At 74.1% G+C, this 55,409-nt stretch carries 59 protein-coding genes and 1 riboswitch (1 of these 60 running past the window's edge); of the genes, 37 read left to right on the top strand and 22 right to left on the bottom strand.

All coding sequences use genetic code 11. From position 1 onward, the window contains the following. The 3 genes in view from INN71_RS14285 to INN71_RS14275 are tightly spaced (at most 1 nt apart) and all read right to left on the bottom strand, a layout consistent with a single transcriptional unit that may run on beyond the window. Positions 1 to 919, bottom strand: partial view of a heme A synthase gene (locus tag INN71_RS14285; protein WP_277498168.1) — the 5' portion only. The gene continues 14 nt to the left of window position 1, outside the view; 919 of the gene's 933 nt are visible here — the first part of the coding sequence; the start codon lies at positions 917 to 919; the stop codon falls past the left edge of the window. Position 920: 1 nt separating this feature from the next. Beyond that, the gene (locus tag INN71_RS14280) at positions 921 to 1,697 is read right to left on the bottom strand and encodes an ABC transporter permease (protein WP_277498170.1); all 777 of its coding nucleotides are present in this window, start codon (positions 1,695 to 1,697) and stop codon (positions 921 to 923) included. After that, complete coding sequence (locus tag INN71_RS14275; protein ID WP_277498171.1) at positions 1,694 to 2,650, bottom strand: ABC transporter ATP-binding protein; 957 nt, start codon at positions 2,648 to 2,650, stop codon at positions 1,694 to 1,696. The genes INN71_RS14280 and INN71_RS14275 overlap by 4 nt, the downstream gene beginning before the upstream one ends. A gap of 87 nt (positions 2,651 to 2,737) precedes the next feature. Here INN71_RS14275 and INN71_RS14270 point away from each other — a divergent pair, with 87 nt between their 5' ends. The 11 genes from INN71_RS14270 (at position 2,738) to abc-f (ending at position 13,199) form a co-directional block, all read left to right on the top strand. Continuing rightward, complete coding sequence (locus tag INN71_RS14270) at positions 2,738 to 3,514, top strand: metalloregulator ArsR/SmtB family transcription factor (RefSeq protein WP_277498173.1); 777 nt, start codon at positions 2,738 to 2,740, stop codon at positions 3,512 to 3,514. After that, positions 3,511 to 4,938: a Fe-S cluster assembly protein SufB gene (sufB, locus tag INN71_RS14265; RefSeq protein ID WP_277498174.1), complete on the top strand. Its 1,428-nt coding sequence runs from the start codon at positions 3,511 to 3,513 to the stop codon at positions 4,936 to 4,938. Before INN71_RS14270 ends, sufB begins: the two co-directional genes overlap by 4 nt. A gap of 58 nt (positions 4,939 to 4,996) precedes the next feature. After that, entirely contained in the window at positions 4,997 to 6,181 is a 1,185-nt protein-coding gene (sufD, locus tag INN71_RS14260; RefSeq protein WP_277498175.1) for a Fe-S cluster assembly protein SufD, read from the top strand. A 3-nt stretch (positions 6,182 to 6,184) separates the two neighbouring features. Continuing rightward, the gene (locus INN71_RS14255) at positions 6,185 to 6,520 is read left to right on the top strand and encodes a non-heme iron oxygenase ferredoxin subunit (RefSeq protein ID WP_277498177.1); all 336 of its coding nucleotides are present in this window, start codon (positions 6,185 to 6,187) and stop codon (positions 6,518 to 6,520) included. Between the two features lie 68 nt (positions 6,521 to 6,588). Next, positions 6,589 to 7,347 (top strand): Fe-S cluster assembly ATPase SufC, encoded by a 759-nt coding sequence (gene sufC / locus INN71_RS14250; protein WP_277498179.1) that lies wholly within the window; start codon positions 6,589 to 6,591, stop codon positions 7,345 to 7,347. Between the two features lie 116 nt (positions 7,348 to 7,463). Then, positions 7,464 to 8,732 (top strand): cysteine desulfurase, encoded by a 1,269-nt coding sequence (locus INN71_RS14245; protein WP_277498181.1) that lies wholly within the window; start codon positions 7,464 to 7,466, stop codon positions 8,730 to 8,732. A gap of 4 nt (positions 8,733 to 8,736) precedes the next feature. Continuing rightward, on the top strand, positions 8,737 to 9,201 hold the full coding sequence (gene sufU / locus INN71_RS14240; RefSeq protein WP_277498182.1) for a Fe-S cluster assembly sulfur transfer protein SufU: 465 nt from the start codon (positions 8,737 to 8,739) through the stop codon (positions 9,199 to 9,201). Positions 9,202 to 9,635: 434 nt separating this feature from the next. Continuing rightward, positions 9,636 to 9,914 carry a metal-sulfur cluster assembly factor gene (locus INN71_RS14235; RefSeq protein WP_301800923.1) on the top strand — a complete coding sequence of 93 codons (279 nt, stop codon included), beginning with the start codon at positions 9,636 to 9,638 and terminating at the stop codon, positions 9,912 to 9,914. A 13-nt stretch (positions 9,915 to 9,927) separates the two neighbouring features. Continuing rightward, positions 9,928 to 10,545 carry an acVLRF1 family peptidyl-tRNA hydrolase gene (locus INN71_RS14230; RefSeq protein WP_277498186.1) on the top strand — a complete coding sequence of 206 codons (618 nt, stop codon included), beginning with the start codon at positions 9,928 to 9,930 and terminating at the stop codon, positions 10,543 to 10,545. Between the two features lie 47 nt (positions 10,546 to 10,592). Continuing rightward, entirely contained in the window at positions 10,593 to 11,495 is a 903-nt protein-coding gene (locus INN71_RS14225) for a phosphotransferase (protein WP_277498188.1), read from the top strand. A gap of 105 nt (positions 11,496 to 11,600) precedes the next feature. Next, positions 11,601 to 13,199 carry a ribosomal protection-like ABC-F family protein gene (gene abc-f, locus INN71_RS14220; RefSeq protein ID WP_277498189.1) on the top strand — a complete coding sequence of 533 codons (1,599 nt, stop codon included), beginning with the start codon at positions 11,601 to 11,603 and terminating at the stop codon, positions 13,197 to 13,199. Here abc-f and INN71_RS14215 read toward each other — a convergent pair. After that, positions 13,172 to 14,794 (bottom strand): adenylate/guanylate cyclase domain-containing protein, encoded by a 1,623-nt coding sequence (locus INN71_RS14215; RefSeq protein WP_277498190.1) that lies wholly within the window; start codon positions 14,792 to 14,794, stop codon positions 13,172 to 13,174. The two genes, abc-f and INN71_RS14215, sit on opposite strands and share 28 nt — an antisense overlap. An 82-nt stretch (positions 14,795 to 14,876) precedes the next feature. Between INN71_RS14215 and INN71_RS14210 the strand changes: the two genes are divergently transcribed. Then, complete coding sequence (locus INN71_RS14210; protein ID WP_277498191.1) at positions 14,877 to 16,763, top strand: ABC transporter ATP-binding protein; 1,887 nt, start codon at positions 14,877 to 14,879, stop codon at positions 16,761 to 16,763. A 6-nt stretch (positions 16,764 to 16,769) separates the two neighbouring features. Here the strand turns inward: INN71_RS14210 and INN71_RS14205 are convergent, their stop codons facing one another. After that, the gene (locus INN71_RS14205; protein WP_277498193.1) at positions 16,770 to 17,624 is read right to left on the bottom strand and encodes an SURF1 family protein; all 855 of its coding nucleotides are present in this window, start codon (positions 17,622 to 17,624) and stop codon (positions 16,770 to 16,772) included. A 44-nt stretch (positions 17,625 to 17,668) separates the two neighbouring features. On the opposite strand from INN71_RS14205, the gene moaA reads away from it, so the two are divergent. Next, positions 17,669 to 18,709 (top strand): GTP 3',8-cyclase MoaA, encoded by a 1,041-nt coding sequence (gene moaA / locus INN71_RS14200; RefSeq protein WP_277498195.1) that lies wholly within the window; start codon positions 17,669 to 17,671, stop codon positions 18,707 to 18,709. Between the two features lie 28 nt (positions 18,710 to 18,737). Here moaA and INN71_RS14195 read toward each other — a convergent pair whose 3' ends face one another. Together INN71_RS14195 and INN71_RS14190 are read right to left on the bottom strand one after the other, a co-directional pair. Beyond that, positions 18,738 to 18,983, bottom strand: coding sequence for a hypothetical protein (locus INN71_RS14195; protein ID WP_277498196.1), 246 nt, complete (start codon positions 18,981 to 18,983; stop codon positions 18,738 to 18,740). Beyond that, positions 18,980 to 19,438: a DUF3099 domain-containing protein gene (locus tag INN71_RS14190; RefSeq protein ID WP_277498197.1), complete on the bottom strand. Its 459-nt coding sequence runs from the start codon at positions 19,436 to 19,438 to the stop codon at positions 18,980 to 18,982. The genes INN71_RS14195 and INN71_RS14190 overlap by 4 nt, the downstream gene beginning before the upstream one ends. Positions 19,439 to 19,514: 76 nt before the next feature. Here INN71_RS14190 and INN71_RS14185 point away from each other — a divergent pair, with 76 nt between their 5' ends. The 4 genes from INN71_RS14185 to INN71_RS14170 all read left to right on the top strand — a co-directional run bounded on the left by INN71_RS14185 (position 19,515) and on the right by INN71_RS14170 (position 22,190). Further along, complete coding sequence (locus tag INN71_RS14185) at positions 19,515 to 19,727, top strand: dodecin (protein WP_277498198.1); 213 nt, start codon at positions 19,515 to 19,517, stop codon at positions 19,725 to 19,727. 124 nt (positions 19,728 to 19,851) lie between these two features. Next, complete coding sequence (fabG, locus tag INN71_RS14180) at positions 19,852 to 20,556, top strand: 3-oxoacyl-[acyl-carrier-protein] reductase (protein WP_301800921.1); 705 nt, start codon at positions 19,852 to 19,854, stop codon at positions 20,554 to 20,556. Between the two features lie 87 nt (positions 20,557 to 20,643). After that, complete coding sequence (gene fabI / locus INN71_RS14175) at positions 20,644 to 21,414, top strand: enoyl-ACP reductase FabI (protein WP_277498200.1); 771 nt, start codon at positions 20,644 to 20,646, stop codon at positions 21,412 to 21,414. A 245-nt stretch (positions 21,415 to 21,659) separates the two neighbouring features. Then, complete coding sequence (locus INN71_RS14170; protein WP_277498201.1) at positions 21,660 to 22,190, top strand: histidine phosphatase family protein; 531 nt, start codon at positions 21,660 to 21,662, stop codon at positions 22,188 to 22,190. 7 nt (positions 22,191 to 22,197) lie between these two features. Here the strand turns inward: INN71_RS14170 and serB are convergent, their stop codons facing one another. Next, positions 22,198 to 23,466, bottom strand: coding sequence for a phosphoserine phosphatase SerB (gene serB / locus INN71_RS14165; RefSeq protein WP_277498202.1), 1,269 nt, complete (start codon positions 23,464 to 23,466; stop codon positions 22,198 to 22,200). Positions 23,467 to 23,579: 113 nt separating this feature from the next. Continuing rightward, complete coding sequence (locus INN71_RS14160) at positions 23,580 to 24,305, bottom strand: hypothetical protein (RefSeq protein WP_277498203.1); 726 nt, start codon at positions 24,303 to 24,305, stop codon at positions 23,580 to 23,582. A 51-nt stretch (positions 24,306 to 24,356) separates the two neighbouring features. Between INN71_RS14160 and INN71_RS14155 the strand changes: the two genes are divergently transcribed. Both INN71_RS14155 and INN71_RS14150 read left to right on the top strand, forming a co-directional pair. After that, positions 24,357 to 25,160, top strand: a complete 804-nt coding sequence (locus INN71_RS14155) for an ABC transporter ATP-binding protein (protein ID WP_277498204.1) — start codon at positions 24,357 to 24,359, stop codon at positions 25,158 to 25,160. Further along, a complete protein-coding gene (locus tag INN71_RS14150; RefSeq protein ID WP_277498206.1) occupies positions 25,157 to 25,927 on the top strand; it encodes a sulfite exporter TauE/SafE family protein in 771 nt (256 codons plus the stop codon). The genes INN71_RS14155 and INN71_RS14150 overlap by 4 nt, the downstream gene beginning before the upstream one ends. 4 nt (positions 25,928 to 25,931) lie before the next feature. Here the strand turns inward: INN71_RS14150 and INN71_RS14145 are convergent, their stop codons facing one another. Then, positions 25,932 to 26,480: an RDD family protein gene (locus INN71_RS14145; protein WP_277498208.1), complete on the bottom strand. Its 549-nt coding sequence runs from the start codon at positions 26,478 to 26,480 to the stop codon at positions 25,932 to 25,934. A gap of 70 nt (positions 26,481 to 26,550) precedes the next feature. After that, positions 26,551 to 27,516: an alpha/beta hydrolase gene (locus INN71_RS14140; RefSeq protein ID WP_277498210.1), complete on the bottom strand. Its 966-nt coding sequence runs from the start codon at positions 27,514 to 27,516 to the stop codon at positions 26,551 to 26,553. Positions 27,517 to 27,603: 87 nt separating this feature from the next. On the opposite strand from INN71_RS14140, the gene INN71_RS14135 reads away from it, so the two are divergent. The 3 genes from INN71_RS14135 (at position 27,604) to INN71_RS14125 (ending at position 30,555) form a co-directional block, all read left to right on the top strand. Next, positions 27,604 to 28,704, top strand: a complete 1,101-nt coding sequence (locus INN71_RS14135) for a PP2C family protein-serine/threonine phosphatase (RefSeq protein ID WP_277498211.1) — start codon at positions 27,604 to 27,606, stop codon at positions 28,702 to 28,704. Between the two features lie 61 nt (positions 28,705 to 28,765). Next, a complete protein-coding gene (locus INN71_RS14130; RefSeq protein ID WP_277498212.1) occupies positions 28,766 to 29,920 on the top strand; it encodes an LLM class flavin-dependent oxidoreductase in 1,155 nt (384 codons plus the stop codon). Further along, positions 29,917 to 30,555 (top strand): FMN reductase, encoded by a 639-nt coding sequence (locus tag INN71_RS14125; RefSeq protein ID WP_277498214.1) that lies wholly within the window; start codon positions 29,917 to 29,919, stop codon positions 30,553 to 30,555. The genes INN71_RS14130 and INN71_RS14125 overlap by 4 nt, the downstream gene beginning before the upstream one ends. Positions 30,556 to 30,612: 57 nt before the next feature. Here the strand turns inward: INN71_RS14125 and INN71_RS14120 are convergent, their stop codons facing one another. Then, the gene (locus tag INN71_RS14120) at positions 30,613 to 31,134 is read right to left on the bottom strand and encodes a YbhB/YbcL family Raf kinase inhibitor-like protein (RefSeq protein ID WP_277498216.1); all 522 of its coding nucleotides are present in this window, start codon (positions 31,132 to 31,134) and stop codon (positions 30,613 to 30,615) included. A 74-nt stretch (positions 31,135 to 31,208) separates the two neighbouring features. Here INN71_RS14120 and cobT point away from each other — a divergent pair, with 74 nt between their 5' ends. From cobT to INN71_RS14105, 3 genes are read left to right on the top strand one after another with little or no spacing between them, the layout of a single operon-like run. Next, on the top strand, positions 31,209 to 32,282 hold the full coding sequence (gene cobT, locus INN71_RS14115) for a nicotinate-nucleotide--dimethylbenzimidazole phosphoribosyltransferase (protein ID WP_277498218.1): 1,074 nt from the start codon (positions 31,209 to 31,211) through the stop codon (positions 32,280 to 32,282). Continuing rightward, positions 32,282 to 33,517 (top strand): uroporphyrinogen-III C-methyltransferase, encoded by a 1,236-nt coding sequence (cobA, locus tag INN71_RS14110; RefSeq protein WP_277498219.1) that lies wholly within the window; start codon positions 32,282 to 32,284, stop codon positions 33,515 to 33,517. Before cobT ends, cobA begins: the two co-directional genes overlap by 1 nt. Before the next feature lie 2 nt (positions 33,518 to 33,519). Further along, the gene (locus INN71_RS14105; protein WP_277498220.1) at positions 33,520 to 34,323 is read left to right on the top strand and encodes an RNA methyltransferase; all 804 of its coding nucleotides are present in this window, start codon (positions 33,520 to 33,522) and stop codon (positions 34,321 to 34,323) included. Positions 34,324 to 34,354: 31 nt separating this feature from the next. Here INN71_RS14105 and INN71_RS14100 read toward each other — a convergent pair whose 3' ends face one another. Both INN71_RS14100 and INN71_RS14095 read right to left on the bottom strand, forming a co-directional pair. Then, a complete protein-coding gene (locus tag INN71_RS14100) occupies positions 34,355 to 35,626 on the bottom strand; it encodes a DUF1501 domain-containing protein (protein ID WP_277498221.1) in 1,272 nt (423 codons plus the stop codon). 13 nt (positions 35,627 to 35,639) lie between these two features. After that, the gene (locus tag INN71_RS14095; protein ID WP_277498222.1) at positions 35,640 to 37,058 is read right to left on the bottom strand and encodes a DUF1800 domain-containing protein; all 1,419 of its coding nucleotides are present in this window, start codon (positions 37,056 to 37,058) and stop codon (positions 35,640 to 35,642) included. 393 nt (positions 37,059 to 37,451) lie between these two features. Here INN71_RS14095 and INN71_RS14090 point away from each other — a divergent pair, with 393 nt between their 5' ends. The 12 genes from INN71_RS14090 (at position 37,452) to gcvP (ending at position 48,965) form a co-directional block, all read left to right on the top strand. Next, positions 37,452 to 38,810, top strand: coding sequence for a hemolysin family protein (locus INN71_RS14090; protein ID WP_277498223.1), 1,359 nt, complete (start codon positions 37,452 to 37,454; stop codon positions 38,808 to 38,810). After that, on the top strand, positions 38,807 to 39,853 hold the full coding sequence (locus tag INN71_RS14085) for a hemolysin family protein (RefSeq protein WP_277498224.1): 1,047 nt from the start codon (positions 38,807 to 38,809) through the stop codon (positions 39,851 to 39,853). Before INN71_RS14090 ends, INN71_RS14085 begins: the two co-directional genes overlap by 4 nt. Before the next feature lie 90 nt (positions 39,854 to 39,943). Next, positions 39,944 to 40,576, top strand: a complete 633-nt coding sequence (locus INN71_RS14080) for a CDP-alcohol phosphatidyltransferase family protein (protein ID WP_277498225.1) — start codon at positions 39,944 to 39,946, stop codon at positions 40,574 to 40,576. Beyond that, entirely contained in the window at positions 40,573 to 41,526 is a 954-nt protein-coding gene (locus INN71_RS14075; protein ID WP_277498226.1) for a DUF881 domain-containing protein, read from the top strand. The genes INN71_RS14080 and INN71_RS14075 overlap by 4 nt, the downstream gene beginning before the upstream one ends. Next, positions 41,523 to 41,855 carry a small basic family protein gene (locus INN71_RS14070; protein ID WP_277498229.1) on the top strand — a complete coding sequence of 111 codons (333 nt, stop codon included), beginning with the start codon at positions 41,523 to 41,525 and terminating at the stop codon, positions 41,853 to 41,855. Before INN71_RS14075 ends, INN71_RS14070 begins: the two co-directional genes overlap by 4 nt. Beyond that, positions 41,848 to 42,624 carry a DUF881 domain-containing protein gene (locus INN71_RS14065; RefSeq protein WP_277498230.1) on the top strand — a complete coding sequence of 259 codons (777 nt, stop codon included), beginning with the start codon at positions 41,848 to 41,850 and terminating at the stop codon, positions 42,622 to 42,624. The genes INN71_RS14070 and INN71_RS14065 overlap by 8 nt, the downstream gene beginning before the upstream one ends. 69 nt (positions 42,625 to 42,693) lie before the next feature. Beyond that, positions 42,694 to 43,080 carry a glycine cleavage system protein GcvH gene (gene gcvH, locus INN71_RS14060; protein ID WP_277498231.1) on the top strand — a complete coding sequence of 129 codons (387 nt, stop codon included), beginning with the start codon at positions 42,694 to 42,696 and terminating at the stop codon, positions 43,078 to 43,080. Positions 43,081 to 43,193: 113 nt separating this feature from the next. Beyond that, a complete protein-coding gene (locus INN71_RS14055) occupies positions 43,194 to 43,694 on the top strand; it encodes an FHA domain-containing protein (protein ID WP_277498249.1) in 501 nt (166 codons plus the stop codon). A gap of 2 nt (positions 43,695 to 43,696) precedes the next feature. Further along, entirely contained in the window at positions 43,697 to 44,446 is a 750-nt protein-coding gene (locus INN71_RS14050) for a MerR family transcriptional regulator (protein ID WP_277498232.1), read from the top strand. Between the two features lie 53 nt (positions 44,447 to 44,499). Next, positions 44,500 to 44,967, top strand: a complete 468-nt coding sequence (locus INN71_RS14045; protein ID WP_277498233.1) for a bifunctional nuclease family protein — start codon at positions 44,500 to 44,502, stop codon at positions 44,965 to 44,967. A gap of 179 nt (positions 44,968 to 45,146) precedes the next feature. Next, entirely contained in the window at positions 45,147 to 45,761 is a 615-nt protein-coding gene (locus INN71_RS14040) for a MerR family transcriptional regulator (RefSeq protein WP_277498234.1), read from the top strand. Between the two features lie 108 nt (positions 45,762 to 45,869). Next, a riboswitch (glycine riboswitch) is annotated at positions 45,870 to 45,979 on the top strand. Positions 45,980 to 46,055: 76 nt separating this feature from the next. Beyond that, positions 46,056 to 48,965 (top strand): aminomethyl-transferring glycine dehydrogenase, encoded by a 2,910-nt coding sequence (gcvP, locus tag INN71_RS14035; RefSeq protein WP_277498235.1) that lies wholly within the window; start codon positions 46,056 to 46,058, stop codon positions 48,963 to 48,965. 109 nt (positions 48,966 to 49,074) lie between these two features. On the opposite strand, the gene INN71_RS14030 is transcribed toward gcvP, so the two are convergent. The 8 genes from INN71_RS14030 to INN71_RS13995 all read right to left on the bottom strand — a co-directional run. Next, positions 49,075 to 49,371, bottom strand: coding sequence for a DUF4235 domain-containing protein (locus INN71_RS14030; RefSeq protein WP_277498236.1), 297 nt, complete (start codon positions 49,369 to 49,371; stop codon positions 49,075 to 49,077). Then, positions 49,368 to 50,513 (bottom strand): YihY/virulence factor BrkB family protein, encoded by a 1,146-nt coding sequence (locus INN71_RS14025; RefSeq protein ID WP_277498237.1) that lies wholly within the window; start codon positions 50,511 to 50,513, stop codon positions 49,368 to 49,370. Before INN71_RS14025 ends, INN71_RS14030 begins: the two co-directional genes overlap by 4 nt. 10 nt (positions 50,514 to 50,523) lie before the next feature. Beyond that, positions 50,524 to 50,922, bottom strand: a complete 399-nt coding sequence (locus INN71_RS14020) for a DUF3618 domain-containing protein (RefSeq protein WP_277498238.1) — start codon at positions 50,920 to 50,922, stop codon at positions 50,524 to 50,526. Further along, positions 50,906 to 51,316: a phage holin family protein gene (locus INN71_RS14015; protein ID WP_277498239.1), complete on the bottom strand. Its 411-nt coding sequence runs from the start codon at positions 51,314 to 51,316 to the stop codon at positions 50,906 to 50,908. The genes INN71_RS14020 and INN71_RS14015 overlap by 17 nt, the downstream gene beginning before the upstream one ends. Positions 51,317 to 51,323: 7 nt before the next feature. Next, the gene (locus tag INN71_RS14010; RefSeq protein WP_277498240.1) at positions 51,324 to 51,641 is read right to left on the bottom strand and encodes a hypothetical protein; all 318 of its coding nucleotides are present in this window, start codon (positions 51,639 to 51,641) and stop codon (positions 51,324 to 51,326) included. Between the two features lie 130 nt (positions 51,642 to 51,771). Further along, complete coding sequence (locus INN71_RS14005) at positions 51,772 to 53,163, bottom strand: metallopeptidase TldD-related protein (RefSeq protein WP_277498241.1); 1,392 nt, start codon at positions 53,161 to 53,163, stop codon at positions 51,772 to 51,774. Beyond that, positions 53,160 to 54,692 (bottom strand): TldD/PmbA family protein, encoded by a 1,533-nt coding sequence (locus tag INN71_RS14000; RefSeq protein WP_277498242.1) that lies wholly within the window; start codon positions 54,690 to 54,692, stop codon positions 53,160 to 53,162. The genes INN71_RS14005 and INN71_RS14000 overlap by 4 nt, the downstream gene beginning before the upstream one ends. 9 nt (positions 54,693 to 54,701) lie before the next feature. Next, on the bottom strand, positions 54,702 to 55,409 hold a 708-nt coding region (locus tag INN71_RS13995), incomplete at its 5' end, for an SMC family ATPase (RefSeq protein WP_301800874.1).

The following is a 55,409-nucleotide window of genomic DNA, read 5'->3' as shown; positions in this document are numbered from 1 at the left end:
CGCGGCGCAGCGCCCGCACGAGCACCCACGTGACGGCGGCGGAGGTCACCGCGGCGCCGACGAGGTGGATCGCCACGAGCACGATGGGCAGCCCGTTGAAGTACTGCAGGTAGCCGACCGCGCCCTGCCCCAGCTCGACCGCGACGAGCACGGCGACAGCCTTCACGAGCAGCGCGTCGCCGCTGCGGCGGGCCAGGACGAGCGCGGCGAGCGTGAGCCCGACGAGCGCGTACACCGACGCGGCGTGGATGCGGGAGAACAGCTCCGGGTCGAGACCGGTCCGCGGGGAGTCGGCGTCGCCGGCGTGCGGTCCGCTGCCGGTCACGATCGTGCCGAGGTAGAGCGCCACCCAGCCGGCGGCGAAGACGGCGAGGGCCACCCGTCGTACGACGGGGGAGTGCCGCACCGCGGTCGCGCTCCCGCCCGTGAGCGGGTGGCGCAGCACGTCGAGGAGCAGCACGCACACCCCGACCATCGCCAGCGACAGCAGGAGGTGGAGCGCGACGATCCAGGGGTTCAGGTCGGTCAGCACCGTGATGCCGCCGATCACGGCCTGCGCCGGCACCCCGAGGCCGACGAGGAACGCCAGCCGCGCCGCGCGCGCCCGGCCCGCGCGCCACGCGGCGACGAAGGTCGCCAGCGCGACGATCGCCAGCGCGAAGGTCAGCAGGCGGTTGCCGAACTCGATGGCGCCGTGGATGCCGAGGCTGCCGTGCGGCACGTAGGAGTCGTCGGTGCAGCGCGGCCACGTGGGGCAGCCCAGGCCCGAGCCCGTCAGCCGCACGACGCCCCCGGTCAGCACGATGCCGATGTTGGCGACCAGGTTCGCGACCGCGAGCGGCACGACCAGGCGCTCGGCGAGGCTCCGGTTGCGCGGCGCGGCAGCCACGACGACGTCGTCGGTGACGGAGGGGTTCATCTCACTCCCAGCGGAAGGTTCGGGACACGGCCGCGGCGCCCACGAGGGCCCACACCGCGAGGACGAGGACGGGCACGAGGGCGAGCCGGCCCTCGGACAGGGCCGCACGCAGGGCGTCGCCGAGCGCGGCCGACGGCAGCACGACGAGGGCCTCGCCCACCCCGCCGTACGACGAGCGGGGGAGCACGACGGCGCCGCCGACGAGGAGCAGCAGGTAGACCAGGTTGGCCACGGCCAGCGTCGCCTCGGCCCGGAGCGTGCCGGCGAGGAGCAGGCCGAGCGCGGCGAAGGCCGCGGAGCCGACCAGCGCCACGGGCACGGCCAGGAGACCGCCGACGACACCACCGTCCGGGCTCCAGCCCAGGGCCAGGGCGAGCGCGACCAGCACGACCGCCTGCACGGCCTGCACGACGAGCAGGGCACCGAGCTTGCCGAGCAGCAGGCCGGTGCGGGAGAGCGGGGAGGCGCCGAGACGCTTGATGAGCCCGTAGCGGCGCTCGAACCCGGTGGCGATCGCCAGGGACGTGAACGCCGTCGACATCACGGCGAGGGCCAGCACCCCGGGGGTGAGCACGTCGACCGCGCGGCCGTCGAGCTCGATCCCGCCGCGCTCCGCGGCCACGACGCCGCCGACGAGCGCGAGGACGGGGATGACGAGGGCGACGAGCAGCTGCTCGCCGTTGCGCAGCATCAGCCGCGTCTCTATCGACGCCTGCGCGAGGACCTGCCGGGGGAACGGGGCGGCGCCGGGCGCGGGGGTGAAGGTGCCCGCGCTCACGACGCGCCCACCGCGGGGGTGCCGAGCTCGCGCCCGGTGAGCTGGAGGAAGACGTCCTCGAGCGTGCGCTGGCCGAGCGTCAGCGACTCGGGCAGGACACCGTGCTGCTCGCACCAGGCCGACACCGTGGCCAGCGTGGACGCGTCGGCGGGACCCGTGATGAGCAGGCTCTGGGCGTTGATGGCGAGGACCTCCGTGGCCGGCCCGAGGGCCGCGCCGAGCGACGCCGGGGCGTCGGGCGGGAACGGCTCGGTGACGACGAGCCGGATGGTGGCGGCGCCGCCGGCCTTCGTGAGCTCGTACGGCGTGCCGCTGGCGATGAGCTGCCCGTGGTCGATGACGTGCACGTGGTCGGCCAGCCGCTCGGCCTCGTCGAGGTAGTGCGTCGTCAGCACCGTCGTGACGCCGTCGGCGCGCAGCTCCTCGAGGAGCTCCCAGGTCGTGCGCCGGATCGCCGGGTCCATGCCGGCGGTGGGCTCGTCGACGAAGAGCAGCTCGGGGCGCCCGACGAGCGCCATCGCGAGCCCCAGCCGCTGCTGCTGGCCGCCCGACAGGCGCCGGTACGGCGTGCGCCCGCACTCGCCGAGCCCGAGCCGCTCCACGAGCAGGTCGACGGGCAGCGGGTGCGCGTGGAGCGCGGCCACGTGGCGCAGCATCTCGACGGCCCGCACGCCCGACCACGCGCCGCCGGCCTGGAGCATGACGCCGATGCGAGGGAGGAGTGCGGCGCGGTCGCGGACCGGGTCGAGCCCGAGGACCCGCACGGTGCCGGCGTGCGGGCGCCGGAAGCCCTCGCACGTCTCCAGCGTCGTGGTCTTGCCGGCCCCGTTCGGGCCGAGCACCGCCGTGATGGACCCGGCCGCCACGTCGAGGGAGAGGCCGTCGACGGCGAGGGTGTCGCCGTACCGCATCACCAGGCCGTCGATCTCGACGGCGGGAGCGGGCGCGGACACCGGGCAAGTGTAGGAGCCGGGCCGCGCCGGGGAGGGTTAGGCCACCCTTGCTTGAAGAGGCCCCGGCAATAACGTCACACTCGTGTTGTGCAATTCGACGGAGGACAGGTGCGACCGGGTGCCGCCCGGGGTGCCGTCGCCGACGCCCCCACGCGGGCGCGCGTCGTGCGGACCATCCTCCAGGCAGGCCCCTCGACGGCCGCCGACCTCGCCGCGGCCCTCGACCTGACGGCCGCCGCGGTCCGCCGCCACCTCGACCAGCTCGTCGAGGAGGGCGTGCTCGAGGCCCGCGAGCAGCGGGTCCGCGGCACCCGCGGCCGGGGCCGTCCCGCCCGCGTGTTCGCGCTCACCGAGGCCGGCCGCGAGCAGTTCGACCACACCTACGACGACCTCGCCGTGCAGGCCCTGCGGTTCCTCTCCGAGACCGGCGGCGACGAGGCCGTGCTGGAATTCTCGCGGCGCCGCGTGGCGTTCATCGAGCGTGACTTCACCCGCGTGCGCGACCAGCACCCCGACCTCACCCCGGCCGAGGTGCTCGCGCGCGTGCTGACCGAGGAGGGGTACGCCGCGGGCGTGCGCGAGTCCCCCGTGGGCCCGCAGCTGTGCCAGCAGCACTGCCCCGTCTCGCACGTCGCCCAGGAGTTCCCCCAGCTGTGCGAGGCCGAGACCGAGGCCATCAGCGCGGTCCTCGGGCGCCACGTGCAGCGCCTGGCGACCATCGCCCACGGCGACGGCGTCTGCACCACGTGCATCCCGGACGTCCCCCGATCGATCCACCCCCCGCAGCACCCCGTGCCCCACCCCGTGCCCCACCCCGAGCAGGACCCCGCGCAGAACCCCGAGCAGAACGGAGCGTCAGCATGACGACCTCACCGAGCATCGACGAGCTCAACCCCGGCCTGGCCGGCATCGGCCGCTACGAGTTCGGCTGGTCCGACAGCGACGCCGCCGGCGCCGCCGCGCAGCGCGGCCTCAACGAGGCCGTCGTGGCCGACATCTCGGGCAAGAAGAACGAGCCCCAGTGGATGCTCGACCTGCGGATGAAGGGCCTGAAGCTCTTCGGTCGCAAGCCCATGCCCCAGTGGGGCGCGGAGCTCGAGACCATCGACTTCGACAACATCAAGTACTTCGTGCGCTCCTCCGAGAAGCAGGCCACCAGCTGGGAGGAGCTGCCGGAGGACATCAAGAACACCTACGACAAGCTCGGCATCCCCGAGGCGGAGAAGCAGCGCCTCGTCGCCGGTGTCGCGGCGCAGTACGAGTCCGAGGTCGTCTACCACTCGATCCGCGAGGACCTCGAGGAGAAGGGCGTCATCTTCGTCGACACCGACACGGCGCTGAAGGAGCACGAGGAGCTCTTCAAGGAGTACTTCGGCACCGTCATCCCCGTCGGTGACAACAAGTTCTCGGCGCTCAACACCGCGGTGTGGTCCGGCGGCTCGTTCATCTACGTGCCCAAGGGCGTCCACGTCGACATCCCGCTCCAGGCCTACTTCCGCATCAACACGGAGAACATGGGCCAGTTCGAGCGGACGCTGATCATCGCCGACGAGGACTCGTACGTGCACTACGTCGAGGGCTGCACCGCGCCGATCTACAGCTCGGACTCGCTGCACTCGGCCGTCGTCGAGATCGTCGTGAAGAAGGGCGCCCGCGTCCGCTACACGACGATCCAGAACTGGTCGAACAACGTCTACAACCTCGTCACCAAGCGCGCGACCTGCGACGCCGGCGCGACGATGGAGTGGGTCGACGGCAACATCGGCTCCAAGGTGACGATGAAGTACCCGGCCGTCTACCTCATGGGCGAGCACGCCAAGGGCGAGACGTTGTCGATCGCGTTCGCGGGCGAGGGCCAGCACCAGGACGCCGGCGCGAAGATGGTGCACGCCGCGCCCCACACGTCCAGCTCGATCCTGTCGAAGTCGGTCGCGCGGGGCGGCGGGCGCACGTCGTACCGAGGCCTGATCCAGGTCAACGAGGGCGCCTACGGCTCGAAGTCCAACGTGCTGTGCGACGCGCTGCTGGTCGACCAGATCAGCCGCTCCGACACGTACCCGTACGTCGACATCCGCGAGGACGACGTGTCCATGGGCCACGAGGCGAGCGTCTCGAAGGTCTCCGAGGACCAGCTGTTCTACCTGATGAGCCGCGGCCTGGCGGAGGACGAGGCGATGGCGATGATCGTGCGCGGCTTCGTCGAGCCGATCGCCAAGGAGCTCCCGATGGAGTACGCCCTGGAGCTCAACCGCCTCATCGAGCTGCAGATGGAGGGCGCCGTCGGCTGACGCCGGCGGCCCCCCGCTCCACCGCACCCCGACGACAAGAGACGACGAAGAGACGACTGTGACTGTGATCGACGAGACGCCCGCCGCCGCGCGGGCGGTGGAGACCGGCAAGGTCTCCAGCCACCTGCACCCCGAGCCGTCGTACGACCTGGCGCTCCACCCGGTCCCGACGGGCCGCGAGGAGATCTGGCGGTTCACGCCGCTGAAGCGGCTCCGGGGCCTGCTCGACGACGCGCCCTCGGACGCGCACCTCGAGTGGACGACGCAGCTGCCCGCCGGCGTGACGCTCACGCCGATCGGGGCGGACGAGGCGCGCGAGCTCGGCGAGTTCCTGCCGTCGGACCGCCTCGCGGCGCTCGCGGTCGCGCACGGTGGCGACGTCCTGCTCCTCGACGTGCCCGCCGACGCCGAGCTGACCGAGCCGGTGCGTCTCGACCTGCGCGGCACGGGCCTCGACGCGGTCGTCTGGGGCCACCTCGTCATCCGCGTCGGGCGCCACGCGAGGGCCACGGTGCTCGTCGAGCACGCGGGCGCGGCCCGCTACAGCCACGCGACCTCCGTGCTCGTCGGCGACGGCGCGCAGCTCGACCTCGTCACGGTCAACGACTGGGACGACGAGAGCGTGCACGCCGGCCAGGTCGGCATCCGCGTCGGGCGCGACGCCCGCGTGCGGGCCAGCGAGTTCACCATCGGCGGCGACCTCGTGCGCACGACGACCAACGTCGAGTACGCCGGCCCCGGCGGCGAGGCCGAGCTGCTCGGGCTCTACTTCGCGGACGCGGGCCAGCACATCGAGCACCGCCTCTTCGCCGACCACACCGCGCCGCGCACCAAGAGCAACGTGGTCTACAAGGGCGCGCTGCAGGGCGAGGGAGCGCACACGGTCTGGATCGGCAACGTGCTCATCCGCAAGGTCGCCGAGGGCATCGAGACCTACGAGGAGAACCGCAACCTCGTGCTCACCGACGGCTGCCAGGCCGACTCGGTGCCGAACCTGGAGATCGAGACCGGCGAGATCGAGGGCGCGGGCCACGCGTCCGCGACCGGCCGCTTCGACGACGAGCAGCTGTTCTACCTGCGCTCGCGCGGCATCTCGGAGCCCGAGGCCCGCCGCCTCGTCGTGCACGGCTTCTTCGACGACCTCATCCGCCGCGTCGGCGTGCCCGAGCTGGAGGAGCGCCTGCTGGCGGTCGTCGAGTCCGAGCTCGAGCGCCACGTGCTCGCCGAGAAGCCGACGGCCTGAGCGATGGGCTTCGAGCGAGCCTGCGCGACGGGCGACGTGGCGGCGGGGGAGGCCCTGGCCGTCACCATCGGTGACCAGGACCTGGCGATCGCCCGCGAGGGCGACGAGTTCTTCGCCGTCGAGGACCTGTGCAGCCACGCGGCGGTCGCCCTCTCCGAGGGCGACGTCGCCGACTGCCGCATCGAGTGCTGGCTGCACGGGTCGGAGTTCGACCTGCGCACCGGCGCCCCCAGCGGCCTCCCGGCGACCGAGCCGGTCGCGACCTTCCCCGTGGAGGTCCGCGGCGACGACCTGTACGTCGACGTGGCCACGACGCTGAACGGCGTCACCCCGGGCTGACGCCCGGCGCGACGCCCCGCGTCGTACCCCCTGACTTCGAGACACCCGAGCTGGAGACGAGAGAAGACATGAGCACGCTGGAGATCAAGGACCTGCACGTCTCGGTGAGCACCGAGGACGGCGCCAAGGAGATCCTCAAGGGCGTCACGCTGACCATCAAGGACGGCGAGACCCACGCCATCATGGGCCCCAACGGGTCCGGCAAGTCGACGCTGGCGTACTCCATCGCCGGCCACCCCAAGTACGACGTCACCGACGGCACCGTCACCCTCGACGGCGAGGACGTCCTCGCGATGAGCGTCGACGAGCGCGCCCGCGCCGGCCTCTTCCTGGCCATGCAGTACCCCGTCGAGGTGCCCGGCGTCTCCGTCGCCAACTTCCTGCGCACCGCCAAGACCGCCATCGACGGCGAGGCCCCCAAGCTGCGCACGTGGGTGAAGGACGTCAACGCAGCCATGGGCGAGAACGGCCTCGACGCCTCGTTCTCGCAGCGCTCGGTCAACGAGGGCTTCTCCGGCGGCGAGAAGAAGCGCCACGAGATCGCCCAGCTCAACCTGCTGCAGCCCAAGGTCGCCGTGCTCGACGAGACCGACTCCGGCCTCGACATCGACGCCCTCAAGGTCGTCTCCGAGGGCGTCAACCGGTTCTCGGCCGGCGGCGACAAGGGCGTCCTGCTGATCACGCACTACACGCGGATCCTGCGCTACATCAAGCCCGACTTCGTGCACGTGTTCGTCAACGGCCGCATCGCCGAGCAGGGCGGCCCCGAGCTGGCCGACCAGCTGGAGGCCGAGGGCTACGACAAGTACGTGAACGCCGCGGTCTGAGCAGCGCTGGGCGGCGTTGTCGTCGCTCGACGGCCGCTCCGCTCCCAGGCCGCCTTCGCTCCTCCGTCTTGCCCAGCACCACCCATCGCACCGCGACCCGTCTGAAAGGAGCCACCATGGAAGGCCTGCTTCCGCAGCTCGAGGTCGTCCGCAAGGACTTCCCGATCCTCGAGCGCACGCTCGCCGGTGGCGTCCCGCTGGTCTACCTCGACAGCGCGAACACCTCGCAGAAGCCGCAGTGCGTGATCGACGCGATGGTCGACCACCTCGAGCGCCACAACGCCAACGTCGCCCGCGCCATGCACCAGCTCGGTGCGGAGGCGTCGGCGGCGTTCGAGGACGGTCGCGACCGCGTGGCGTCCTTCATCGGCGCCCCGTCCCGGGACGAGGTGATCTTCACCAAGAACGCCTCGGAGGCGCTCAACCTCGTCGCCCACACGCTGGCGTGGGCAACCGGTGACCTCGCCGTGGGCGAGGGCGACCGCGTGGTGACCACCGAGATGGAGCACCACTCCAACATCGTGCCGTGGCAGCTGCTCACCCAGCGCACGGGCGCGACGCTGGCGTGGTTCGGCCTCACCGACGACTACCGGCTCGACCTGTCGAACATCGACGAGCTGATCGACGAGCGCACCAAGGTCGTCACCCTCACCTGGGTGTCGAACATGCTCGGCACGGTCAACCCGGTCGCCGCGATCGCCCGGCGGGCCCACGAGGTCGGCGCCCTCGTGGTCGTCGACGCCTCCCAGGCGGCGCCCCAGATCCCGATCGACCTCGCCGCGATGGACGAGGCGGAGCGGCCCGACCTGATGGTCTTCACCGGCCACAAGGTCGTCGGGCCCACCGGCATCGGCGTCTTGTGGGGCCGGCGCGAGGTGCTCGACCAGCTGCCCCCGTTCCTCGGCGGCGGCGAGATGATCGAGACCGTCCGCATGGAGCGCTCGACGTACGCCGGCATCCCGCACAAGTTCGAGGCCGGTACGCCGCCCATCGCCGAGGCCGTCGGCCTGGGCGCGGCGGTCGACTACCTCGCCGGGCTCGGCATGGAGGCCGTGCACGCCCACGAGCGGACCATCACGGCGTACGCGCTCGACGGCCTCGCCACGGTGCCCGGGCTGAAGGTGCTCGGCCCGCTCGACGTGGCCGAGCGCGGCGGGGCGATCTCCTTCGAGCTCGACGGGGTCCACCCGCACGACGTCGCCCAGGTGCTCGACAGCCGCGGCGTCGCGGTGCGCGCCGGGCACCACTGCGCCAAGCCCGCGCACGCCCGCTACGGGGTGCAGAGCACGACGCGCATGTCGTCGTACCTCTACACCACGCCGTCCGAGATCGACGCCCTCGTCGAGGCGCTCGAGTACACCCGTTCTTACTTCAAGCTGGGGTGAAGAGTTGACCGCCCAGGATCTGGATGCCCTCTACCAGGAGATCATCCTCGACCACTACAAGAACCCCCACAACAAGGGGCTGCGCGAGCCGCACGAGGCCGAGGTCCACCACGTGAACCCGACCTGCGGCGACGAGGTCACCCTGCGGGTGCACCTGACCGGGGAGCCCGGCGCGGAGACGGTGGCGGACGTGTCGTACGACGCGGTCGGCTGCTCGATCTCGCAGGCCTCCGCGTCGGTGCTGACCGACCTGGTCATCGGCCGCCCCGTCGACGAGGCGATGGAGATCCACGAGTCGTTCCTGACCCTCATGCAGGGCAAGGGCACCGTGGAGCCCGACGAGGACGTCCTGGAGGACGGCATCGCGTTCGCCGGCGTCGCCAAGTTCCCCGCGCGCGTGAAGTGCGCCCTGCTGTCGTGGATGGCCTGGAAGGACGCCACGGCCCGAGTCATCGAGGAGAAGGCATGAGCACCGAGTCCCCCCAGCAGGCGCACGACGAGCAGGGCCTCGTCACCACCGACGGGCCGGTGACCGGCGAGGTCACCGACGCCCCGCCGACGGCCCGCCCCGGCGAGGTCGCCCCGACCGCGGACGCCCCCGCGCGGGCCGCCGGGCTCGCGGCCGAGCAGGGCGCCGCGCACCGTCACGGCCAGGGGCAGGAGCCCGGCGAGGCCGACGAGCAGCACGAGGCGCTGCACGGCGACCACGGGCTCGCCGCCGGCACGCAGGAGCACCACGACCACGCCGGTCACGACCACCACGACCACGCGGGTCACGACCACGCCCACCACGGCCACGGCCACGGTCACGACCACGGCGACCTGCCGCACGTGCCCGAGGCGAGCGGCGGCGTCTCCAGCAGCCGCTCCGCGAGCGTGTCGGTCGAGGACGTCACCGAGGCGATGAAGGACGTCGTCGACCCCGAGCTCGGGATCAACGTCGTCGACCTGGGCCTGGTGTACGGCGTGCACGTCGACGAGGACGCCAACGCGGTCCTCGACATGACGCTGACGTCGGCGGCCTGCCCGCTCACCGACGTCATCACCGACCAGACCGTCAGCGCGCTCGAGGGCATGGTCAACGACGTCGCGATCAACTGGGTCTGGATGCCGCCGTGGGGCCCGGACAAGATCACCGACGACGGCCGCGACCAGCTGCGCGCCCTCGGCTTCAACGTCTGAGCGGTCCGCCCCCGTGGTCGACGTCGTCGTACCCCCCGAGCGCCTCGAGCGCTGGGTGACGAACTTCGGCGAGCGCCACGGGGGAGTGACGACCGACGTCGTCGCCGGCCGCCTGACGGGCGCCGGCGGTGACGGCTCGACCTTCACCGCCGTCCTGCCGTTCGGACGCACCCACGCCGGCGCCGCCGACGTCGACGCCTTCCGGGCGGCCGCGGCCCCGCCGAAGACCTGGGGCGTGCTGCTCGTGCGCAAGGGCGGCTTCGCGGTGGCCCGTCTCGCCGGTCCGCGCGTGGTGGCCAGCAAGGTCGGTCGCCGCCACGTGCAGGGCCGCAGCAAGGCGGGCGGCCAGAGCCAGCAGCGCTTCGCCCGTCGCCGCGACAACCAGGCCCGGTCGGCGTACGACGCGGCTACCGACCACGCCGTCGTCGTGCTCGGCGAGCCGGCACTGCCGCTCGTGGTGGGCGGCGACCGCACCGCCGTCGCCGCCGTGCTGGAGGACCGTCGCCTGGCGCGGCACACGGTCGTGGAGCCCTGGCTGCCGGTGCCCGAGCCCCGTCGCGGCGAGCTCGACGCCGCGGTCGTGACCGCGTCGTCGGTGCGCATCGACGTGGTCAACGCGCCGGGCACGTAGCCGCGGCGTACCGCGCCAGGAGGCTCCGCTCTGCCAGACTGCGGGCCATGTGGCGGCCCGACGACGGCTGGGTGCCCCTCCCCGGCGGGAGCGGCACCTCGACCGGTGGGGTGTGGCTGGACCGCACCACCGACCCGGTCAGCGTCGTCAAGCGGTTCGTGCCGCCCGGCCCCGACGACCCCGACGAGCTGGCCGACCCCCGGCACGCCGGGTGGTGGCGGCGCGCGGCCGCCGTCGCCCAGGCGGGCGTCGTGGACTCCACGGCGGGGCTGCGGTCGGTGCGCACCCTCGACGTGAGCGAGGACCCCACCGGCATCACCCTGCGCCAGGAGTACGTCGAGGCGGACCCCCTGCCGGGCCCCTACCTCGCCGCGCGCCTCGCCGTCTTCGCCGGCAACGCCGTGCCGCAGGTCGACTGGCTGGCCCGCCGCCAGCTCGCGGACCGGGTGCGCCGGGTGGAGTGGCGCGGCGGGTGGCGCACGCTGGCCCGCACCAACATCGCGGACGTCGCGGACCGGCTCTGGGCACGACGCCACCGCCACCTCGCGGCGCTCGACGCGCTCCCGCAGGTGCTGCAGCACGGGGACCCCGTGCCCGCGAACTTCCGCGCGCGCTCCGGCGACGACGTGCTCGCCCTCGACTGGAGCACCCTCGGCACCGGCGCCGTCGGGGCGGACCTCGGGTACCTCGCGCTGTCGGCCCGGGAGGACCTCGAGGTGCTCGTCGACGTCTACGCCGCCGCGCTGCCCCAGGACCTCGCCACCCGCGAGGAGGCGCTCCTGGGGGCCCGGGTGACGGCGGTCTACACCGTCCTGAACCGGGCCGAGTGGGTGCTGGCCCGCGCCGCGGAGGGCGAGGGTGCGCTCGCCGGGAAGTTCCGCCACCCCAGCGTCGCGCCGTACCTGCGGGTGCTGCAGCGGCAGTACCCCCACCTGGAGGCCCTGCTCTAGCGTCGGCGTCCGCGCGTCAGGCGCGTCGGGATGCCCCGGGGAGCGGCGTGCGCCACTCCCGTCGATGCGCGCGACCCGGGTGGGCCCGCGTAGGATCCCGGACCGATGATCACCGCACAGAACGTCGAAGTCCGTGCGGGTGCCCGCCTCCTGATGGAGAACGTCTCGTTCCGGGTGGCGGCCGGGGACAAGATCGGCCTCGTCGGCCGCAACGGCGCCGGCAAGACCACCCTCACGAAGATCCTGGCCGGCGACGCCCAGCCCGCCTCGGGCTCCGTCACGTCGTCGGGCGACGTCGGCTACCTGCCGCAGGACCCGCGCGTCGGGGACCCCGAGGTGCTCGCCCGCGACCGGATCCTCTCCGCGCGCGGGCTCGACGACGTCGTGCGCCGCCTGCGCGAGGCGGAGGAGCAGATGGCGTCGGCCGACCCCGACGTCGCCGACCGCGCCATGCGGCGCTGGTCCCGCGCCGACGCCGAGCTCCACGCCGGGGGCGGGTACGCCGCCGAGGCCGAGGCGGCGACGATCGCGGCCAGCCTCGGCATCCCCGACCGCATCCTCGGCCAGCAGCTCAAGACGCTCTCCGGCGGCCAGCGGCGCCGCGTCGAGCTCGCGCGCATCCTCTTCTCCGGCGCCGACGTGCTCATCCTCGACGAGCCGACGAACCACCTCGACGCCGACTCCATCGTGTGGCTGCGCGACTTCCTCAAGGCCCACCGCGGCGGCTTCATCGTCATCAGCCACGACAACGACCTGCTGGCCGAGACCGTCAACAAGGTGTTCCACCTCGACGCGAACCGCTGCGTCATCGACGTCTACAACATGGGCTGGAAGCACTACCTGACCCAGCGCGAGACCGACGAGAAGCGCCGCAAGCGCGAGCGGATGAACGCCGAGAACAAGGCGAAGACGCTCACCGACCAGGCCAACAAGATGCGGGCCAAGGCGTCGAAGGCGCAGGCCGCGCAGTCGATGCTCAAGCGCGCCGAGAAGATGATGGCCGGCCTCGAGGGCGAGCGTGCCGCCGACCGGGTCGCCAAGATCACCTTCCCGTCGCCCGCACCGTGCGGCAAGACGCCGCTCACGGCGGAGGGCCTCTCGCGGACCTACGGCTCGCTCGAGGTCTTCACCGACGTCGACCTGGCCATCGACAAGGGCTCGCGGGTCGTCATCCTCGGCCTCAACGGCGCCGGCAAGACGACGATGCTGCGCATCCTGGCCGGGGTGGACACGCCCGACTCGGGCTCCGTGGTCCCCGGTCACGGGCTCAAGGTCGGCTACTACGCGCAGGAGCACGAGACCCTCGACACCTCGCGCACCGTGCTGGAGAACATGCAGAGCGCGGCCCCGCAGCTCACCGACACCGAGGCCCGCTCGGTGCTGGGCTCGTTCCTCTTCTCCGGCGAGGACGCCCACAAGCCGGCCGGGGTGCTCTCCGGCGGCGAGAAGACCCGCCTGGCCCTGGCCTCGCTCGTGGTCTCCAGCGCCAACGTGCTGCTGCTCGACGAGCCGACGAACAACCTCGACCCCGCGTCGCGCGAGGAGGTGCTCGACGCGATCCGCCGCTACGAGGGCGCGATCGTGCTCGTCACCCACGACGAGGGCGCGGTGCTCGCGCTCGAGCCCGACCGCGTCCTCATCCTCCCCGACGGCGTCGAGGACCTCTGGAACGCGTCCTACGCCGAGCTGGTCTCGCTGGCCTGAGCCCGCGCCGCGGGCTCCTCGGCGGGCGCGGCAGGCTCATCGGCGGGCTCGTCGGCGACCGGTACGGCGAGCCGCGTCGGCGTCGCGCGCCCCCGCAGCACCTCGGTGCCGTCGGGGCGCCAGCGCGCCGCCTCGTCGGCGACCGCGGCGTCGACGCTCTCCGCCGCGGCGAGCACGAGGCCGGGGCGGCCCTTCGCCAGGTCGGTCAGCCGGGCCGCGGAGTTCACCGCGTCGCCGATCACCGTGTACTCGAACCGGCGCTCGGCGCCCACGTTCCCGGCCACGGCCTCCCCCGTAGCGACCCCGACGCCGGCCCGCAGCTCCGGCACCTCGACGGCGAGCCGCCGCGCCACGGTGCGGGCGGTGCGCAGGGCGGCCGTGGCGTGGTCCTCACGGGCCACGGGGGCGCCGAACACCGCGAGGACGGCGTCGCCCATGAACTTGTTGACGAGCCCGCCCGAGCGGTCGACCTCGTCGATGACGACCGCGCAGAACCGGTTGAGCAGGTCCACGACGGCGGTGGGCTCGCGCTCCGTGGCGAGCGTGGTGGAGCCCATGAGGTCGACGAAGAGGATGGACACGACGCGGGTCTCGCCGCCGAGCTCGACCTGCTGACGCAGGGCGGCGTCGGCGACGTCGGTGCCGACGTGGCGCCCGAACAGGTCGCGGATGCGCTCCCGCTCCCGCAGCCCCGCCGCCATCCGGTTGAACCCGGCCTGCAGGTGGCCCAGCTCCGTGGCGTCGTAGACGGGGACGGACACGTCGAGGTCGCCGGCCTCGACGCGCCGCAGGGCGCGCTGCACCGACGCGATCGGCCCGACGACGGCCCGTGAGGTCAGCGTCGTGATGTTGAGCCCGAACAGCAGCACGACACCACCCAGCACGAGGATGAGGATCGCCAGGCGGACGCGGTCGACCTGGTCGTCGCCGGCCAGCGAGAGCAGCGCGGCGAAGACGAGGGCCGTGACCGGGATGCCGGTGCCGAGCACCCAGAAGATGATGAGGCGTCGTCGTACGCCGGAGCCGCGCCCGACCGGCGGCAGCCCCTCGGCGAGCGCCCGGGCCGTGATGGGCCGCAGGACGAACTCGGTCCACAGGTAGGAGATCGCGCAGACCACGATGCCGGCGATCGCCACGGCGATCGACTCGGTGAGCGCGATGCTCGGCTGGGTGAGCAGCGAGAGCAGCGTGAAGAGCAGCACGGCGACGAACCACAGCGTGCCCTGGCGCACCATCACCGTGCGCGGGGCGCGCAGCGTCTCGTGCCGCTCCCGGTCGGTGGGGGAGCGGCCCTCCCGCGCCCACGCCAGGGAGCGCAGGAGCCGCCGCGTGATCCAGACCAGGCCCACGACGACCGCGAGCCCGACGTACACCGGCGTCGCGATGAAGTGCGCCAGCCGGAAGTCGCGGCCCAGCGGCTCGTCGGGGCGCACGAGCAGCAGGAGAGCGATGACGACCCCGGCACCGATGAGGTTGGCGGTCAGCAGGATGAAGGTGAGCAGGGCCTGCACCCGCACGCGCAGCACCTGCGGGCTCTGGTCGGGGGCGCCGAGCAGCCGCGAGCCGTAGGGGCTGCGGGCGTCGGCGCTGGTCACGGGTCGCATCGTAGGGTGCGGGGGACCCCGCGTGAGCGGGAACACGGCGGGGTGGTGGGGGGTTGTCACGAGCATGTCGGGGATGACCGGGATGGGTGCCGCGTGGCGTCACCTGCGCACCGACCGCTCGGCGGTCGGCACGCGGGTGGACCGCGCCGTCGTACGACGGGTGGTCGGCGCCGCGCGTCCCCACCGGCGGGTGCTCACGGCGTTCGCCGGCGTCACCGTGCTCGACGCGATGCTCGTCGTCGTCACCCCGCTGCTGGTGCAGCGGCTGGTGGACGACGGCGTGGTCGCGGGCGACGTGCAGGTCGTCGCCGTCGTCGCCGGTCTCATGGCCGTGGTGGCGCTCGTCGACGCCGCCCTCGGCGTGCTCGGCGGCTGGCTGTCGTCGCGCATCGGGGAGGGCCTCATCCTCGACCTGCGCACCCAGGTCTTCGCCCACGTGCAGCGCCAGGGCCTCGCCTTCTTCACGCGCACCCAGACCGGTGCCCTGGTCTCGCGGCTCAACAACGACGTCATCGGCGCGCAGCGCGCGTTCACCACGGTGCTGTCGAACGTCGTCGCCAACTCGGTGGCCGTCGTGGTCGTCGGCGTGACGATGGTGGCCCTGAGCTGGCAGGTGACGCTGCTGTGCCTCGTGATGTTCCCCGTGCTGTTCGGGGTGTCGCGCTGGGTGGGCGCCCGCCTGGCCGGGCTCACCCGCGAGCAGATGGACGGCAACGCCGACCTCGGCAACGTCATGACGGAGCGCTTCAACGTCGGCGGCGCGATGCTGCTGAAGCTGTTCGGGCGCCGGGGCGAGGAGGACGCGCTCTACGCGGCCAAGGCGACCCGGGTCCGCGACCTCGGCGTCCGCATCGCCCTGCTGACCCGCCTCTTCGCCTCGGTCATGATGCTCGTCCCGGCCATGGCGACCGCGCTCGTGTACGGCGTCGGCGGCTGGCTCGTGGTGCGGGGCGACCTGACGCTCGGCACGCTGCTCGCCCTGGCGACCCTGCTGCTGCGCCTCCTCGGGCCGATGCAGGGCCTGTCGAACGTGCGCATCGACGTGATGACGGCGCTGGTCAGCTTCGAGCGGGTCTTCGAGGTGCTCGACCTGCCGTCGACGGTGACGGAGCGGGCCGACGCGGTGCCGCTGCGGGTGGCGGACGGGAGCCGCGGGGTGCGGCTGGAGTTCGACCACGTCGGCTTCGCCTACCCGGACCCGTCGACGACGACGCTGGCCTCGCTCGAGGCGGTCGCCAGCCCCGACCGCGGCGCCGCCGCCGAGCCCGTGCTGCACGACATCACGTTCGTCGCCGAGCCCGGTCAGACGGTCGCCCTCGTCGGCCCCTCCGGCGCCGGCAAGACCACGATCACCCACCTGGTGGCCCGCCTGTACGACGCCACGTCCGGCACCGTGCGCGTCGCCGGCCACGACGTGCGCTCGGTGACGCTGGAGTCGTTGGAGGACGTGGTCGGCTACGTCACGCAGGACGCCCACATGTTCCACGACACGATCCGGGCGAACCTGCGCTACGCGCGGCCCGACGCGAGCGAGGAGCAGATCTGGGACGCCCTCGAGGCCGCCCGCATCGCCCCGCTGGTGCGCTCGCTGACCCACGGCCTCGACACCGTCGTGGGGGACCGGGGCTACCGGCTCTCCGGGGGCGAGCGCCAGCGGCTCGCGATCGCCCGGCTGCTGCTCAAGGCGCCGCCGCTGGTCGTGCTCGACGAGGCCACCGCCCACCTGGACGGCGAGTCCGAGCAGGCCGTGCAGCGGGCCCTCGACGCGGCGCTCGAGGGGCGGACCTCGCTCGTCATCGCCCACCGGCTCTCGACGGTGCGCAACGCCCACCGCATCCTCGTGGTCGACGACGGCCGCATCGTGCAGAGCGGCACCCACGCGGAGCTGCTGGCGCAGGGCGGGCTCTACGCCACGCTCCACGGCACCCAGCTGCGCGACGACGTCACGCCCGCCGGCTGACGGGCGTCAGGTGCGGGAGCGCTCCCGCTCGGCGCGGATGCGGGCCTGCACCTCGGCCTGCTTGCGCTCCTCCTCCTCGGCGCGGGCCCGGCGCTCGGCGCGCAGCCGGTCACGGCGGGCGGGTCCGCCGCGCCACTCGTCGTACGCGAGGTAGCAGAAGCCGAACACGGCGAGCAGGCCGAAGAACCACCACTGCAGCCCGTAGAAGAGGTGCGGGCCCTCGTCGAGCTCCGGCAGCGGCGGCGGGTCGAGGGGCTCGGCGGCCTCGGGGGACTCCTCGGCCAGGTCGACGAAGCCCGTGAGCACCTCGCGGTCCAGCGCCTCGCCGATGCGGGCCGAGGAGATCGAGCGCGTCGACTGCTGCGTGACCGCGGTGCTGCCGCCGTCGGTGGCGTCGCGCCGCACCCAGCCGGTCACGGTCACCTCGCCGGGCGGGGGAGCGGGCAGCGCGTCCGTGTCGGTGCCGCGCAGGCCCCCGCTGTTCTCCGTGGCCATCCAGCCGCGGTCGACGAGCAGGGAGGTGCCGTCGGCGAGGACGAGCGGGACGACGACGTCGACGCCCGGGGCGCTGTCACGGGTGCGGTAGCGGACCACCACGGAGTCCTCGACGGCGTAGGTGCCGGTCGCCGTCACCGCGGTCCACTCCTCGCCGGCGTCCACCGGCTCGCCGACGCCCAGCACGTCGGTCACCTCGACCGGCTCCCGACCCTCGTTGCGCTCCACGATCGAGTTGCGGTCGCGGCGGTCGTCGAGCCGGTGGAACTGCCACTGGCCCAGCACCCACGCCAGGTAGGTGAGCAGCACGACGGCGATCCCGAACAGGATCCAGCGCCGGGACAGCAGGAAGCGGAAGGAACCCACCTCCAGAGGCTATCCGGCGACCGTCCGCGACCTAGACTCGACTCATGAGCCAGTCCGTCGACCTCCCCCTGCTGCCCCGCGGCGCCGCGGGGGGTCTGGTCGACCGCCACGGCCGCACCGCGACCGACCTGCGCGTCTCCCTCACCGACCGCTGCAACCTGCGCTGCAGCTACTGCATGCCGCCCGAGGGCCTCGACTGGATGCCGGTCGAGCAGACGCTGACCGACGACGAGGTCGTCCGGCTGGTCGGCATCGGGGTGCACCACCTGGGCATCCGCGAGGTGCGCTTCACCGGGGGCGAGCCGTTGGTGCGGCGCGGGCTCGTCGACATCGTCACCCGGGTGCGCCGCGACGCGCCCGACGTCGACCTGTCGCTGACCACCAACGCGCTCGGCCTGGCGCGCACCGCGCAGGCCCTGGCCGACGCCGGGATCGACCGCGTCAACGTCAGCCTCGACAGCATCCGCCCCGACTCGTTCGCGAGGGTCACGCGTCGCGACCGCCTGCACGACGCGCTGGCGGGCGTCGAGGCCGCGGCCGCAGCGGGCCTGACGCCGGTCAAGATCAACGCGGTGCTGCTGCGCGGCATCAACGACGGCCAGGCCCCCGAGCTGACCCGGTGGGCGCTGGAGAACGGCTACGAGCTGCGGTTCATCGAGCAGATGCCGCTCGACGCCCAGCACGACTGGTCCCGCACCGAGATGGTCACGGCCGAGGAGATCCTGGCGTCCCTGCAGGCCGCGTTCACCGTGGTCCCCTCGGAGGAGGCCCGGGGCAGCGCGCCGGCCGAGCGGTTCCTCGTCGACACCGGCACCGTCCGGGGCGTCGTCGGGGTCATCGCGTCGGTCACGCGCCCGTTCTGCGGAGACTGCGACCGCGTGCGGATCACCGCCGACGGCCAGGTGCGCAACTGCCTGTTCGCCCGCTCCGAGTCGGACCTGCGGGCCGCCCTGCGCGGTGACGCCGACGACGCCGAGGTCGCCGAGCAGTGGCGGCGCGCCATGTGGACGAAGGCCGCGGGGCACGGCATCAACGACCCCAGCTTCCTGCAGCCGACGCGGTCCATGTCCGCCATCGGCGGCTGAGCCCAGCCCCCGAGCCCAGCCCCCGAGCTCAGCCCCCGGCCCGGTGGCCGGGCTCGGGGTCGGGCTCGTCGTCGGTCACGACCTCCGCCGCGGGCACGACGTCGCGCAGGAAGTCCCGCGCACCGAGGAAGTCCGACAGCGACGCCCGGTGGTCGTCGCAGGCCAACCAGATCTTGCGGCGCTCCGGGGTGTGCAGCCGCGGGTTGTTCCACCGCAGGGCCCACGTGGCGTCGGCACGGCAGCCGCGCGCGGAGCAGGTCGCGGGCGCGCTCACGCGCCGGCCCGGCCGCCCGCGGGCCGCTCGTCGAGGTCGTCGTCCCAGACCGGGTCGTCCCAGTCGACGTCGTCCCACGCGGAGTCGTCCCGGGAGCGGGGTGAGCCGGGTCCCGCGGCGACGTCGTCACCGGGGCCGATCCGCAACGTCTCGCCGGAGGCGGGCGGGAGCGCGTACGCGTCGACGGGCTCGATCTCGAAGTCCTCGCTCTGCTGGGAGGTGACGTTGGCCGCGACCACCGCGAAGTACGGCAGGAAGACGGCCCCGGCGAGCAGCACCCACCGCAGCCAGCCCGGGCCGACGGCGAAGGCGCCGAGGAAGCACAGGGTGCGCACGGACATCGCGATGAAGTAGCGGCGGCGGCGCTGGTCGAGCTCGTCGGTGGGGGAGACCGGGGCGGTGGTGATCCGGACGGCGTCGGCCTTCGGCGCGGTACGGCGGGGACGCGTCGGCATGTCCTCCACTGTACGTCGGTAGCATCACCCGACCCGGGCCGTGCTGGGCCGGACCCCGTCCCACGAGGAGACCACCATGACCAGCCGCACCTACCGCGTCACCGAGATCGTCGGCACCTCCCCCGACGGCATCGACCAGGCAGTCCGCAACGGCATCAACCGCGCCGGCGAGACGCTGCGCCACCTCGACTGGTTCGAGGTCACCCAGGTGCGCGGTCACGTCAAGGACGGGCAGGTCGACCACTTCCAGGTCTCGATGAAGGTCGGCTTCCGCCTCGAGGACCAGTGAGCACCGCCCGTCCGCCGCTGCGGGCCGTGCCGCCCGGCGTGACCGGGCGGCGGACGGGTTTTCCGGTACCTGTCGGTAAGCACTAGCGTCGCGGAGCGTGAGCGACGCAGAGCAGACCGGGCCGCTGGGCCGCACCGTCCTCGTCACCGGGGGCAACCGCGGCATCGGCCGCGCGATCGCCGAGGCCTTCCTCGCGCAGGGGGACCGGGTCGCGGTGACGACCCGGAACGGCGGCGCCCCCGAGGGGGCGCTCGACGTCCGCTGCGACGTCACGGACCCCGCGCAGGTGGACGCGGCCTTCGCACAGGTCGAGGCCGAGCTGGGGCCTGTCGAGGTGCTCGTCGCCAACGCCGGCATCACGAAGGACACGCTCCTGCTCCGCATGAGCGAGGACGACTGGTCCTCGGTCATCGAGACCAACCTCACGGGCACCTTCCGCCTGGTGAAGCGGGCCGCGAAGGGCATGCTGCGGCAGCGGCGCGGCCGCATCGTCCTCGTCTCCTCCGTCGTCGGCCTGCTGGGCTCGGCGGGCCAGGTCAACTACGCCGCCTCCAAGTCGGGTCTCGTCGGCCTCGCCCGCTCGACGGCGCGCGAGCTCGGCAGCCGCGGCATCACCGCCAACGTGGTGGCCCCCGGGTTCGTCGAGACCGACATGACCGACGTCCTCACCGACGCCCAGCGCGACGCCATCAGGACGCAGGTGCCGCTGGGCCGCTACGCCCACCCGGCGGAGGTCGCGGGCGCCGTCACGTGGCTGGCGAGCGAGCACGCGGCGTACGTGACCGGCGCCGTCATCCCCGTCGACGGCGGCCTCGGCATGGGGCACTGAGCGAGCCGCCCCGCTCGACCGCACCACCCCCCGCGCACGACCGGACCACCACCACCCGTCACGGGTAGAGAAGAGGACACGCAGCAGATGGGCATTCTCGAGGGCAGGCGCATCCTGGTCGCCGGCGTCACCATGGACTCCTCCATCGGCTTCGCGACCGCGAAGTTCGCGCAGGAGCAGGGTGCGACCGTGCTGATCTCCAACTTCGGCCGGGCGCTCGGCATCACGCGGCGCATCGCCAAGCGCCTGCCGGTCGAGCCCGCCGTGCTCGAGCTGGACGTGACCGATCCCGAGCACCTGGCGGGCCTCGAGGCGGCGGTGCGCGAGCACGTCGACGGCCTCGACGGCGTCGTGCACTCCATCGCCTACGGCAACCCCGAGACGCTGCTCGGCGGCAGGTTCCTCGACGGCCCGTGGGAGGACGTGGCGCAGGCGGTGCACGTGTCGGCGTACTCGCTGAAGTCGCTCGCCGTCGCCACCCGCCCGCTGCTCTCGCGCGGCTCCTCGGTCGTGGGTCTCACGTTCGACGCGACGGTGGCGTGGCCGGCGTACGACTGGATGGGCGTCGCGAAGGCGGGTCTGGAGTCCACCGCGCGCTACCTCGCCCGTGACCTCGGCGCCGACGGCATCCGCGTCAACCTGGTCTCCGCGGGGCCCCTCAAGACCCTGGCCGCGAAGGCCATCCCCGGCTTCGAGGACCTCGAGGCGCTGTGGGAGACCAAGGCGCCGCTGGGCTGGGACAACAAGGACCAGGAGCCGACGGCCCGGGCCGTGTGCGCCCTGCTCTCCGACCTGTTCCCGGCCACGAGCGGCGAGATCGTGCACGTCGACGGCGGCTTCCACGCCATGGGGGCCTGACCTCCGCGGAGCCGGTCGGCCGACGCGCTCCGGCGGAGGGACGCGGCACGGCGGTGGTGCCCCGGGATGCGGGGCACCACACCGAGCGCAGCTCCTCCCTCCCAGTCGGAGCTGCGGGCGTGGTGCCCCGGGAGGCTGAGCCTCCCTCCCATGAGAGCCCGCTCAGCCTACCGCAGGCCCCCTGACCCGGGCGTGACTCGACCGGTCGGGCGGACAGCGGGGCACGGTCGGTGGGACCATCGGGCGTGAGCTCCCCCCAGCCCGCGCCGACCCGGCGCCTCGTGATCCTGCGCCACGCCGAGGCCGCGCCGGCCGCGGCCTCCGACCACGACCGCGACCTGACGCCCGACGGGCGCGCCGCGGCAGCCGCCGCCGGACGGTGGCTGCTCGCCGAGCAGCACGCGCCGTCGGCGGCCCTCGTCTCCGACGCGCTGCGCACGCGCCGCACGTGGGAGGAGCTGGCGACCGCGGCCGGCTGGCTCGACGTGCCGGTCGAGCACGCGGCGCCGCTCTACTCCGCCGGCCCCGAGACGGCGCTGGACCTCGTGCGCGGGACGGACGGCGACGTCGCCACGCTGGTGCTCGTCGGGCACAACCCGACGGTCGCGTCGCTGGCCCACCTGCTGCACGACGGGCAGGGCAACGAGCGGGCGGCGGTGCGGATGGCGCAGGGGTACCCGCCCGCCGCCGTCACCGTCCTGGCCTGCCCGGTGCCGTGGTCGGAGCTGGCGTGGGGCGGGTGCCGGCTCGTGGACTTCCACGTCGCCGGCGCCTGAGGGCGGGTCAGGACAGGTCGGGCGACGGCGTGACGAAGCCGGCGGCCGCGTCGGCGGCCTCGATCTCCTCGCGGGAGATGCCGAGCAGGTAGAGGATCGTGTCGAGGTAGGGCACGTTGACCGACACCTCCGCCGCCTCGCGCACCGCGGGCTTGGCGTTGTAGGCGATGCCCAGCCCGGCGGTGCTCAGCATGTCGAGGTCGTTGGCGCCGTCACCGATCGCGATGACCGACTCCACCGACACCCCCACCTCGGCGGCGAACTGCCGCAGCGCGACGGCCTTGCCGGCGCGGTCGACGACCGGGCCCACGATGCGGCCGGTGAGCCGGCCGTCGACGATCTCGAGCTCGTTGGCCCGGGCGAAGTCGATGCCCAGCTCGGCAGCGAGGCGGTCGGTGACCTGGCTGAAGCCGCCCGAGACGATCGCGAAGCGGTAGCCCAGCCGCTTGAGCACCCGCACCATCGTGCGCGCGCCGGGCGCCAGGCGGATGCCCTCGTAGACCGCGTCGAGCGCCGTGGCCTCGACGCCCTCGAGGCGGGCGACCCGCTGGCGCAGCGACTCCTCGAAGTCGAGCTCGCCGCGCATGGCGGCCTCGGTCACCTCGGCGACCTCGCGCTCGCAGCCGGCGTGCGCGGCGAGCATCTCGATGACCTCGCCCTGGATGAGCGTGGAGTCGACGTCCATGACGATGAGGCGCATGCCGCGCCGCAGCAGGTCGGCGGGCTGCACGGCGACGTCGACGCCCTGGCGGGCGGCCTCGGCGGCGAGCGCGGCGCGCAGGTGCTCGGGGGCGGTGCCCGAGACGTGCAGGTCGATGGCGGTCACGGGGTAGCGGGCCATGCGCTCGATGCGGTCGATGTTCGCCCCGGTCTCCGCGATGCGCCCGGTGATGGCGGCCAGCGCCCCGGCGCGCAGGGGGGCCCCGATGACGGAGACGTGCACGCGACCGTCGCCCCGTCGCCGGTTGTCGCCCGTGCCCTGCTCGACGTCCACCTGCATCTCGAGCTCACCGGCGGCGCGGGTGATCTCGGCCCGCAGCCGCTCGACGTCGTCGGGTGCGGTGACGAGCACGCCGAGCACCATCCGGCCGCGGAGCACGATCTGCTCGACGTCGACCACGTCCACGTCGCCGGCGGCGAGGGTGGCCAGCACGGCGCTGGTCACGCCGGGGCGGTCCTTGCCGGTCAGGGTCACCAGGACCGTGTCGGTCGTGGGACCGGCGCCGCCGGGTACGGCGGACGGCTCCGGCTGGCGGGGGGCGGCGGGCTCGCTCATCGCGGCGAAGGCTACCGCCGGGGGACGGGTGCGCCGTACCCGGTGCGCGGCGCCGCGGTGGGTCCGGGCTGGGTCCGGGCTGGGTCCGGGCTGGGTCCGGGCTGGGTCCGGGGTCAGTCCGGGGGCCACGCCTCGGGGGAGGCGGCCGCGGTGAGGGCGTGGCGCGCGGCGCGGGCGAGGTCGTCGAGGGCCGCGCGGCGCGCGACGGTCTCGCCCAGGGTGACCGCGGCACCGTCGTCACCGGCGCCGAGCTCGGCGACGCGCAGCAGGCGCAGGCCGCGCGCGGCGAGCTGCACGCAGCGGGCCGGCACCCCGTCGGGGGCGTCGATGCGGGGCACGGCGGTGAGGTCCAGCAGGTCGTCGGCGAGGTCGGGGTTCCAGCGGGCGACGTCGAGCCGCGCCAGGCGCTCCGCCACCTCGAGCAGCGCGGCGCGCAGGGCGCGGTCGGCGGCACCGACGTCGGGGAGGGGACGGCGGGACGCGGGGTGCTGCTCCCACTCCACGGCGGCGCCCACGGCGACGGGCACCCAGCCGACGCCGGCGGCCGGCGCCAGGACGGCCTCGCCCGCGTCGATCGCCGCGGCGTTGAGCTCGCGGGGACCGCCGAGCCCGACGGGGTCGCCGGGGGCGGGGAACGCGGCACCCACCTCGTGGGCGCCGGCGCGGCGCAGGCCGCCGAGCACCTCGGCGGCGGTGGCCGGGTCCTCGCCGGGGGCGGCGAACACGTGGCGCACGCCGTGCTCGGCGAGCGCATCGAGCACGTCGTCGGCGGCCGCGCGCCCCCGCAGCCAGGCGGTTCCCCACCACGCGAACGTCAGCGAGACGGGCACGGCGATCACGCCCCGAGGGTACGGACCGGGCCGGCGCCGCCGGTCGATAGGGTGCTCGTCATGACCGCTGTGCTCGAGCTCGCCGACGTGACGGTCCGACGCGGGGAGGCGGTGCTGCTCGACCGCGTCACGTGGGTGGTGGACGAGGGCGAGCGGTGGGTCGTCCTCGGCCCGAACGGCGCGGGCAAGACGACGCTGCTGCAGATCGCCGCCGCCCAGCTGCACCCCACCGACGGCGCCGTCGGTCTCCTCGGCGAGCTGCTCGGCACGGTCGACGTCTTCGAGCTGCGTCCTCGGATCGGGGTGGCCAGCGCGGCGGTGGCCGAGCGCATCCCGCGGGGCGAGAAGGTGCGCGACCTCGTGCTCACGGCGGCGCACGGCGTCGTGGGGCGCTGGCGCGAGCAGTACGACGAGGTGGACGAGGCCCGCGCCGACGCGCTGCTGCGCGAGCTCAGCGTCGAGCACCTCGCCGACCGCGTCTTCGGCACCCTGAGCGAGGGCGAGCGCAAGCGCGTGCAGATCGCCCGGTCCCTGATGACCGACCCCGAGCTGCTGCTGCTCGACGAGCCCGCCGCCGGTCTCGACCTCGGCGGCCGCGAGGACCTCGTCAGCACGCTGTCCGTGCTCGCCTACGACCCCGACTCGCCGGCGACGGTCCTCGTCTCCCACCACGTCGAGGAGATCCCGCCCGGGTTCACCCACGCCCTCCTGCTGCGCCAGGGGCGCGTCGTGGCGGCCGGGCCGCTGGCCGAGACGCTCACCGAGGGGAACCTGTCCGCCACCTTCGACACCCCGCTGACCGTCGCCCTCGAGGAGGGCCGCTGGTCGGCGCGCCGTCGGACGCGCCGCCAGGCCGGCGCGTGAGCCCGCTCGAGCTGGTGGCGATCCTCGTCGCCGGCGCGGCGGCGGGCGCCATCAACACGGTGGTCGGCTCGGGCACGCTGATCACCTTCCCGACGCTGATCGCGCTCGGCGTGCCGCCCATCACGGCGAACGCCTCGAACACCATCGGGCTCGTGCCCGGCTCGCTCTCGGGCGCGTGGGGCTACCGGCGCGAGCTCGTGGGCCAGCGCGCCCGCCTGCTCCGCTTCGCGAGCGCCTCGGCGCTGGGCGGCGTGCTGGGCGCGGTGCTCCTCTTCACGCTCCCCGACGACGCGTTCGCCGCCATCGTCCCCGTGCTCATCCTGCTCGGGCTCGTGCTGGTGGTGACGGGCCCGCGGATCTCGAAGGCGATCGCCCGCCGTCGCGAGGAGCGGGGCGCGGGCGAGGTCCCGGAGCACGGCCCGCGCTGGCTGTGGCCGGTGGTGGCCCTGACGGGGGTGTACGGCGGCTACTTCGGCGCCGCCCAGGGCATCATCCTCATGGCGTTCCTGGGCATCGGGCTGCCCGAGACCCTGCAGCGCCTCAACGCGATGAAGAACCTGCTGGTGGCCCTCGTCAACGGCATCTCCGGCGTGCTGTTCGCGATCTTCGTCGACGTCGACTGGACGGTCGTGCTGCTCGTCGGCGTCGGCGCGGTCGTCGGGGCCCAGCTCGGTGCGCGGTACGGCCGCAAGCTGCCCGACCACGTCCTGCGCGGGTTCATCGTGGTCGTGGGCGTCGCCGCCCTCGCCGCGTTCCTGCTCGGCTGAGGGCTCAGCGCACCTTCATCACGTAGGTCTGCCGGGCGAACCGGTCGTGCACGCCCTGGCGCAGCCCCGGGTCGGAGGCGATGGACCAGGCGATGGCGGCGAGCACGACGACCTCGGCCAGCGACGCCAGCGCCGGACCCGCGAACGGCACGAGACCGAGCAGCGTCACCAGGTGGAAGGCGTTGCGCCGCAGGGACTGCGTCGGTGTGACCCTCGCCCCGCCCTGCCCGACGACCTGCAATCCCATGAGGGCCTTGCCAGGGGTGCGGCCGGTGGTGGTCTCGAAGAAGAGCTGGTAGCCCAGCGCGACCACCGCCAGGCTCACGGTCACCGTCGCCCCCGCGACCCAGGAGGCGACCGCGTCGCTGTCGGGCCCCAGGAGCAGCGCACGGACCAGCGGGCGCACGACGAGCCCGGCGACGACGGCGACGACCAGCCAGTCGACGAGGCGGGCCACGAGCCGGTCCACCAGGTCACCGGGACGGGGCGGGGGCGTGCCGCGCTCGGCCGGGTGGGGCACGCCGTACCCGCCGGGGGGAGGGAGGTGGCTCACGGTGGCTCCTTCCACGGCCGCCGCTCGGCGCCGCCCGTCCACCGTAGCCGCGGTCGTGGGACCGGTGCCGTCATCCTCCCCAGGCGGTCAGCCACCGCTCCAGCGCCCGGTAGACCTCGGCGCGGGCGGGGGCGCGGGAGAGCACGACGTCGTGCCGGGCGCCCGGCACGGTGACGAGCGTGAGGTGGCGGGCGCCGACGTACGGGGCCCACCGCTTGATCTGCTCCACGTCGAGCACGACGTCCGAGCTGTGCACGTCCTCGCTCATCTCGGCCGGCGAGGTGGTGCGGTCCGAGGACAGCACGAGCACGGGTACGGCGACCGCGAGCCCGCGGTGCAGCTCGGCGTGGGCGCGGCGCACCGCCCGCAGCCACCCGAGGCTGACGGGCAGCGACTCCAGGGGCTTCCAGCGCAGGTCGAAGTCGAACTCGCCCTCGTGGTCGCGGTGCAGGCTGCGGCCGTAGAGCCCGCTGACCGAGCGGGGGAGCACGCGGCGGGGCAGGACCGCGCCGAGGCGGTCGATCACCTGGGTGCCGACGGTGCGCATGAGCAGGGAGCCGCGCAGGTCGAACCAGGGGGAGTTGAGGACCAGCGCCGCGAGCCCGTGCGGGCGCCGGTCGTGGGCCCACAGCGCGAGGACGAGGCCGCCGGTGCTGTGCCCCGACGCGATGACCCGGGTGTGCCCGTCCCGCTCGACGATGCGCTCCCACGCGGCGTCGAGGTCCCCGTGGTACTCACGGAGGTCGGCGACGAACGCCGGTGTCTGGTGCTCGCGCAGCGACCGGCCGTACTTGCGCAGGTCGACCGCGTAGACGTCGTAGCCCTGCTCGGCCCACCAGTCGGCGTACTCGGTGTGGAAGAAGTAGTCGCAGAAGCCGTGCACGTGCAGCAGGGCACCGCGGGCGGTGCCGACGGCGGGCCGGTGGACGAGGGTGGTGACGACCTCGCCCTCGTCGTCGGGGGGCAGGGGGATGGTCTCCGCGGTGTACGGCGCACCCAGCAGGTCGGGGACGGCCCCGGTCACGGCGTGGCTCATGCGCCCCATGATGGCAGCGGCGGGGCGCCCGCGGCGCGCCCGCCTCGACGTGGGCGGGCCGGGCCCGGCACCCGTAGTCTCGCTCCGGTGAGCACCACGACCCGGGCACGGCGCGTCGCGACGACGTACGTGCGCGACGGGGTGGGGCGGTGGCGCTCCGGCTCCAGCGCGGGGCAGGCCTGGGTGGTGGGCGTGCTGGCCGCCGGCGTGGCCTGCTGCCTCGCGGTCTCGCTCGTCGACTACGACCTGATGCCGGTCGCGGCGTACATCGTGTGGCTGCTCGCGGGCACGGCGCTGCTGCGGTTCTGGCCGCTGGTGGTGCACGCGCTCGTCTGCCTGGTCGCGGGGGTGACGGCCGTGCTGGTCGACGGGTCCTTCGGGGGCGCCCGCACGTCGTCACTGGTCGCGATGCTCGTCGCCGTGGGCCTGACGCTGCTGCACGGGCGACGCCAGCGCACCGGGCTGCCGAGCCTGATGAGCGAGGGCCTCCTGGTCGACCTGCGGGACCGGCTGCAGGCGCAGAGCACCGTGCCGCCGCTCCCGACCGGGTGGCGGGCGGAGTCGGCGATGCGCCCGGCGCACGGGGTGGCGTACGCCGGGGACTTCCTCGTCGCCGAGCTCGACGAGGACGGGCGTCACCTCGAGATGATCCTCGTCGACGTGTGCGGCAAGGGCCTGGCGGCGGGCACGCAGGCCCTCCAGTTCGCGGGCGCCCTCGGCGGGCTGCTCGGCGCGCTGCCGCCGGTCGCGCTGATGTCGGCGGCCAACGCGTTCCTGCTGCGGCAGGGGGACGACGAGTCGTTCGCGACCGCGGTGCACGTGCGGATCCACCTGACCTCGGGCGCCTACGGCATCGTCAGCGCCGGCCACCCGCCGGCGCTGCGGTACGACGCGGCGAGCGGCAGCTGGGTGGCCGACCACGCGCGGGGGACCGCGCTCGGGGTGGACCACCGCCCCGAGCTGGTGACGAGCACCGGGACCCTCGCGGCGGGCGAGGGGCTGATGTTCTACACCGACGGCGTCATCGAGTCGCGGGACGCCGACCTCGGCGTCGGGCTCGACTGGCTGCGCGCCACGGCGGCGGAGGAGGTGGCCCGCCGCGGCTTCCCGGGCGTGGCGCGACGGATCGTGGACCAGGTCGCGCGGGGCGACGACGACCGCGCGGTGCTGGTGCTGCACCGGGAATAGCCCGGCGGGCCCGGTCGTTCCCGTGATAGTTTCGCTTTCAACTACACGAGGAGTGAGCGACATGCAGATCGGGATCTTCACGGTCGGCGACGTGACCGCCGACCCCACCACGGGGCGCACGCCGAGCGAGCACGAGCGGATCAAGGCGACCGTGGCGATCGCGCGCAAGGCCGAGGAGATCGGTCTCGACGTGTTCGCGACCGGCGAGCACCACAACCCGCCGTTCATCTCGTCGAACCCCACCGCGACGCTCGCCTACGTCGGCGCGCAGACCGAGCGGATCATCCTCTCGACCGCCACGACGCTGATCACGACGACGGACCCGGTGCTCATCGCCGAGGACTACGCCAAGATCCAGCACCTCACCGACGGCCGCGTCGACCTCATGATGGGGCGCGGCAACACCGGCCCCGTCTACCCCTGGTTCGGCAAGGACATCCGCCGCGGCCTCGAGCTCGCCATCGAGAACTACGCGCTGCTGCACCGCCTGTGGCGCGAGGACGTCGTGGACTGGGAGGGGAAGTTCCGCACCCCGCTCCAGGGCTACACCTCGACGCCGCGCCCGCTCGACGGCGTACCCCCGTTCGTGTGGCACGGCTCGATCCGCAGCCCTGAGATCGCCGAGCAGGCGGCCTACTACGGCGACGGCTTCTTCCACAACCACATCTTCTGGCCGGCGTCGCACACGCGGCAGATGGTGGCGCTCTACCGCCGCCGGTTCGAGCACTACGGCCACGGCAGCGCCGACCAGGCGATCGTCGGGCTCGGCGGGCAGTTCTTCATGCGCCGCAACAGCCAGGACGCGGTGCGGGAGTTCCGCCCGTACTTCGACAACGCCCCGGTCTACGGCCACGGCCCGTCGCTGGAGGACTTCACCTCGCAGACGCCGCTGACGGTCGGGTCGCCGCAGGAGGTGCTGGAGCGCACGCTGTCGTTCCGCGACTACGTCGGGCACTACCAGCGCCAGCTGTTCCTCGTCGACCACGCCGGGCTGCCGCTGAAGACGGTGCTCGAGCAGCTCGACCTGCTGGGCGAGATCCTGCCGGAGATGCGCAAGGGCTTCGCCGAGGGCCGGCCCGCACACGTGCCCGACGCGCCGACCCACGGCTCTCTCGTGGCCGCGGCCGGCGGCGCCCGGGACACGACGGTGCACGCCACCGACGACGTCACCGGTCACCGCGTGGAGGACGACGCCCCCGTGCAGGCGACGGCATGACCCGCGTCGTCGTCGTCACCGCCGGGCTCTCGCAGCCGTCGTCGACGCGTCTGCTCGCCGACCGCCTCGCCGACGCCGTCACCGCGGCGCTGGCGGAGCGGGGCGAGCGGGTCGAGCTCGACGTCGTCGAGCTGCGCGACCACGCCCACGCGCTGGCCGACCACCTGCTGACCGGCTTCGCGAGCGGCGACCTCGCCGAGGCGATCGGCGCGGTGGCGCGCGCCGACGCCCTGGTGGTCGTCACGCCGGTGTTCAGCGCGTCGTACTCGGGGCTGTTCAAGACGTTCTTCGACGTGCTGGAGCCCGAGACGCTGGCGGGTACGCCGGTGCTGCTGGCCGCCACCGCGGGCACGCCGCGGCACTCGCTCGTGCTGGAGCACGCGCTGCGGCCGCTGTTCGCCTACCTGCGCGCCACCACCGTGCCGACGGCCGTCTTCGCGGCGACGGAGGACTTCGGTGCCGGCGACGGCCACCTGGCCTCCCGGGTGCACCGGGCCGCCGGCGAGCTCGCCGACCTGGCCGCGGGCACCCGTCGTACGACGCCGCGCCGCCAGGCCGCGCTGCCCGCCGCCGACGATGAGTTCGGCGAGGTCATCCCCTTCGAGCAGCTGCTGCGGGGCTCCGACCCGCGGTGAGGGTGGGGTGGCGGGTTCCCCGGTGCACCGGGGAACCCGCCACGAAGCCCAGCCCGCTCAGTGGCGGTAGGTGCCGTGGAGGATCGCGCGGCCGAGGGTCTTGAACGCCAGGTGGAAGGACACGACGGCGGGGGAGGCGTCGGCGTCGACGCCGAGCGACTCCTCTCCGACGGCGTGCACGACGAAGTAGTAGCGGTGCACCTGGTCGCCCTGGGGCGGGGCGGCGCCCATGAAGCCCTGGGTGCCGCCGTCGTTGCGCACGTGGAACGAGGAGCCCGGCAGCTCGCCGGCGGCCGCGCCGGTGTCCAGCGAGGTGACGGACGCCGGCAGGTCGACGAGCACCCAGTGCCAGAACCCGCTGGGGGTGGGCGCATCGGGGTCGAAGCAGGTGACGACGTAGGACTTCGTGCCCTCCGGCGCGCCGCTCCAGGACAGCTGCGGCGAGGTGTTGCCGAGCGCGGCGACCTGGTCGTCCTTCAGCGGCTGGCCGTCGGTGACGTCCGTGCTGGTCACCGTGAACGACGCCGCGGCGGGCAGGAGGGTGTACGGGTCGGGGCTGACGGGGCGTTCGAGACTCATGTCACGAACCTAGCCAGCGTTCCCAGGGTGGACCACGACGTCCGCCGCGGCGGTCGTCGGGGAGAATGCCCGCCGTGCCACTTCTGGAGGAGACCCTCGCCCGCATCGTCCCGCCGGACGCCGGGGCCCGTCGCGACGCCGCGGAGCGCCAGGCCCAGCTGACCAAGCCGGCGGGCGCCCTCGGTGTCCTGGAGGACCTGTCGGTGCAGCTGGCCGGCATCGCGCGCACCTGCCCGCCGCCGGCCCCGGCGCGCCCGGTGGTCGCCGTCTTCGCGGGGGACCACGGCGTCCTGGCCCAGGGCGTCTCACCGTGGCCGGCCGAGGTGACGCTGGGCATGGTGGAGAACTTCCGCGCCGGTGGGGCCGCGGTCAACGTGCTGGCCCGCTCCTGCGGCGCCGAGGTCGTGGTCGTCGACGTCGGGGTGGCCTCGCCGGTCGCGGCCGACGCGGTGGTCTGGGACCGGAACGTACGGCGGGGGACCGCCGACCTGCGCACCGGCGCCGCGATGCGCCCCGACGAGGCCCGCGCCGCGCTCGAGGTGGGGATCACGGTCGCCACCGAGCTGGTCGGGCGGGGCCACGACGTGCTGCTGACTGGTGACATGGGCATCGGCAACACGACACCCTCCGCCTGCCTCGTCGCGGCGCTCGCGGGGGTCGACCCGGCGGTCGCCACCGGGCGCGGCACGGGTGTCGACGACGCCACCCTGGCCCTCAAGACCCAGGTGGTCGCCGACGCGCTGGCGCGGCTCGCCGCGAGCGGCGCCGGCCCCGCCGCCGACCCGCTCACGACGCTCGCGGAGGTCGGCGGCCTGGAGCACGCGGCGCTGGCGGGCTACCTGCTCGGCGGCGCCGCGGCCGGCGTACCCGTCGTGCTCGACGGCTACATCGCCGGCTCGGCCGCGCTCGTCGCGCAGGCGCTGGCGCCCGAGGTCACCGCCTACCTCGTCGCCGGGCACCGCTCCGCCGAGCAGGGCCACACCGCGGCCCTGGCCCACCTCGGCCTGCGTCCGCTCGTCGACCTCGACCTGCGCCTCGGCGAGGGCAGCGGCGCCGCCCTGGCGCTCCCGCTCGTGCGCAGCGCGGCGCTCGTGCTCGCCGAGATGGCGACCTTCGACTCCGCGGGCGTGGCCCGCAAGGAGGCGTGATGGGCACCCGGGCCGACGAGCACCCGCCGTACCCGGTCGGGCTGCGCCTCACCGGCCGCCGCGTGCTCGTGGTGGGCGGCGGGCACGTCGCCCAGCGCCGCGTGCCGGCGCTCATCGCCGCCGGTGCCCGCGTGCACGTCGTCTCGCCGGTGCTCACCCCCGCCCTCGAGGGGATGCTGGCCGAGCTCACGTGGCGCGAGGGCCGGTTCACCCCGTCCGACCTCGACGGCGCCTGGTACGCCATCGCCACCACCGACGACCCGGAGGTCAATCACGCGGTGATCGAGGCGGCCGAGGAGCGCCGCATCTTCTGCGTGCGCGCCGACGACGCCCGCGAGGCCTCCGCCTGGACGCCCGCGGTGGGCCGCCACGGCGGCGTCACGGTCGCGGTCCTCGCCAACCGCGACCCCCGCCGTTCCTCGGCGCTGCGCGACGAGGTCGTCGCCGCCCTCGTCGACGGGCGCCTCGCCGTCGCCGGCACGGCCGACACCACGCCCGGCGTGGTGCTCGTCGGTGGCGGACCCGGCGACCCGACCCTCGTCACCGTCGCCGCCCGCCAGGCGCTGGCGTCCGCGGACGTCGTCGTCGCCGACCGGCTCGCCCCGCGCGAGCTGCTCGACGAGCTGGCCCCCCACGTCGAGCTCGTCGACGTCGCCAAGCTGCCCCGCGGCCGGGCCGCGAGCCAGGATGCCATCAACGCGGTGCTCGTCGACCGCGCCCGGGCCGGCAAGCGGGTCGTGCGGTTCAAGGGCGGCGACAACTTCGTCTTCGGCCGCGGCTACGAGGAGATCCAGGCCTGCCGCGCCGCGGGCGTGCCCGTCACGGTCATCCCCGGGCTGTCCTCCTCCATCTCGGTGCCCGGCGTCGCCGGCATCCCCGTGACCCACCGCGGGGTCGCCCACGAGTTCACGGTCATCTCCGGCCACATCCCGCCGGGCCACCCCGACTCCCTCGTCGCCTGGGACGCCCTGGCCCGGCTCCGCGGCACCCTGGTGCTGCTCATGGCGGTCGCCAACGCGGGCGCCATCGCCGAGGCCCTGGTGGCCGGCGGCCGCGACGCCGGCACCCCGGTCGCCGTCGTGGCCGAGGGCACGATGCCGGAGGAGCGCACCGTGCTGAGCACGCTGGGCACCCTCGCCGACGACATCGCCACCCAGGGCGTGCGCCCGCCGGCCATCATCGTGGTCGGCGAGGTGGTCGCGGTCGCGCACCCCGAGCGGTACGGCGAGGGCTGAGCATGGCGACCCTCGTCGAGGTCGACGCGGCGGACGACCCACGCCTGGCCGACTACCGCGACCTGCGCGACGTCAGCCTGCGCAAGCACGTCGAGGCCACCCACGGCCTCTTCCTCGCCGAGGGGGAGAAGGTGGTGCGCCGCTCCGTCGAGGCCGGCCACGTGCCGCGCTCGTTCCTCATGGCGCCCCGCTGGCTCGACGGGCTCGCCGACGTGCTGGCCACGACCGACGCGCCCTGCTACGTGGTCTCCGAGCAGCTCGCCGAGGAGGTCACCGGATTCCACGTCCACCGGGGCGCGCTGGCGTCGCTCGAGCGGCAGCCGCTGCCGCCGCTGGCCGACGTGCTCGCCGGCGCACGCTCGGTGCTCGTGCTGGAGGAGGTCGTCGACCACACCAACGTCGGCGCGATCTTCCGCAGCGGCGCCGCGCTCGGCTTCGACGCGGTCGTGCTCGCCCCGCGCTGCGCCGACCCGCTCTACCGCCGGGCGATCAAGGTCGCGATGGGGGCCGTCTTCTCCCTGCCCTGGACGCGCCTCGACGACTGGTACGACGCGCTGCCGCTGCTGTCGTCGTACGGCTTCACCACCGTGGCGCTCACCCTGGCCGACGACGCCGTCGACGTGGAGGAGGCGGTGCGCGGTGTCGACCGGCTCGCGCTCGTGCTCGGCTCCGAGGGCCACGGGCTGTCGGAGCGCTGGCAGGCCACGGCGGACCGGCGCGCCGTCATCCCGATGCACCACGGCATCGACTCGCTCAACGTGGCCGCCGCGAGCGCGGTGGCCTGCTACGTCGCCGCGCGCCGCTGAGCCGACCTCAGCGCCGGCCTCAGCGCCGACCTCAGAGCATGACCCCCACGCGGGTCGGCGTGAAGCCCGGGAAGACCTGGGCGGTGCTGGCCCCGAAGCGGCGCGAGACGACCTCGGCGAGCACGCTGCGGTAGTCGGTGGTCACCAGCAGGTCGGCGTCCGCGGTGTCGGTGAGCCCGGGCCACGAGCCGAGGTAGCGCCCGCCGCGCACACCCGCGCCGGCCAGCAGCATGACGTTGCCGTAGCCGTGGTCGAGGCCGTAGTTGTCGTTCTCGCGCACCCGGCGGCCGAACTCGCTGAGCGTCACCAGCGTGACCTTGTCGCCCAGCGCCCCGAGGTCGGTGAAGAAGGCCGCCATCGCGCCCGCGAGGTCGGCGACGTTGCGCTGCATGCCGCCCCAGCTCAGCGTGCCGAGGTCGGTGTGCATGTCCCAGTCGCCCTGGTCGACCGTGACGACCTTCGTGCCGACGTCGCCGCGGACCACCTGGGCGACGTGGCGCAGGGCCTTGCCGAGGTCGGTGTTCGGGTACGTCGCACCGTTGGCGGGGGTCGTGGGCAGCGCCCTGACGGGGGCGAAGTCGTCGACGGCCGCGAGCGCGGAGCGCACGCCGGTGCCGAGGGCCGAGGAGTCCGCGCCCCACAGCGACTGGATGGAGCGGCGCCGCCCGCCGAAGGTGTCCCACTGGTCGGCGCCGGCGAGCTGGAGGGACGCGGGGTCCCGCATCGCGGAGACCGCCTCGGCGCCGTACAGCGACGTGGGCACCATGCCGTCGCCCACGGCGACGCCGTCGAGCGGGTGGGTCGAGGCGTCCTGGCCGAGCAGGCGGTTGAGCCAGCCCTCGCGCGTCGTGCTGCCGGCCGTGGCGTCCTCCACCTCCTCCATCGCGGCGAAGTGCGAGCGGTTGGGGGCCGGCAGGCCGGTGGCGTGCACGGCGGCGAGCTTGCCGGCGGTCCACATCGGCAGCAGGGGCGCGAAGCCCGGGTGCAGGCCGAACATGGCGTCCTTGGCCAGCAGCCGCTCGGCGGGGACGGCGATGCGCGGCCGGGCGCGGTAGTAGACCGGGTCGGCGTGGGGCACGACGAGCGACAGCCCGTCGGCGGCCCCGCGCAGGGAGAGCACGACGAGGACCTTGTCGCTGGGCGTGGTGCCCGCCGCGGCGTACCCGGCGGAGACGTTGACCACCGCACCGCCGAAGGTGGCGGCGGCGCCGGCGAGCAGGGCGCCGCGCAGCAGGGTGCGCCGCGAGACGCCGGCGAACTCGTCGCAGCAGGCGGGGGCGGTGGCGGGACGGGGCTGGTTCACGGGGGTGCTCCGCTCAGCGCGTGAGGTGGTGGGGGGAGTCGAGCAGGATGGCCAGGAGCCGGTTGAACTCCCACTTGACCAGGGCGTGCGTCGCCGTGACGACCGTCGAGGGCTGGTAGCCCGTCGCCTCGCAGCACGCCTGCAGCAGCGCCGGCGTCGAGGGCGCGCCGAGCATCCGGCCGCAGAGGTGGTCGACGAGCTGCGCGAACGTGAGCGATGCCTGGGGGAGCCAGTCGGTGGGGGCCGCGTAGGCGATGTCGGTCTTGGGCCACCACCGGCCGGCCGCGCTCCAGTGGAAGGAGAACGAGGCCAGCGCGCGCGAGCCGGAGCTCCACGACGCGTTGTCGATCGGGGGACCGTCGGGCCGCGGCCAGCTGAACGGGCTGGAGCCGAGCGCGGTCGCCTGCCACAGCAGCTGGTTCACCGCCGAGCCGTCGGCCGTCGGTCGCGCGAGGGTGGCGCCGAGCGCGCGGTAGGTGCCCACGACGTCCTCGCCCGGGTCGCGCACCTTGCGCCCCGCCGACGCGAGGAACTCCGGGCGGGCCACGAGGGCCCGCAGCACCGCGGTGATGCTGGTGCCGCTGGCGAGGTAGACCGACGCGAGGTGGTCGACGAGGGCCGCGGGCGGGGAGTCCTGCACCAGCTTGGTCGCGATGCGCCGGCACACGCGCCGCGCGGTCGCGGGGTGGCGGGCGAGGTAGGTCAGGTAGGCCCGCGTCACGGCCCGGCCGTCGGGGTCGGCGTTCGGGTGGGAGAAGCCCATGACGCGGACGGGGCCCGTCGCGTGGTCCGTCGGCCGGTAGCTGGCGGCCCACGTCTTCCACACGTCGACGCGGTAGCCGGTGAGGATGCGGGCGGAGTCCTTGACGTCGGCCTCGGTGTAGTTGCCGCGGCCCACCGTGTGCAGCTCGAGCAGCTCCCGGCCGAGGTTCTCGTTCGGGCGGGTCTTCGTCGAGATGGCGTTGTCGAGGAAGAGCCCCATGGCGGGGTGCGTGGTGGCCGTGATGAGCAGGTCGGTGAAGGTGCCCAGGGCGCGGGCACGCAGCGCGTCGCCGTACGACGTGCGGTGCACGAAGTGCGAGTCCCCGTTGACCGGCACGTGGAAGTGGCCCTCCCACAGCTCGGCCATCAGCTCGTGCACCTGCCGCTGGGACGTGAGGCGCCGCATCATCAGCCAGCGCGCGTAGTCGGCCATCACGACCCAGCCGTGCTCGATCTCCGCGACCTGGCGCTCCCACAGGTCGCTCGGCGTGCGGTTCAGCGAGGGCCACCAGGCGCGCAGGCCGTCGGCCGCCGCGTCGGGGATCGACGAGGGGCGCAGCTGGCGCTCGAACCAGGCGCGCCGGCCGCCGGCGGCCGCCATCTCCGCGGCCAGGGCGGGCGTGTAGCCGTAGGTCAGCCGGCGGGCGAAGTGCAGCGAGGCAGGGTCCAACGGGGCCGCCCCGGGGTACCGCTGCGGTGTGTACGACGAGGCTGCCGCGGGCGCGACGCTGCCTGCGCTGGCGCGCGCGCTGGTGCGTCCGGCCGGCGGTGCGACGGAGCGGCTCACGGGGCCTCCCGAGACGAGGACGGGCGGCGCCCTGCCGCCCTGCTCCGGCCCCGATCGGTGCGCCCCGCCCCGACCTGAGGGAAACCGCCGGACGACTTCCGCGGCGGGCACGCACCCGTCGTACGTGGCCGTGACGCTCCGGACGTGGTCGCCCGTGGCCGCACCTCCTACGATGAGGCGTCCGTGCGTCGTGCAGAGAGCTGGTTCGTCCGTCCCGATGGAGCGCCCCCGAAGTCCTGAGCCCCCCGACCCGACCGTGGTCCCCGGGGGGCACCGATGACCGAGTGGATCCTCCTCGCGGTCTCGTTCCTGCTGATCGCCGCCTGTGGCGTGTTCGTCGCCGCCGAGTTCTCGTTCGTCACCGTCGACCGCGGTCAGGTCGACCGCGCCGCGGAGAACGGTGAGCCCGGCGCCGAGGGCGTGCAGAAGGCGTTGCGCCACCTCTCGACCCAGCTCTCCGGCGCCCAGGTCGGCATCACCGTCACCAACCTCGCCGTCGGCTTCCTCGCCGAGCCCGCGCTCGCCTCGCTGCTGCGCGACCCGCTGACGGCCGCGGGGCTGCCCGCCGGCTCCGTCACCCCGGTCGCCGTCGGCGTCGCGCTCGTCGTCAGCACGGCGCTGACGATGGTCTTCGGCGAGCTGGTCCCGAAGAACCTCGCGATCGCGCTCCCGCTGCGCACCGCCCGGGCCACCCAGGTCTTCATGCGCGTCTTCACGGCCGTCATGGCCGGCCCGATCCGCCTGCTCAACGGGTCCGCCAACAGCGCGGTCCGACGGCTCGGCCTCGAGCCCCAGGAGGAGCTGCGCTCCGCCCGCAGCTCGCGCGAGCTGGCCTCCCTCATCGCCCGCTCCGCCGACCAGGGCACCCTCGACGCGGACACCGCGGAGCTGATGGAGCGCTCGGTGTCCTTCGGCGAGCGCACCGCCGGCGAGATCATGACCCCCCGCGTGCGGACCGACAGCGTCGAGCAGACCGACCGGGCCATCACCGTCATCGAGCTCGCCCGCTCCACGGGCCACTCCCGCTTCCCGGTGCTGGACGCCGACGAGAACGTCGTGGGCACCGTGCACGTGAAGAACGCCGTCGCCCTGCCGGTCCACGAGCGCCCGACGACCCGGGTGCGCTCGATCATGGCCCCGCCGACGCTCGTGCCCGACACGCTGCGCCTCGACCCGCTCCTCACGCTCCTGCGCGACGACGGCTTCCAGCTCGCCGTCGTCCTCGACGAGTACGGCGGGCAGGCCGGCGTCGTGACGCTGGAGGACGTCGTCGAGGAGATCGTCGGCGACATCGCGGACGAGCACGACCGGCTCGGCTCCCGCGTGCGCCTGCGCCGCGACGGCACCTGGACCCTCTCCGGCCTCCTGCGCCCCGACGAGGTGGAGGACGCCTCCGGGATCGCCTTGCCGGAGCACGAGGACTACGACACCGTCGGCGGGCTCGTCGTGCGGGAGCTGGGCCGCATCCCCGTCGCCGGCGACGTGGTCGAGGTGCCCGTGCCGGTGCGCGACGACCCGGACGGCGAGGAGCGCCAGCAGCTCGCCGTGCTCACCGTCGACCACATGGACGGCCTACGGGTCGACCGGGTGTCGCTGCTGCTGCTCGACCGGGTGCCCGAGGGGGAGGACGCGTGAACGACTACGTCGCGATCGGGCTCGCCGTCGTGCTGCTCGGCCTGAACTTCTTCTTCGTGGGCGCCGAGTTCGCGCTCGTCGCGGCCCGCCGCAGCCAGATCGAGCCGCTGGCCCGTGCGGGCTCGCGCTGGGCGCGCATCACCCTGCGGGCGATGGAGCAGGTGTCGGTGATGATGGCCGGCGCCCAGCTTGGCATCACGATCTGCTCCGTCGGGCTCGGCGCCGTCGGCGAGCCCGCCGTGGCGCACCTGCTCGAACCGCTCTTCGAGGCGGTGGGCGTGCCCCACGGCCTGACCCACCCGATCTCGTTCGTGATCGCGCTGACGCTGGTGGTCTACCTGCACGTCGTGCTCGGCGAGATGATCCCCAAGAACATCGCGCTGGCCGACCCGGAGCGCGCCGCCGTCGTCCTCGGTCCGCCGCTCATGGTGGTCGTGACGGTGCTGCGGCCGCTGATCATCGCGCTGAACGCGGTGGCCAACACGACGCTGCGCCTGCTGCGCGTGGAGCCGAAGGACGAGGTGTCGTCGGCCTTCACGCGCGAGGAGGTGGCGGCCCTCGTGGAGGAGTCGCACGGCGAGGGCCTCATCGCGGCGGGGGAGTACGACCGCCTCTCCGGGGCGCTCGGCTTCACCGAGAAGAAGGTCGACGCGGTGATCATGCCGCTCGCCACGCTGGCGACCGTGCCCCGCGGGTCGACGGTGGCGGACGTCGAGGACCTGTGCGCCTCGACCGGCTTCAGCCGGTTCCCGGTGGCGGACGGCGACGAGCTCCTCGGCTACCTCCACATCAAGGACGTGCTGGAGACCGACGAGACCCGCCGCCTGCGCGTCATCGACGCCAAGTGGATCCGTCCGTTCGCGGCGGTCCGCCACAGCGACCTGCTCCACGACGCGCTCGAAGTGCTCCAGCGGCGGGGCGCGCACATGGCCCGGGTCATCGGCGACGACGGCGAGCTGCTGGGCCTCGCGACGCTCGAGGACGTGATCGAGGAGCTGGTCGGCGAGATCCGCGACGCCGCCCACGCGGAGGACGGGGCCTGAGCCCGTCGGGGTCCCCCGACGACTAGGGTGACCCCGGCAAGGCCCCCGGCGGGGCGTGGCGCGACCGGAGTGAGTGCAGGTAAGTGACCCGTGTCCGATGAGTCGAGCCGGACGGCGAACGTGTGGACGATCCCCAACGTCCTCTCCGGCCTCCGCCTCCTCGGCGTCCCCCTGTTCCTCTGGCTCGTGCTGGGGCCCGAGGCCGACGGCCTGGCGCTGCTCGTGCTCATGGTGTCCGGGGTCACCGACTTCCTCGACGGCTACCTCGCCCGTCGCCTCGACCAGCGCTCCCCCCTGGGGGAGGTGCTCGACCCGGTCGCGGACCGGCTCTACATCCTCGCGGTGATCGTCGGGCTCGGGCTGCGGGAGGTGATCCCGTGGTGGGTGGTGGTGATCCTGCCGCTGCGCGACGCCCTCCTGTGGTGCCTCGTGCCGTTCCTGCGCACCCGCGGCTACAGCGCGCTGCCCGTCCACTTCCTGGGCAAGGCCGCCACGTTCAACCTGCTCTACGCCTTCCCGCTGCTCCTCCTGGGTGACGGCACCGGCGTCGTGGCCACGCTCGCCCTCGTCTTCGGCTGGGCCTTCGCCCTGTGGGGCATCGGGCTCTACTGGTGGGCGGGCCTGCTGTACGCCTGGCAGGTGCGGCGGCTGCTCGCCACGACCGAGCCGCTCGCCCACCGCGATCGCGGCCGCGCCGGCGACGGGGCCCCGGGGCCCCGATGACCACGCCGTCGGACCGCGCCACCCTCCCGCTGCTGGAGCTCGTCACCCGTCAGTCGCTGGAGGAGGACTACGCCCACGTGGCGGAGCAGAAGGCCCGCGCGGCGGCACAGGCGCGCGCAGCCGGTGGGGACGGTGGGGCCGGTGGGACGGGGACGCCGGCTCCGGCGGGCCGCCGCCTGGGACGGGCCACCGTCGTGGTGGTCGGCGTGTTCGGCCTCCTGGCGGCGACGGCGGCCGTGCAGAGCTCGCGCGACGCGGCCACCGACGAGACGAGCCGCACCACCCTCGAGGGCCGGGCCACCGAGGGCCGCGAGCGCCTCGCCGCGCTGCAGGACCGGATCGCGGAGCTGCGGGACGCCAACGGCGCCGCCACCGTCGCGCTCGAGGGCCTGGAGGCCCGCGAGCGGGCGGCGACCGGCCGCGTCGAGGCGCTGCGCCTCGTGACGGGGTACGGCGAGGTGGTCGGCCCCGGGGTGCGCGCGGTCGTCGACGACGCGCCCGAGGACCCGTCCGGCGACGGCTCCGGCCGCGTGCAGGACGAGGACCTGGCCCGCCTCGTCGCCGGCCTGTGGGAGGCCGGCGCCGAGGCCGTCGCCATCAACGGCCAGCGGCTCACCCCGCTGTCGTCCATCCGCAACTCCGGCAGCGCCGTCAACGTCAACAGCCGGCCCCTCACCGCGCCGTACGTCGTCGACGCGATCGGCGACCCCCGCACGCTGCAGGCCGACCTGGCCGACACCCGCCCCGGCCGCGAGTTCGACGTCATCGCCACCTCCGTCGGCCTCGTCGTCCAGCTCGACAACGTGGGGGAGCTGCGCCTGCCCGCGGGCCCGGCCCCGGTGCTGCGCCACGCGGAGGAGATGACGGCGGCCGCGCCCGACCAGCCCACCGCCCCCCAGCAGTCCACCCAGCAGTCCACCCAGCCGTCGACGACGGGAGACCGACCGTGATCGCCGCCCTCGGGCTGCTCATCGGCATCGTGCTCGGGCTCGTGCTCGAGCCCGACGTGCCGCTGGGCCTCCAGCCCTACCTGCCCATCGCCGTCGTCGCCGCCCTGGACGCGGTCTTCGGCGGACTGCGCGCCTACCTCGACGGCATCTTCGACGACAAGGTGTTCGTCATCTCGTTCGTCAGCAACGTCGTCATCGCCGCGGTGATCGTCTACCTCGGCGACCGGCTCGGCGTGGGCGGCCAGCTGTCGACCGGCGTGATCGTGGTGCTCGGCATCCGGATCTTCTCCAACATGGCGGCCATCCGGCGCCACGTGTTCCATGCCTGAGCCCCGGCCCGACCAGGTGCCCGAGCCGGGGGCAGCACCCGGCAGCGGGGGCGGTACGACGGGACGCACCCGCCTGCGCGACGCGCTCCTGCGGCCCTCGCGCGGCCAGCTGGTCGTGGCCGTGCTGCTCGCCGTGGTCGGGTTCGCCGGCATCGTCCAGGTGCGCACCATCGACTCCGACGACACCTACTCGGGCTACCGGGAGCAGGACCTGATCGACCTGCTGAGCGGCATCGCGGGCACCACCCAGCGGGCGGAGGCCGAGATCGCCCGCCTCGAGCAGACCCGCGACGACCTGCGCTCGACGACGACCGGTCGCACGACCGCCCTCGAGCAGGCCCAGCGCGAGGCGCGCACCCTCGCCGTGCTGGCCGGCACGGTGCCGGTCGAGGGCCCGGGACTGCGCGTGACGCTCACCGACGACGACGGCCGCATCGAGCCGGCCGACGTCGTCGACATGCTCCAGGAGCTGCGCACCGCCGGTGCGGAGGCGATCGAGGTCAACGACGAGGTGCGCGTGGTGGTCGACACCTTCGTGGACTCCGGCGGCGACGGGCTCGCCGTGGACGGCGTGCGGCTGAGCTCGCCGTACGTCATCGACGTGATCGGCGCGCCCGACACCCTCGCCGGTGCCATGTCGTTCCCCGGGGGGCCCACGGAGCGCTTCGGTGAGGAGGCCGTCGAGGTCGAGGCCGAGGAGCTGGAGTCGGTCGAGGTGACGAGCGTCGTCGAGCTCGACACGCCGTCCTTCGCCGACCCCGCCGGGTGACGCTAGGGTCGTCGTGCTGCCCGCGTCGCACGCAGCCCCCAGCTCGCCCCGCACCCCGAGGAGCGCCCCGTGTACCCCGAGGACCTGAAGTACACCGCCGAGCACGAGTGGGTCCGCCAGCCCGGCGAGACCGCGGGCGCCGTGCGCGTCGGCGTCACCCACTACGCGCAGGACGAGCTCGGCGGGATCGTCTACGTGACGCTCCCGGAGGTGGGGGAGTCGGTGCGTGCCGGGGAGCCCTGCGGCGAGCTCGAGTCCCACAAGTCGGTCAGCGAGATCTACGCCCCGCTGACGGGCGAGGTGGTGGCCGTCAACGAGGCCCTCGACGCCACCCCCGAGGTCGTCAACTCCGACCCGTACGGCGACGGCTGGCTCTTCGAGGTCGTGCCCGCCGAGGCGGGCGCGGTGGACGCGTTGCTCGACGCCGCGACGTACCAGTCCGATCTCCCCGCCTGAACCAGACCACCGTCCGTCCCCGGTTGATCCGAGCCCCGTGACTGGTAGGTTCGGACCTCGTCACCCTCAGCCCGCCGTTGAGGGTTTCCGTGACCCCCCAGGAGGCCATCACCATGCCGTTCTGCACAGCCTGCGGTAGCCAGAACCCGGACGAGGCCCGGTTCTGCTCCCAGTGCGGCACCAAGCTGGTGACGTCCGCCCCCGCCGCGTCGGAGTCGACGGCCACCATCACGTTCGGTGCGTCCTCCACCACCGAGAGCTCGGACCGGGCGCTGAACCCCGTCGACGCCGCCGCGGTGGATGCACTCCCGCCGGGCCACGCGCTCCTCGTGGTGCAGCGCGGCCCGGGCGCGGGCAGCCGCTTCCTCCTCGACACCGACCTCGTGACCGCCGGGCGCCACCCGGAGAGCGAGATCTTCCTCGACGACGTGACGGTGTCGCGCCGCCACGCGGACTTCCGCCGTACCGGGGGACGGTTCACCGTCTCCGACGTCGGCAGCCTCAACGGCACGTACGTGAACCGCGACCGCATCGACGAGGTCACGCTCAAGGACGGCGACGAGGTCCAGATCGGCAAGTACCGGCTGGTGTTCTTCTCGGGCGCGCCGGTCTGAGCATGGCCGCCCCCGGCGTCGACCCGCACCGGCAGGGGGGCGCCCACGCCGACCGGATGAACATCGGTCAGGTGCTGGACGTCCTGCGACCGGAGTTCCCGGGCATCACCATCCCCAAGATCCGGTTCCTCGAGGACAAGGGGCTCATCAAGCCCGAGCGCACGCCGTCGGGCTACCGCAAGTTCGCCCCCGGTGACGTCGACCGGCTGCGCTACGTGCTCGTCATGCAGCGCGACCACTACCTGCCGCTGAAGGTGATCGGCGAGCACCTCGACGCCATCGACCGCGGCCTCGAGCCGCCCCCCATCGAGGGCGTCGTGCCCACGGTGCCCAAGGTGGCGCTGGCGGCCGACGGGCTGCCCGGGCCCGAGGAGTTCCGGCGCCGCGGCCAGGTGCGCCTGACCCGCCGCGAGCTGCTCACGGTCGCGGGCATCGAGGAGCCGTTCCTCGCCACGCTCGAGGACTACGGCCTCGTGCGGCCGTCGGGCACGGGTCACTACGACGCCGAGGACCTCGTCGTCGCCGACACCGCCCGCGAGCTCGAGGCCTTCGGCATCGAGCCGCGCCACCTGCGCGCCTTTCGCGCCGCCGCCGACCGCGAGGTCGGCCTCGTCGAGCAGGTCGTGGCCCCGGTACGCCGCAGCCGCGACGCCGCCGCGGAGGCGCGCGCCGCCGATGTCGCCGCCCGGATCGCCGCGCTGACCGTGCGCCTGCACGCCACCCTCGTCAAGGGCTCGCTGCCCGGGCGCTGAGGCCCGCTCCGCGCGGTCCGGCCCGGCTCGGTCCCGGGAGTAGGGTGGTGGACGTGCGCGAGGTAGATGTCGTCGGAGTCCGTGTGGAGATGCCCTCCAACCACCCGATCGTGCTGCTGCGCGAGAGCTCGGGGGAGCGCTACCTGCCCATCTGGATCGGGGCGGTGGAGGCGACGGCGATCGCGTTCGCCCAGCAGGGGGTGGTGCCGCCGCGACCCCTCACGCACGACCTGCTGAAGGACGTGCTGGAGGCGACGGGCAACGGCCTCGAGGAGGTGCGGATCGTGGAGGTCCGCGACGGCGTTTTCTACGCCCAGCTCGTGCTCGCCTCCGGCGTCGAGGTGAGCGCGCGGCCGTCGGACTCCATCGCGCTGGCCCTGCGCACCGGCTCCCGCATCGTCTGCGCCGACGACGTGCTCGACGAGGCCGGGCTGGCCGTGCCGGCCGAGCAGGAGGACGAGGTGGAGAAGTTCCGCGAGTTCCTCGACCACGTCACGCCCGACGACTTCGAGTCGCTCTGACCGTCGCCGAAGTGTGACCCTCGACCTGAGATGGAGGGTTGCGACCGGCGTGTCGCGCGTTGACCCGACCGGGTGCCGGGCCTACGTTGGGACCCTCTTCGTTGTAACTCCACCGTTGTGCTCCGCACGACCACTTCCCTCCGGAGTTGCGTGACGCGAAGGAACCGACGGAGGTCGCAGTGAGCAGGAACGACGAGCAGCCCGCGCGCAGCGGGGCTGACGAGCAGGCGGTCGCCGAGGCGACCGAGCTCGCCGACGAGCAGGGGCTGCTCTTCACCGACGACGTGTCGCCGCTGCCCAGCGACCTGGGGTACCGCGGGCCGACCGCGTGCAACGCCGCCGGCATCACCTACCGCCAGCTCGACTACTGGGCCCGCACGGGCCTCGTCGAGCCGTCGATCCGCGGCGCCAAGGGGTCGGGCTCGCAGCGGCTCTACTCCTTCCGCGACATCCTCATCCTCAAGATCATCAAGCGGCTGCTGGACGCGGGCATCTCCCTGCCGCAGATCCGCACCGCCATCTCCCACCTGCGCGAGCGCGGCACCGACGACCTGACGCGCGTCACGCTCATGAGCGACGGTGCCTCGGTCTACGAGTGCACGACCAACGACGAGGTCATCGACCTGCTCCAAGGCGGCCAGGGCGTGTTCGGCATCGCGATCGGCGGCGTGTGGCGCGAGATCGAGGGCTCGCTGGCCGAGCTGCCGAGCGAGCGCACCGCGGACGACGCGGCCGAGGCCGGCGCGTCGGTCGTCGACGAGCTCGCCGCGCGGCGCGCCCGTCGCATCGGCTGAACCCCGCTCCACCGGCTGAGCTCCACCGGACCACCTCCGTCGGGGGCCCGGCACCCTCGTGGTGCCGGGCCCTCGTCGCGTCTGCGGTGGTAGCGTGGCGAGCGCTGACGAATCCGCACGGGAGAGCCTCCGTGCGCCCGCGCGAGCGGACGTCGACGGAGCGCCGAAGGGGCAATTCCTCCCCGGAACCTCTCAGGCGCACGGACCGAGCGGACGAGGCGACTCTGGAGCGGACGGCGACGTCGGTGACAGAGGGGGAGGCGGACCGACCGACCCCTGGTGACGGAGCGCCTCATGACCGATCAGCCCACCCTGGCCGAGCTCGACGCGGCCCACCCCTTCGTCGAGCGTCACGTCGGCCCCGACGCCGACGCCGTCCGCGCCATGCTCGAGCGGCTCGGCCACGACTCGCTCGACGCCCTGATGGACGCCGCGGTGCCGGCGGGCATCCGGGACCGCGACGTGACGCTGGCCCTGCCCCCCGCCGCCTCGGAGGCCACCGTCGCCGCCGAGCTCCGCGCGCTGGCCGCGGCCAACGAGCCGGGGGAGTCCCTCATCGGGCTGGGCTACCACCCCACGACGACCCCGCCCGTCATCCGCCGCAACGTGCTGGAGGACCCGAGCTGGTACACGGCGTACACGCCGTACCAGCCGGAGATCTCCCAGGGGCGGCTCGAGGCGCTCCTCAACTTCCAGACCATGGTCGGCGACCTCACGGGGCTGCCGACGGCGAACGCGTCCCTCCTCGACGAGGCCACCGCCGCCGCGGAGGCGATGACGCTGGTCCGGCGGGCGCAGCGCCGCTCGAGCGGGCCGTTCGTCGTCGACGCCGACGCCCTCCCGCAGACGATCGACGTCGTGCGCACCCGTGCCGAGGCCATGGGGATCGAGGTGGTCGTCGCCGACCTGACCGACGGCCTGCCCGCGTCGGTCGCGGAGACCGGGTCGTGCGGGGTGCTGGTGCAGTACCCCGGCGCCTCCGGGCGGGTGCTCGACCCCCGTCCCGTCGTCGAGGCCGCCCACGCGGTCGGGGCCCTCGTCGTCGCCGCCGCCGACCTGCTCGCGCTCACGTTGCTGGAGTCGCCGGGCGCGCTGGGGGCCGACGTGGCGATCGGCTCCACCCAGCGCTTCGGCGTCCCGCTCTTCCACGGCGGGCCGCACGCGGCGTACATCGCCGTGCGCTCCGGGCTGGAGCGCAACCTGCCCGGCCGCCTCGTCGGCGTCTCGGTCGACGCCGAGGGCCGCCCGGCGTACCGGCTGGCGCTGCAGACCCGCGAGCAGCACATCCGTCGCGACAAGGCGACCTCCAACATCTGCACGGCGCAGGTGCTGCTGGCCGTCGCGGCCGGCATGTACGCCGTGCACCACGGCCCCGACGGCCTGCGCACGATCGGTCACCGCACCCACCGGTACGCCGCCGTGCTGGCCGCCGCGGTGCGCGCCGCCGGCGGCACGACCGTCCACGAGGCCCTCTTCGACACCGTGACCGTGCGGGTGCCGGGCCAGGCCGCCGCGGTCGTCGCCGCGGCGCGCGAGCGGGGCCTGCACCTGCGCCTCGTCGACGCCGACCACGTCGGGATGTCGACGTCCGAGCGCACGACCCGCGCCACCCTCGACGGTGTGCTCGCCGCCCTCGCGGTGGCGCTGCCGGACCTGAGGGGCGTCGACGTCGACGAGCTCGACCGCACCACCGCCGACGCGGTGCCGGACGCGCTGCGACGCGCGACGCCGTACCTGACCCACGAGGTGTTCTCCAGCCACCGCAGCGAGACGCAGATGCTGCGCTACCTGCGCCGGCTCTCGGCGCGGGACTACGCGCTGGACCGCGGCATGATCCCGCTCGGCTCCTGCACGATGAAGCTCAACGCCACGACGGAGATGGAGCCGATCAGCCTCCCGGGCTTCGCCGACCTCCACCCGTTCGTGCCGGCCGGCGACGCCGAGGGCTACCGCCGCCTCGTCGCGGACCTCGAGGGCTGGCTCGCGGAGGTCACCGGCTACGACCGCGTGTCGGTGCAGCCCAACGCCGGCTCGCAGGGCGAGCTGGCGGGGCTGCTGGCGATCCGGGCCTACCACCACGACCGCGGCGACGTGGGCCGCGACGTGTGCCTCATCCCCTCCTCGGCGCACGGCACCAACGCCGCGTCGGCCGTCATGGCGGGCATGCGGGTGGTGGTCGTGCGCTCGGCCGAGGACGGGGGCGTCGACCTCGACGACCTGCGGGCGGCCTGCGCGGAGCACGCCGACGACCTCGCGGCGATCATGGTCACCTACCCCTCCACGCACGGGGTCTACGAGGACACGATCACCGAGCTGTGCGAGGTCGTGCACGCCCACGGCGGGCAGGTCTACGTCGACGGCGCGAACCTCAACGCGCTCGTCGGCCACGCCCGTCCGGGCGCCTTCGGCGGCGACGTGTCGCACCTCAACCTCCACAAGACGTTCTGCATCCCGCACGGCGGTGGCGGCCCGGGCGTCGGCCCGGTGGCGGTGAAGGCGCACCTCGCGCCGTACCTGCCCTCCCACCCGCTGCACGGCGAGGAGGAGAAGCGGGCCGGTGTGGGCGCGATCAGTGCCGCGCCGTACGGCTCGGCGGGGATCCTGCCGATCTCCTGGGCGTACGTTCGACTGATGGGCGCCGAGGGCCTCGCGCACGCCACCGCGGTCGCGGTGCTCGCCGCCAACTACGTCGCGGCCCGCCTCGAGGAGCACTTCCCGGTGCTGTACCGCGGCGAGAACGGGCTGGTGGCCCACGAGTGCATCCTCGACCTGCGCCCGCTCACCAAGGCGACGGGCGTCACCGTCGACGACGTGGCCAAGCGGCTCGTCGACCACGGGTTCCACGCCCCGACGATGTCGTTCCCGGTGGCCGGCACCCTCATGGTCGAGCCGACCGAGTCGGAGGACCTCGCGGAGATCGACCGGTTCTGCGACGCCATGATCGCCATCCGGGCGGAGATCGAGCGCGTGGCGGCGGGGGAGTGGAGCGCGGAGGAGTCGCCGCTGCGCCACGCGCCGCACACGGCCCGGGCGCTGACGGGGGAGTGGGACCGCGCGTACCCGCGCGAGCTCGGCGTCTTCCCGGCCGGCCACGACCCGGACAAGTACTGGCCGCCCGTGGGCCGGATCGACCAGGCGTACGGCGACCGCAACCTCGTCTGCGCGTGCCCGCCGCTCGAGGCGTTCGCGGAGGACCGCGACTGAGCGTCCCGACCCCTCGTGGGTACGACGGAGCCCCGGGCCGTGGTGGCCCGGGGCTCCGTCGTCGTGCAGGGGTCGGCCGTGCGGGGGTCGGTCGTGCGGGGGGTACCGCTCAGTCGCCGGGCCAGTCGCCGGTGGCGCGCTGGTAGACCCGCGCACCGCCGCGGTTGATGAGCGCCTTGACGACCGAGAAGATCGCCCCCTGCACCGCCGCGGCGAGGATGATCTCGCGCAACGGGTACTCCGACTCCAGGGGCCGGGGAGCGTCGTCGGACGCCGTGGGCACGGCCTTCTTCCAGACCTGCTGGAAGATCTCACCCGCGATGACGCCGGCGAGCAGGCTGCTCACGAGCCCGATGGGGCGGTAGAGCAGCTTCGCCGAGCGGCTGCCCGGTTCCTCTCGCTTCATCGTCGATCTCCTCCCCGCTGTGCGGTGGCGTCCTCACGTCCGCCGTCGGCCCGCAGGCGACGGCCCTCCTCGACGTCGTCCGCGTGCTTCTCGTCGGCCTTCTCCGTCGTGCGCGTGTCGCGCGGCGGCAGCTGGATGGTCTCCTCCGCGGCGATGCCGGCCTGGAGCTCCCGGCCCCGCTCGAGCTCGGCGTCGAGCTCGGCGCCGAACAGCAGCGCGAGGTTCGTGATCCACAGCCAGAGCAGGAAGACCGCGACGCCGGCGAGCGAGCCGTACGTCTTGTTGTAGCTGCCGAAGTTCGCGACGTAGAACCCGAACGCCGCCGAGGCGACGACCCAGGTGAGGATCGCGACGATGGCACCGACGCTGATCCAGCGGAACTTGGGCTGCTGCACGTTCGGCGTCACGTAGTAGAGCAGCGCCACGACGACGACCACGGCGAGCAGGATGACCGGCCACTTCACGATGTTCCACACCGTGACCGCGGCCGAGCCCACGCCGATCGCGTCACCGACGGCGGTCGCCGCCGGGCCGGAGATGACCAGCCCGAGCGCCACGAGCGCCACCAGCACCACCGACACGGCGGTCAGCAGGAGCATCACGGGGCGGAGCTTCCAGATCGGCCGGCCCTCGCGGATCTCGTAGATCCGGTTCATGGCGCGCCCGAACGAGTTGACGTAGCCCGAGGCCGACCACAGGGCGGCGGCGAGTCCGATGACGAACGCGAGGCCGGCGCCCTGGGAGGCGGAGAGCTGCTGCAGCGTCGGCTCGAGGGTGTCCGCGGCCGAGCCGGCGCCGACGTCCCGCAGGATCTGCAGGAGCGTGTCGACGGTCGCCTGCCCCTGGCCGAACAGGCCGACCAGCGAGAGCAGGGCGACGAGCCCCGGGAACAGCGCGAGCACCGCGTAGTAGGTGAGCGCGGCCGCGAGGTCCGTGCACTGGTCCTTGCTGAACTCGCGCATCGTGCGTCGTGCGACGTAGCGCCACGACGCCTTCTCGAGGTCGCCCATCGAGTCCGGCTTGCGGGGGTCGTCGGGGTCGGGCGCCGTGCGGCTCCGCTGCTCCTCCGTCGACTCGCCGGGCCGCGGCGTCGCGTGGGCGGCCGCGTGGTCGTGCGTCTTCTTCTTCCCTCGTCCTAGCACCGGAGCCCCCTCACCGTCGACGACGCCACAGGACGACGACGGTGACCAGGACGGCCACCGCCACCAGGCCGCCCGCGCCTCCCAGCGCGACGGAGGTCGGGCGGCCCCGCTCGTCGGTCAGGGCCTCGCGGGCCTGGTCGACGGCCGCCGTGGCCTGCTCCTTGGCGTGGCCGGCGGCCCCGACGACCTGGTCCTTGGCCTGGGCGACGCCGTCACCGACGTTGCCCTTGACCTCCTCGACCTTGTCGTGGGCCCGGCCCTTGACGTCCAGCTTGGCCGTGAGGGCCTCGACGGTCTCGCCGAGCTCGGCCCGGACCTGCTCGACCTCGTGCTGCAGCTCCTCGATGCTCGGCTCGCCGTCGGTGGGCCCGTCGGCCCGGTGCGCGCCGGACTCAGGTGGTGTGGTCATGCTGACGGGCCTCCTTGACGGTGCGGACGTCTTCCTTCACGTTCTCGACGGTGCGCTCGGGCACCGCCGGCGTGGCGTGGGCCACCTGCTTCTTGCCGACGAGCGCGAGGACACCGGCGAGGAGCAGGAGGGCGAGGGTCACGATGAGCCCGGCCAGCCACAGGGGCACGACGAGGTCCAGCGCGATGATGATGGTGGCGATGAGGGTGCCCAGGCCGAAGAAGCCGATCAGGGCGGCCGCGCCGAAACCGGCGGCGCCGAAGCCGGCGTACCGGACCTTGCGCGCGATCTCGGCCTGGGCGAGCTTGATCTCCCCGCGGACGAGCTCGGAGGTCTGCGTCGACAGGCGCGAGATCAGCTCGCCGGTGGACTCGTCTCCTCGGACGCTGCTCACGACGACCTCAGACGCCGGCCGACGAGCCCGGCTGCGCCAGGCCGTCCGCGATGGGGGTGCCCGACGGGTCCGCGTTCGTGCCGGTGCCCTCGTCGTCCTTCTTCACCTTGGCGGCGACGGTGGACGCCACCTCGCTCGCCTTCTCGCCGACCTTGGGGGCGGTCTCCTTGACCTTCTCCTGCGCCTGGGCGGCCTTCTCCTGCACGGCGGGGCTGTTCCACGCCCGCGAGGCCTGCGCCTTGATCTCCTCGTAGCGCTGCTGGCCGGCGCGCGCCCCCAGCACGTAGCCGATTCCGATCCCGAGCAGCAACGTCAGCTTGCGCATTGAACGCCTCCTGTGTCGATGTGTCCCGGGGCGCGGTGGCGCCCCGCACCGCACGCACTCCCTCTCGCGCGGTCACCGCCGGTACCCGCTGGTCCGCGGGACAACGGTGACGCGCGCCGCCCCGGCGCTGCTACTGCGCCTGGGACACGCTCGACATGTTGAAGTCGGGCAGTCGCAGGGCCGGCGTCGCCGTGCGGGAGAAGTAGTCGCCCCACTCCCGGCTGAAGCTGGGCACGGTGGCGCCCGCGTGGGTGAACCGGCCGAGCACGTCGACCGGGCTCTCGTTGAACCGGAAGTTGTTGACGACGCCCGTGATCTCGCCGCCCTCGACGAGGTAGACGCCGTCGCGGGTGAGCCCGGTCAGCAGGAGGCTCTGCGGGTCGACGACGCGGATGTACCACAGCGAGGTCACGAGCAGCCCGCGCTCGGTGCCGGCCACGAGGTCCTCGGTGCTGCCGGCGCCACCGGCGACGTCGAGCACCAGGTTGTCCGGCGCCGGGGTGACCGGCAGCCCCGTCACCCGGGCCGAGTGGCGGCTCTGCAGGAGGCTGGTCAGCCGCCCGTCCCGGATCCAGTCGGTGGGCCCGACGGGCAGGCCGTTGTCGAAGACCGACGTCGACTCGTCCGAGGTGGAGGTGTGGACGAACGGCGCGCTCTCGAGCCCGGGGTAGCCCGGGTCGGAGTGCATCCGCACCGACGCCGGCGCCACCTGCTCACCGACGCGGGTGCCGCCGCCGCGACGGCTCCACACCGACTGGCCGTCGTGGGCGTCGAGGCCCGAGCTGACCCACAGCGTGTAGATGAGGAGGTCCGCCACCGAGGTCGGCGGGAGCACGGTGTCGTAGCGGCCCGCGGGGAGGTCCACGCGGCGCCGGCCCCACGCCAGGCGTCGCGCGAGGTCGGCCTCGAAGGCGACCGGGTCGACGTCGCGGAAGTCGCGGGTCGCGCCGCCGGCCCAGGCGCTCTGGGAGAGGTCGGACGGCTTGGCCGTGCATCCCCAGTGCCCGGTGGGCTGCACGTGGCGCAGCCGCAGGCCGGTGGTCGAGCCCAGGTAGGTCGTCGCGACCTCGTGGTCGACGAAGCCGTAGAGCACCCGGTCGGCGCCGCCGGCCGTGCCGAACGCCTCGCCGAGGGCGGGGGCCACGGCGTCGTACACGCCGATCGAGGTGGTGCCGGGCGGCTCGTCCCAGTCGGCGGCGGCCCCGCCGGTGACGAGGTCGGACGCGTCGTCGGCCACCCCGGCGGCCGCGGCGGCGGCGTCCGCCTGCTCGACGAGGGCCAGCACCTGCTCCACCGAGGCGGCCGCGCTCGTGACCGAGCCGACCGCGACGCCCTCGGCGCGCCGGTCGAACGCCAGCACCGTCACCTCGACGCCGCGCATCTCGCCGTTGGTCGTCAGCGTGTTGTTCGCCCAGCGCAGGTTCGCCGACGACCGGGCGGTCACGAGCACCACCGCGTCGTCGGAGCGCGTGGCGGCCAGGGCCCGCTCGACCAGCTCCTGGGGCCGGGTCTGCTCGCTCACTTGCCTGCCTCCTCGTTCGTGTTGAGGATCCGTACGCCGCGGAACAGCGCCGTCGGGCAGCCGTGGCTGACCGAGGCGACCTGGCCCGGCTGGGCCTTCCCGCAGTTGAACGCGCCACCGAGCACGTAGGTCTCGGGGCCGCCGACCGCCTCCATGGATCCCCAGAAGTCGGTCGTGGTGGCCTGGTAGGCGACGTCGCGCACCTGGCCGGCCAGGCGGCCGTCCTCGATGCGGTAGAAGCGCTGGCCGGTGAACTGGAAGTTGTAGCGCTGCATGTCGATCGACCACGACTTGTCGCCGACGACGTAGAGGCCCCGCTCGACGCGGCCGATCAGCTCCTCGGTGCTCGGCCCGTCGGGGGCCGGCTGCAGCGAGACGTTGGCCATCCGCTGGATGGGGATGTGGCCGGGGGAGTCGGCGTACGCGCAGCCGTTCGACCGGCCGCCGTTCAGCTCCGGGCGCTGGCGGCCCATCACGCGGTCGAGCTGGTAGCCGACCAGGACGCCGTCCTTCACGATGTCCCACTGCTGGGTCGCGACGCCCTCGTCGTCGTACCCGATCGTGGCGAGGCCGTGCTCGACGGTGCGGTCGCCGGTCACGTTCATGACGGGCGAGCCGTAGCGCAGGGAGCCGAGGCCGTCGTACGTCGCGAAGCTGGTGCCGGCGTAGTTGGCCTCGTAGCCCAGCGCCCGGTCGAGCTCGGTGGCGTGGCCGATCGACTCGTGGATGGTCAGCCACAGGTTCGACGGGTGGATGACGAGGTCGTAGGTGCCGGCCTCGACGCTCGGCGCGCGCAGCTTCTCGGCGAGGAGCTCGGGCAGCTCGGCGACCTCCGCGTCCCAGTCCCAGCCGCCCTCGGCGACCGGCGCCACCAGGTACTCCCAGCCCCGGCCGACCGGCGGCGCGATGGAGGTCATGGAGTCGAACACCCCGGTCGTCGCGTCGGAGCCCATGGCGGTGAGGCCGGGCTGCAGGCGGACGCGCTGCTGGGTGGTGCGGGTGCCGGACGAGTCGGCGTAGAACTTGTTCTCCACCACCTGCTGCAGGGTCGCCGTCGCGTGCTCGACCGCGGCGTGGGCGCGCAGCCGCTCCGTCAGGTCGACGAGGACGCCCACCTTCTCGGCGACGGGCACGTCGAGCGGGTTCACCGCGTACGACGACACCCAGGTGACGTCGTCGTACGTCGGCTCGGGAGCGAGCTCGACGGGCACGCGCGTCATCGCGGCGGCCACGCGGGCGACCTCGACCGCACGCTCGGCGACGTGGCGCGCCTCGTCGTCGGTGAGGACGACGCCCGAGGCGAACCCCCAGGCACCGCCGTGCACGACCCGCACGGCGAAGCCCACGTCGGAGCTGTCGCGGGTGCCCAGCAGGGAGCCGTCGCGGACGTTGAGGTCCTGGTAGCGCACCCGCTCGAACCGGAAGTCGGCGTGGGTGGCGCCGAGGTCGGTCGCCCGCCGCAGCGCCACGTCGGCGAGGCGGCGGAACGGGAGCGCGAGGAACGAGGGGTCGACGTCGGGAACGCTCATGGCGCGAACCTACCCGTCCGCGTGGACCAGCCGCACCGTGGATCCGGAGCGCGCCGGCGTCACCCGCAGCTGGGTCGTGATGCGGGTGCGCAGCTCGCCGACGTGGCTCACCACCCCCACCACGCGACCGCCCTCGCGCAGCTCGTCGAGCGTGTCCATCACGTCGTCGAGGGTGTCGGGGTCGAGCGAGCCGAAGCCCTCGTCGACGAACAGCGTCTCCAGGTCGCTGCCCTCGCCGTCGCTCGCCGACTCCTGCGTGACGACGTCCGCCAGGCCGAGCGCCAGGGCGAGGGAGACGACGAACGTCTCGCCGCCCGACAGCGTGGCCGGGTCGCGGCGCTCGCCGGACCAGTCGTCGCGCACGACGACGCCGAGGCCGCCCCGTGCGTCGGACTGCTCGAGGGCGTAACGGTGGCCCGACATGCGCCCCAGCCGGTCGTTGGCCGCCGCGACGACCTGGCCCAGGCGCCACGCGACGACGTACGCCGGCAGCGCGAGCCGCAGGCGGTTGTCACCGGAGCGCCCCGACGCCAGCGTGGCGACGCGCTCGGCGACCTCGTGGGCGGCCCGGACCGGCTCCCACGCCTCGAGCGCGGCCCGCAGCTCGTCGGCGAGCGCCCCGACGCGCTCCGCCCGGGCGGCGGTCACCTCCGCCCGGGTGCGCGCGGCGGCCGCCGCGGCGTCCGCGGCGCCGTGGGTCGTGCGGGCGGCGTCGAC

It is taken from the genome of Nocardioides sp. ChNu-153 (assembly GCF_030466625.1).
Lineage (GTDB): Bacteria > Actinomycetota > Actinomycetes > Propionibacteriales > Nocardioidaceae > Nocardioides.
Note: the sequence above shows the minus strand (reverse complement) of the source record. Positions and strands in the feature narration are given on the sequence as shown.

What these genes read in the sequence shown, in the direction of transcription:
- sufB (WP_277498174.1), top strand. Translation starts at nt 3,511, where the DNA reads ATGACGACCTCACCGAGCATCGACGAGCTCAACCCCGGCCTGGCCGGC.
- INN71_RS14255 (WP_277498177.1), top strand. Translation starts at nt 6,185, where the DNA reads ATGGGCTTCGAGCGAGCCTGCGCGACGGGCGACGTGGCGGCGGGGGAG.
- sufC (WP_277498179.1), top strand. Translation starts at nt 6,589, where the DNA reads ATGAGCACGCTGGAGATCAAGGACCTGCACGTCTCGGTGAGCACCGAG.
- INN71_RS14245 (WP_277498181.1), top strand. Translation starts at nt 7,464, where the DNA reads ATGGAAGGCCTGCTTCCGCAGCTCGAGGTCGTCCGCAAGGACTTCCCG.
- INN71_RS14235 (WP_301800923.1), top strand. Translation starts at nt 9,636, where the DNA reads ATGAAGGACGTCGTCGACCCCGAGCTCGGGATCAACGTCGTCGACCTG.
- INN71_RS14225 (WP_277498188.1), top strand. Translation starts at nt 10,593, where the DNA reads ATGTGGCGGCCCGACGACGGCTGGGTGCCCCTCCCCGGCGGGAGCGGC.
- abc-f (WP_277498189.1), top strand. Translation starts at nt 11,601, where the DNA reads ATGATCACCGCACAGAACGTCGAAGTCCGTGCGGGTGCCCGCCTCCTG.
- INN71_RS14210 (WP_277498191.1), top strand. Translation starts at nt 14,877, where the DNA reads ATGACCGGGATGGGTGCCGCGTGGCGTCACCTGCGCACCGACCGCTCG.
- moaA (WP_277498195.1), top strand. Translation starts at nt 17,669, where the DNA reads ATGAGCCAGTCCGTCGACCTCCCCCTGCTGCCCCGCGGCGCCGCGGGG.
- INN71_RS14190 (WP_277498197.1), bottom strand. Translation starts at nt 19,438, where the DNA reads ATGCCGACGCGTCCCCGCCGTACCGCGCCGAAGGCCGACGCCGTCCGG.
- INN71_RS14185 (WP_277498198.1), top strand. Translation starts at nt 19,515, where the DNA reads ATGACCAGCCGCACCTACCGCGTCACCGAGATCGTCGGCACCTCCCCC.
- fabI (WP_277498200.1), top strand. Translation starts at nt 20,644, where the DNA reads ATGGGCATTCTCGAGGGCAGGCGCATCCTGGTCGCCGGCGTCACCATG.
- serB (WP_277498202.1), bottom strand. Translation starts at nt 23,466, where the DNA reads ATGAGCGAGCCCGCCGCCCCCCGCCAGCCGGAGCCGTCCGCCGTACCC.
- INN71_RS14155 (WP_277498204.1), top strand. Translation starts at nt 24,357, where the DNA reads ATGACCGCTGTGCTCGAGCTCGCCGACGTGACGGTCCGACGCGGGGAG.
- INN71_RS14140 (WP_277498210.1), bottom strand. Translation starts at nt 27,516, where the DNA reads ATGAGCCACGCCGTGACCGGGGCCGTCCCCGACCTGCTGGGTGCGCCG.
- INN71_RS14130 (WP_277498212.1), top strand. Translation starts at nt 28,766, where the DNA reads ATGCAGATCGGGATCTTCACGGTCGGCGACGTGACCGCCGACCCCACC.
- INN71_RS14125 (WP_277498214.1), top strand. Translation starts at nt 29,917, where the DNA reads ATGACCCGCGTCGTCGTCGTCACCGCCGGGCTCTCGCAGCCGTCGTCG.
- INN71_RS14120 (WP_277498216.1), bottom strand. Translation starts at nt 31,134, where the DNA reads ATGAGTCTCGAACGCCCCGTCAGCCCCGACCCGTACACCCTCCTGCCC.
- cobA (WP_277498219.1), top strand. Translation starts at nt 32,282, where the DNA reads ATGGGCACCCGGGCCGACGAGCACCCGCCGTACCCGGTCGGGCTGCGC.
- INN71_RS14105 (WP_277498220.1), top strand. Translation starts at nt 33,520, where the DNA reads ATGGCGACCCTCGTCGAGGTCGACGCGGCGGACGACCCACGCCTGGCC.
- INN71_RS14090 (WP_277498223.1), top strand. Translation starts at nt 37,452, where the DNA reads ATGACCGAGTGGATCCTCCTCGCGGTCTCGTTCCTGCTGATCGCCGCC.
- INN71_RS14075 (WP_277498226.1), top strand. Translation starts at nt 40,573, where the DNA reads ATGACCACGCCGTCGGACCGCGCCACCCTCCCGCTGCTGGAGCTCGTC.
- INN71_RS14065 (WP_277498230.1), top strand. Translation starts at nt 41,848, where the DNA reads ATGCCTGAGCCCCGGCCCGACCAGGTGCCCGAGCCGGGGGCAGCACCC.
- INN71_RS14055 (WP_277498249.1), top strand. Translation starts at nt 43,194, where the DNA reads ATGCCGTTCTGCACAGCCTGCGGTAGCCAGAACCCGGACGAGGCCCGG.
- INN71_RS14050 (WP_277498232.1), top strand. Translation starts at nt 43,697, where the DNA reads ATGGCCGCCCCCGGCGTCGACCCGCACCGGCAGGGGGGCGCCCACGCC.
- gcvP (WP_277498235.1), top strand. Translation starts at nt 46,056, where the DNA reads ATGACCGATCAGCCCACCCTGGCCGAGCTCGACGCGGCCCACCCCTTC.
- INN71_RS14030 (WP_277498236.1), bottom strand. Translation starts at nt 49,371, where the DNA reads ATGAAGCGAGAGGAACCGGGCAGCCGCTCGGCGAAGCTGCTCTACCGC.
- INN71_RS14020 (WP_277498238.1), bottom strand. Translation starts at nt 50,922, where the DNA reads ATGACCACACCACCTGAGTCCGGCGCGCACCGGGCCGACGGGCCCACC.
- INN71_RS14010 (WP_277498240.1), bottom strand. Translation starts at nt 51,641, where the DNA reads ATGCGCAAGCTGACGTTGCTGCTCGGGATCGGAATCGGCTACGTGCTG.
- INN71_RS14000 (WP_277498242.1), bottom strand. Translation starts at nt 54,692, where the DNA reads ATGAGCGTTCCCGACGTCGACCCCTCGTTCCTCGCGCTCCCGTTCCGC.